Annotated in this window: 53 protein-coding genes and 2 pseudogenes (1 of these 55 running past the window's edge); 29 read left to right on the top strand and 26 right to left on the bottom strand. The window is 69.8% G+C overall.

All coding sequences use genetic code 11. The features are described from left to right. Window positions 1-767: the 5' portion of a S8 family peptidase gene (locus EG812_RS17495; RefSeq protein WP_013732282.1), read on the bottom strand. Its footprint begins 454 nt before the window's first position; 767 of the gene's 1,221 nt are visible here — the first part of the coding sequence; the start codon lies at window positions 765-767; its stop codon lies beyond the left edge, outside the window. 179 nt (window positions 768-946) lie between these two features. Between EG812_RS17495 and EG812_RS17490 the strand changes: the two genes are divergently transcribed. Beyond that, on the top strand, window positions 947-2,431 hold the full coding sequence (locus tag EG812_RS17490) for a DUF7782 domain-containing protein (RefSeq protein ID WP_013732281.1): 1,485 nt from the start codon (window positions 947-949) through the stop codon (window positions 2,429-2,431). Continuing rightward, window positions 2,431-2,853: a D-aminoacyl-tRNA deacylase gene (gene dtd, locus EG812_RS17485; RefSeq protein ID WP_013732280.1), complete on the top strand. Its 423-nt coding sequence runs from the start codon at window positions 2,431-2,433 to the stop codon at window positions 2,851-2,853. Before EG812_RS17490 ends, dtd begins: the two co-directional genes overlap by 1 nt. A gap of 44 nt (window positions 2,854-2,897) precedes the next feature. Here the strand turns inward: dtd and EG812_RS17480 are convergent, their stop codons facing one another. Further along, window positions 2,898-3,686: a sporulation protein gene (locus EG812_RS17480; RefSeq protein WP_126712189.1), complete on the bottom strand. Its 789-nt coding sequence runs from the start codon at window positions 3,684-3,686 to the stop codon at window positions 2,898-2,900. A gap of 234 nt (window positions 3,687-3,920) precedes the next feature. Here EG812_RS17480 and sigB point away from each other — a divergent pair, with 234 nt between their 5' ends. The 4 genes from sigB (at window position 3,921) to EG812_RS17460 (ending at window position 6,324) form a co-directional block, all read left to right on the top strand. Next, window positions 3,921-4,928 carry an RNA polymerase sigma factor SigB gene (gene sigB, locus EG812_RS17475; RefSeq protein ID WP_126712188.1) on the top strand — a complete coding sequence of 336 codons (1,008 nt, stop codon included), beginning with the start codon at window positions 3,921-3,923 and terminating at the stop codon, window positions 4,926-4,928. Between the two features lie 129 nt (window positions 4,929-5,057). Beyond that, window positions 5,058-5,432 carry an ArsR/SmtB family transcription factor gene (locus EG812_RS17470; protein WP_126712187.1) on the top strand — a complete coding sequence of 125 codons (375 nt, stop codon included), beginning with the start codon at window positions 5,058-5,060 and terminating at the stop codon, window positions 5,430-5,432. After that, entirely contained in the window at window positions 5,429-5,920 is a 492-nt protein-coding gene (locus tag EG812_RS17465) for an SRPBCC family protein (protein WP_126712186.1), read from the top strand. Before EG812_RS17470 ends, EG812_RS17465 begins: the two co-directional genes overlap by 4 nt. Then, window positions 5,917-6,324, top strand: a complete 408-nt coding sequence (locus tag EG812_RS17460) for a VOC family protein (RefSeq protein ID WP_013732275.1) — start codon at window positions 5,917-5,919, stop codon at window positions 6,322-6,324. Before EG812_RS17465 ends, EG812_RS17460 begins: the two co-directional genes overlap by 4 nt. Window positions 6,325-6,368: 44 nt before the next feature. Here EG812_RS17460 and EG812_RS17455 read toward each other — a convergent pair whose 3' ends face one another. The 3 genes from EG812_RS17455 to EG812_RS17445 are packed head-to-tail and all read right to left on the bottom strand — an operon-like array spanning window position 6,369 to window position 11,033. Further along, window positions 6,369-8,924 carry a bifunctional acetate--CoA ligase family protein/GNAT family N-acetyltransferase gene (locus EG812_RS17455; protein WP_013732274.1) on the bottom strand — a complete coding sequence of 852 codons (2,556 nt, stop codon included), beginning with the start codon at window positions 8,922-8,924 and terminating at the stop codon, window positions 6,369-6,371. A gap of 16 nt (window positions 8,925-8,940) precedes the next feature. After that, window positions 8,941-10,122, bottom strand: coding sequence for an acetoin utilization protein AcuC (locus EG812_RS17450; protein ID WP_126712185.1), 1,182 nt, complete (start codon window positions 10,120-10,122; stop codon window positions 8,941-8,943). Between the two features lie 53 nt (window positions 10,123-10,175). Beyond that, window positions 10,176-11,033: a sulfurtransferase gene (locus EG812_RS17445; RefSeq protein WP_126712184.1), complete on the bottom strand. Its 858-nt coding sequence runs from the start codon at window positions 11,031-11,033 to the stop codon at window positions 10,176-10,178. A 99-nt stretch (window positions 11,034-11,132) separates the two neighbouring features. On the opposite strand from EG812_RS17445, the gene EG812_RS17440 reads away from it, so the two are divergent. Then, window positions 11,133-11,822, top strand: a complete 690-nt coding sequence (locus tag EG812_RS17440) for an iron-dependent transcriptional repressor DtxR (RefSeq protein ID WP_013732271.1) — start codon at window positions 11,133-11,135, stop codon at window positions 11,820-11,822. A 9-nt stretch (window positions 11,823-11,831) separates the two neighbouring features. Here EG812_RS17440 and EG812_RS17435 read toward each other — a convergent pair whose 3' ends face one another. Further along, window positions 11,832-12,071 carry a DUF5522 domain-containing protein gene (locus EG812_RS17435; protein ID WP_043720049.1) on the bottom strand — a complete coding sequence of 80 codons (240 nt, stop codon included), beginning with the start codon at window positions 12,069-12,071 and terminating at the stop codon, window positions 11,832-11,834. A 173-nt stretch (window positions 12,072-12,244) separates the two neighbouring features. Between EG812_RS17435 and EG812_RS17430 the strand changes: the two genes are divergently transcribed. Further along, a complete protein-coding gene (locus tag EG812_RS17430; protein ID WP_013732269.1) occupies window positions 12,245-12,586 on the top strand; it encodes a YciI family protein in 342 nt (113 codons plus the stop codon). A gap of 143 nt (window positions 12,587-12,729) precedes the next feature. Then, window positions 12,730-13,905: an RNA polymerase sigma factor gene (locus EG812_RS17425; RefSeq protein ID WP_199743903.1), complete on the top strand. Its 1,176-nt coding sequence runs from the start codon at window positions 12,730-12,732 to the stop codon at window positions 13,903-13,905. A gap of 94 nt (window positions 13,906-13,999) precedes the next feature. On the opposite strand, the gene EG812_RS17420 is transcribed toward EG812_RS17425, so the two are convergent. Continuing rightward, window positions 14,000-14,941, bottom strand: coding sequence for a GlxA family transcriptional regulator (locus tag EG812_RS17420; RefSeq protein WP_126712182.1), 942 nt, complete (start codon window positions 14,939-14,941; stop codon window positions 14,000-14,002). An 83-nt stretch (window positions 14,942-15,024) separates the two neighbouring features. On the opposite strand from EG812_RS17420, the gene EG812_RS17415 reads away from it, so the two are divergent. The 3 genes from EG812_RS17415 to EG812_RS17400 all read left to right on the top strand — a co-directional run bounded on the left by EG812_RS17415 (window position 15,025) and on the right by EG812_RS17400 (window position 16,789). Continuing rightward, window positions 15,025-15,459 carry a DUF6010 family protein gene (locus tag EG812_RS17415; protein ID WP_126712181.1) on the top strand — a complete coding sequence of 145 codons (435 nt, stop codon included), beginning with the start codon at window positions 15,025-15,027 and terminating at the stop codon, window positions 15,457-15,459. A 222-nt stretch (window positions 15,460-15,681) separates the two neighbouring features. Beyond that, a complete protein-coding gene (locus EG812_RS17405) occupies window positions 15,682-16,584 on the top strand; it encodes a helix-turn-helix domain-containing protein (protein WP_158632519.1) in 903 nt (300 codons plus the stop codon). Between the two features lie 19 nt (window positions 16,585-16,603). Beyond that, a complete protein-coding gene (locus tag EG812_RS17400; protein WP_013732264.1) occupies window positions 16,604-16,789 on the top strand; it encodes a DUF397 domain-containing protein in 186 nt (61 codons plus the stop codon). 229 nt (window positions 16,790-17,018) lie between these two features. On the opposite strand, the gene EG812_RS17395 is transcribed toward EG812_RS17400, so the two are convergent. Both EG812_RS17395 and nrdR read right to left on the bottom strand, forming a co-directional pair. Beyond that, on the bottom strand, window positions 17,019-19,898 hold the full coding sequence (locus tag EG812_RS17395; protein WP_043720044.1) for a vitamin B12-dependent ribonucleotide reductase: 2,880 nt from the start codon (window positions 19,896-19,898) through the stop codon (window positions 17,019-17,021). Window positions 19,899-19,961: 63 nt separating this feature from the next. Then, window positions 19,962-20,462, bottom strand: a complete 501-nt coding sequence (gene nrdR, locus EG812_RS17390) for a transcriptional regulator NrdR (RefSeq protein WP_013732262.1) — start codon at window positions 20,460-20,462, stop codon at window positions 19,962-19,964. Window positions 20,463-21,012: 550 nt separating this feature from the next. Here nrdR and lexA point away from each other — a divergent pair. Next, window positions 21,013-21,795 (top strand): transcriptional repressor LexA, encoded by a 783-nt coding sequence (lexA, locus tag EG812_RS17385; RefSeq protein WP_013732261.1) that lies wholly within the window; start codon window positions 21,013-21,015, stop codon window positions 21,793-21,795. A 31-nt stretch (window positions 21,796-21,826) separates the two neighbouring features. On the opposite strand, the gene EG812_RS17380 is transcribed toward lexA, so the two are convergent. Continuing rightward, window positions 21,827-23,575 (bottom strand): hypothetical protein, encoded by a 1,749-nt coding sequence (locus EG812_RS17380; RefSeq protein WP_043720040.1) that lies wholly within the window; start codon window positions 23,573-23,575, stop codon window positions 21,827-21,829. 51 nt (window positions 23,576-23,626) lie between these two features. Then, window positions 23,627-25,069, bottom strand: coding sequence for a GTPase HflX (hflX, locus tag EG812_RS17375; protein ID WP_013732259.1), 1,443 nt, complete (start codon window positions 25,067-25,069; stop codon window positions 23,627-23,629). A 174-nt stretch (window positions 25,070-25,243) separates the two neighbouring features. On the opposite strand from hflX, the gene EG812_RS17370 reads away from it, so the two are divergent. Then, window positions 25,244-26,716 carry an NAD-dependent malic enzyme gene (locus EG812_RS17370; protein ID WP_013732258.1) on the top strand — a complete coding sequence of 491 codons (1,473 nt, stop codon included), beginning with the start codon at window positions 25,244-25,246 and terminating at the stop codon, window positions 26,714-26,716. Window positions 26,717-26,919: 203 nt separating this feature from the next. On the opposite strand, the gene dapF is transcribed toward EG812_RS17370, so the two are convergent. The 3 genes from dapF to EG812_RS17355 are packed head-to-tail and all read right to left on the bottom strand — an operon-like array spanning window position 26,920 to window position 29,400. Then, window positions 26,920-27,759 carry a diaminopimelate epimerase gene (dapF, locus tag EG812_RS17365; RefSeq protein WP_126712178.1) on the bottom strand — a complete coding sequence of 280 codons (840 nt, stop codon included), beginning with the start codon at window positions 27,757-27,759 and terminating at the stop codon, window positions 26,920-26,922. Window positions 27,760-27,766: 7 nt separating this feature from the next. Next, a complete protein-coding gene (gene miaA / locus EG812_RS17360) occupies window positions 27,767-28,681 on the bottom strand; it encodes a tRNA (adenosine(37)-N6)-dimethylallyltransferase MiaA (protein WP_126712177.1) in 915 nt (304 codons plus the stop codon). Beyond that, window positions 28,678-29,400, bottom strand: a complete 723-nt coding sequence (locus EG812_RS17355; protein WP_126712176.1) for a class III extradiol ring-cleavage dioxygenase family protein — start codon at window positions 29,398-29,400, stop codon at window positions 28,678-28,680. The genes miaA and EG812_RS17355 overlap by 4 nt, the downstream gene beginning before the upstream one ends. A 355-nt stretch (window positions 29,401-29,755) precedes the next feature. Here EG812_RS17355 and EG812_RS17350 point away from each other — a divergent pair, with 355 nt between their 5' ends. Together EG812_RS17350 and EG812_RS17345 are read left to right on the top strand one after the other, a co-directional pair. Continuing rightward, complete coding sequence (locus EG812_RS17350) at window positions 29,756-30,964, top strand: DUF349 domain-containing protein (protein WP_013732254.1); 1,209 nt, start codon at window positions 29,756-29,758, stop codon at window positions 30,962-30,964. A 436-nt stretch (window positions 30,965-31,400) separates the two neighbouring features. Continuing rightward, on the top strand, window positions 31,401-32,837 hold the full coding sequence (locus EG812_RS17345) for a pectate lyase family protein (protein WP_013732253.1): 1,437 nt from the start codon (window positions 31,401-31,403) through the stop codon (window positions 32,835-32,837). Window positions 32,838-32,881: 44 nt separating this feature from the next. Here the strand turns inward: EG812_RS17345 and miaB are convergent, their stop codons facing one another. Beyond that, window positions 32,882-34,384: a tRNA (N6-isopentenyl adenosine(37)-C2)-methylthiotransferase MiaB gene (miaB, locus tag EG812_RS17340; protein ID WP_126712175.1), complete on the bottom strand. Its 1,503-nt coding sequence runs from the start codon at window positions 34,382-34,384 to the stop codon at window positions 32,882-32,884. 52 nt (window positions 34,385-34,436) lie between these two features. Here miaB and EG812_RS17335 point away from each other — a divergent pair, with 52 nt between their 5' ends. Further along, window positions 34,437-34,646, top strand: a complete 210-nt coding sequence (locus EG812_RS17335) for a DUF2277 family protein (RefSeq protein WP_013732251.1) — start codon at window positions 34,437-34,439, stop codon at window positions 34,644-34,646. 70 nt (window positions 34,647-34,716) lie between these two features. Here EG812_RS17335 and EG812_RS17330 read toward each other — a convergent pair whose 3' ends face one another. Together EG812_RS17330 and selD are read right to left on the bottom strand one after the other, a co-directional pair. Further along, complete coding sequence (locus EG812_RS17330; RefSeq protein WP_013732250.1) at window positions 34,717-35,196, bottom strand: hypothetical protein; 480 nt, start codon at window positions 35,194-35,196, stop codon at window positions 34,717-34,719. A gap of 273 nt (window positions 35,197-35,469) precedes the next feature. Then, the gene (gene selD / locus EG812_RS17325) at window positions 35,470-36,459 is read right to left on the bottom strand and encodes a selenide, water dikinase SelD (protein ID WP_013732249.1); all 990 of its coding nucleotides are present in this window, start codon (window positions 36,457-36,459) and stop codon (window positions 35,470-35,472) included. Window positions 36,460-36,639: 180 nt separating this feature from the next. Here selD and EG812_RS17320 point away from each other — a divergent pair, with 180 nt between their 5' ends. From EG812_RS17320 to EG812_RS17265, 12 genes are all read left to right on the top strand, one after another. After that, window positions 36,640-37,395, top strand: coding sequence for an amino acid ABC transporter ATP-binding protein (locus tag EG812_RS17320; protein WP_013732248.1), 756 nt, complete (start codon window positions 36,640-36,642; stop codon window positions 37,393-37,395). 63 nt (window positions 37,396-37,458) lie between these two features. Next, window positions 37,459-38,322, top strand: coding sequence for a glutamate ABC transporter substrate-binding protein (locus EG812_RS17315; RefSeq protein ID WP_043720034.1), 864 nt, complete (start codon window positions 37,459-37,461; stop codon window positions 38,320-38,322). Between the two features lie 81 nt (window positions 38,323-38,403). Then, window positions 38,404-39,078: an amino acid ABC transporter permease gene (locus EG812_RS17310; RefSeq protein ID WP_013732246.1), complete on the top strand. Its 675-nt coding sequence runs from the start codon at window positions 38,404-38,406 to the stop codon at window positions 39,076-39,078. Next, the gene (locus EG812_RS17305; protein WP_126712174.1) at window positions 39,078-39,950 is read left to right on the top strand and encodes an amino acid ABC transporter permease; all 873 of its coding nucleotides are present in this window, start codon (window positions 39,078-39,080) and stop codon (window positions 39,948-39,950) included. Before EG812_RS17310 ends, EG812_RS17305 begins: the two co-directional genes overlap by 1 nt. 523 nt (window positions 39,951-40,473) lie before the next feature. Further along, on the top strand, window positions 40,474-40,872 hold the full coding sequence (locus EG812_RS17300; RefSeq protein ID WP_013732244.1) for a hypothetical protein: 399 nt from the start codon (window positions 40,474-40,476) through the stop codon (window positions 40,870-40,872). Between the two features lie 71 nt (window positions 40,873-40,943). Then, entirely contained in the window at window positions 40,944-41,873 is a 930-nt protein-coding gene (locus EG812_RS17295) for a hypothetical protein (RefSeq protein WP_126712173.1), read from the top strand. Next, complete coding sequence (locus EG812_RS29670) at window positions 41,870-43,045, top strand: efflux RND transporter periplasmic adaptor subunit (RefSeq protein WP_013732242.1); 1,176 nt, start codon at window positions 41,870-41,872, stop codon at window positions 43,043-43,045. Before EG812_RS17295 ends, EG812_RS29670 begins: the two co-directional genes overlap by 4 nt. A 3-nt stretch (window positions 43,046-43,048) precedes the next feature. Continuing rightward, a complete protein-coding gene (locus EG812_RS17285) occupies window positions 43,049-43,711 on the top strand; it encodes an ABC transporter ATP-binding protein (protein WP_126712172.1) in 663 nt (220 codons plus the stop codon). Further along, entirely contained in the window at window positions 43,708-44,946 is a 1,239-nt protein-coding gene (locus EG812_RS17280; protein WP_126712171.1) for an ABC transporter permease, read from the top strand. Before EG812_RS17285 ends, EG812_RS17280 begins: the two co-directional genes overlap by 4 nt. Window positions 44,947-45,008: 62 nt before the next feature. Continuing rightward, window positions 45,009-47,384: a glycoside hydrolase domain-containing protein gene (locus EG812_RS17275; RefSeq protein WP_415877989.1), complete on the top strand. Its 2,376-nt coding sequence runs from the start codon at window positions 45,009-45,011 to the stop codon at window positions 47,382-47,384. 3 nt (window positions 47,385-47,387) lie between these two features. After that, a complete protein-coding gene (locus EG812_RS17270) occupies window positions 47,388-47,732 on the top strand; it encodes a hypothetical protein (protein ID WP_126712169.1) in 345 nt (114 codons plus the stop codon). Between the two features lie 155 nt (window positions 47,733-47,887). Next, the gene (locus EG812_RS17265) at window positions 47,888-48,415 is read left to right on the top strand and encodes a M15 family metallopeptidase domain-containing protein (protein WP_013732236.1); all 528 of its coding nucleotides are present in this window, start codon (window positions 47,888-47,890) and stop codon (window positions 48,413-48,415) included. 69 nt (window positions 48,416-48,484) lie between these two features. Here EG812_RS17265 and rny read toward each other — a convergent pair whose 3' ends face one another. From rny to EG812_RS17230, 9 genes and pseudogenes are all read right to left on the bottom strand, one after another. Next, a complete protein-coding gene (rny, locus tag EG812_RS17260; RefSeq protein ID WP_013732235.1) occupies window positions 48,485-50,251 on the bottom strand; it encodes a ribonuclease Y in 1,767 nt (588 codons plus the stop codon). Window positions 50,252-50,869: 618 nt separating this feature from the next. After that, window positions 50,870-51,574, bottom strand: coding sequence for a 3-keto-5-aminohexanoate cleavage protein (locus EG812_RS17255; RefSeq protein ID WP_013732234.1), 705 nt, complete (start codon window positions 51,572-51,574; stop codon window positions 50,870-50,872). A 114-nt stretch (window positions 51,575-51,688) separates the two neighbouring features. Continuing rightward, window positions 51,689-52,381, bottom strand: a complete 693-nt coding sequence (locus tag EG812_RS17250; protein WP_043720024.1) for a regulatory protein RecX — start codon at window positions 52,379-52,381, stop codon at window positions 51,689-51,691. A gap of 8 nt (window positions 52,382-52,389) precedes the next feature. Next, window positions 52,390-52,890, bottom strand: a complete 501-nt coding sequence (locus EG812_RS29970; protein WP_377676526.1) for a hypothetical protein — start codon at window positions 52,888-52,890, stop codon at window positions 52,390-52,392. Window positions 52,891-53,061: 171 nt separating this feature from the next. After that, a pseudogene (locus EG812_RS30275) lies at window positions 53,062-53,673 on the bottom strand (LAGLIDADG endonuclease); the annotation flags it as partial. 3 nt (window positions 53,674-53,676) lie between these two features. Beyond that, window positions 53,677-54,528, bottom strand: a pseudogene (recA, locus tag EG812_RS29960) (recombinase RecA); the annotation flags it as partial. 185 nt (window positions 54,529-54,713) lie between these two features. Continuing rightward, window positions 54,714-54,914, bottom strand: coding sequence for a DUF3046 domain-containing protein (locus EG812_RS17240; protein ID WP_013732231.1), 201 nt, complete (start codon window positions 54,912-54,914; stop codon window positions 54,714-54,716). After that, window positions 54,914-56,293 (bottom strand): MFS transporter, encoded by a 1,380-nt coding sequence (locus tag EG812_RS17235; RefSeq protein ID WP_126712168.1) that lies wholly within the window; start codon window positions 56,291-56,293, stop codon window positions 54,914-54,916. The genes EG812_RS17240 and EG812_RS17235 overlap by 1 nt, the downstream gene beginning before the upstream one ends. 193 nt (window positions 56,294-56,486) lie before the next feature. Further along, the gene (locus EG812_RS17230) at window positions 56,487-57,179 is read right to left on the bottom strand and encodes a UdgX family uracil-DNA binding protein (RefSeq protein ID WP_013732229.1); all 693 of its coding nucleotides are present in this window, start codon (window positions 57,177-57,179) and stop codon (window positions 56,487-56,489) included. Window positions 57,180-57,671 lie beyond the last annotated feature (492 nt).

The raw sequence follows: 57,671 nt of genomic DNA, 5'->3' as shown, positions 1-57,671 counted from the left end.
TTGGCCACGGCCGGCTTCACCGCGTTGGCGGTCACCCAGTTCACGCCGTTGACCACGCCGGTGGTGGAGCCGCTGCCGGAGCAGTTGAGCACCTTGACCGCGATCAGACGGACGCCCTTGGCGACACCGTAGGTCGAGCCGCCGACCGTGCCGGCGACGTGGGTGCCGTGGCCGTTGCAGTCGGTGTTGTTGCTGTCGACCGTGTTGGTGCCCCAGGTGGCCCGGCCGCCGAAGTCGTTGTGCGTGGTCCGGATGCCGGTGTCGATGATGTACGCCCGCACGTTGGTGGCCGTGTTCGGGTAGGTGAAGCTCCTGCTCAGCGGCAGGTTGCGCTGGTCGATACGGTCCAGGCCCCAGGTCGGGTTGCTCTGGGTGGCCGCGAGCGTGATCTTCTGGTCCTGCTCCACGTACTCCACCGCGGGGTTGGCGGCGAGCCGGGCGGCCTGGGCGGCGGTCATCTTGGCGGAGAAGCCGGTCAGCGCGGCGCTGAACACGTCGGAGACACTGCCCCCGTACCGCTTGACCAGGGTGCTGGCCCGGTCCGGGACGGCGGCGCGGGCGGCCGACGATCCGGCGGTGCCGACCGCGTCGGAACGAAGAACGACAAGGTAGCTTCCGCTGATCGCGTTCGACGCGCCGGCACCGCGGATCTCACCGGTGGGTGCGGCGACCGCTGCGGTGGTGCTGGCCGCAGAGACGGCCGCCGCGGTGGCGACGACGGCGAACGCCCGGATGAGGCGGCGCCGCGCGGGGGACCCTGAGGACATCGTCTTGCCTCCCTTACCTGGGCAGCCGACCGGGCTTCTGGCCGGACGGTGCGCCCGTGGATTGAGTTGCAGGAGATGCTAGCGTCATATCGATGGATATAACAGAGATGTGCATCGATTGACTTCCCATGTCACGGGTGCTAGCGGTCGAGCCCGGTGCGACCAGGCAGGATGACAGCGTGGACGGACACGACATGCTGCTCTCCCCAGCCGGCGTCGACGCGCTGCGGACCGCGTTGACAAACGCCGACTTCACCGCCAACGGCATCGCCGGCCGGCTCGGATCGGCAGCGACCAGCGGGGTGGCCCGCAACGACTTCCGGGCCGCGCTGCGCGCCACCACCGACCGGGATCCGCTCGCCACCCTGATCCGGGTGTTCATCTGCGAGCAGACCGAGCCGGAGACGGCCGTGGCGGCGGCGCTCGCACCCCTGACGATCACCGAGGCGCTGGAGGCCGGGCTCGTCGAGCGGCACGGCGACGGACTGCGGATGGGCCTGGACCTGGAACCGTACGCCGACGACTGGTGGGTCCTGGCGGACGTACCGGCCAGCGCCCGACCCGGCCGACCGCTGCACGCCGAGCACGTGCTGGGCATCGGTGGAGCCACCCAGACAATGATCGGCGCTGCCGTCCGCCGGCCGGTGGAGACCGCGCTCGACCTGGGCACCGGGTCCGGGGTGCAGGCGCTGCACCTGAGCACCCACGCGCGGCAGGTCACCGCCACCGACGTCTCGCGGCGGGCGCTGCGCTTCGCCGCCACCACCGCCGCCCTCAACGGTCAGGACTGGGAACTGCTGCGCGGCGACATGGTCGCGCCGGTGGCGGGCCGCCGCTTCGACCTGGTGGTGAGCAATCCGCCCTTCGTGGTCGGACCGGGCACCACCACCCACGTGTACCGCGACTCCGGCCGGGTCGGCGACGCGATCGGCGCCGAACTGGCCGCCGCCGCGCCGGCCCTGCTCACCGAGGGCGGCACCATGCAGTACCTGGCCAACTGGGTGCACGTGAGCGGCGAGGACTGGGCCGAACGGGTGACCGGGTGGTTCGCCGGTACCGGGCTGGACGCCTGGGTCATCCAACGCGAGGTCGCCGACCCGATGGCGTACGTCAACCTGTGGCTCACCGACGTCGGTGACGTCGCCGACCCGCAGCGGATGGCCGACTGGCTCGACTGGTTCGACGCGCACAAGGTGGAGGCGATCGGCTTCGGCATCGTCTCGCTGCGCCGTAGTGGCCACGACGACCCGGTACTGCGGGTCGAGGATCTGCGCCAGCGGGTGCAGGCACCGATGGGCGACCGCATCGCCACCTGGTTCGACCGGCAGGACTGGCTCCGCGAGCAGGGCACCGACGGCGTGCTGGCCGCCCGCTACCGCGCCGCCGACGGGCTGCGACTGCACCAGGAGGCCACCATGGGCGACGACGGCTGGGGGGTGGATCGCCAGGTCCTGGAGATGCCGCACGGGCTGCGCTGGAACGAGGAGATCGACCCGCTGGTGCTGGCACTGGTCGGCGGGGCCGACGGGCGGCTGCCGCTGCGGGACCAACTCGCGCTGCTCGCCGTCGCGCACGACGTCACCGTCGACGAGTTGGCCGAGGCAGCCGGCCCGATCGTGGCGCACCTGGTGGAGCGGGGCTTCATCGAGCCGGTGGAGGCGTAGTGCGCGCGGTGGTGCAGACCGTCGGCCGGGCCAGCGTCACGGTCGACGGCGAGGTGGTCGGTGCGATCACCGACGGGCTGCTGGTGCTGATCGGGGTGACCCACACCGACACCGTCGAGACCGCCCGGACGATGGCGCGCAAGGTGCACGAGCTGCGGATCCTCGACGACGAGCGCTCCGCCGCCGAGGTCGCCGCACCGATCCTGGTGGTCAGCCAGTTCACCCTGTACGGCGACGCCCGCAAGGGTCGCCGCCCCTCCTGGACGGCGGCGGCGCCGGCCGAGGTGGCCGAGCCGCTTGTCGACGCGGTGGTCGAGGCGTTGCGGCAACGCGGCGCACCGGTCCAGACCGGCCGCTTCCGGGCGCACATGCTTGTGGAAAGCGTCAACGTGGGTCCCCGCACCATCCTGCTCGACCTCTGACGACCGGGCCGCCCCCATCCGTGCGGTGGGGGCGGCCCGGGAGGTCAGCCGAACAGGCCCCGGCGTTGCAGGGATTGGCGCAGCCAACCGTCGAGTTGGGCGGCCCAGTCGGTCTGGTCCAGGGTCGCGTAGTCCATGGTGAACCGGCCGAAGACGTCCCGGCCCTCGGTGAACAGCCCGCCGCGCTTGTCCAGCTCCAACACCACCTGCAGCTGCCGGGGATCGGCGATGAAGGTGACCTCCAGTTGCTTCATCGCGCCGGCGTACTGCGGTGCCGGATAGAACTCGATCTCCTGGTAGAACGGCAGCGTCTGGTGGACGCCGTAGATGTGTCCCCGTTCCACGTCGGCGCGGGCGAACCGGAAGCCCAGCCGCAGCAGCGCCTCCAGCAGCCGTTCCTGGGCCGGCAGCGGGTGCACCGCCACCGCGTCCAGGTCGCTGGAGTCGACCGCCCGAGCCACCTCCAGCTCCGTACGCAGTCCCATGGTCATCCCGGCCAGGTGTCGTCCGTACAGCTCGGTCACCGGGGTTTCCCAGGGCACGTCGAAGCGGAACGGGATGTCGTGACGTTGCCCGCCTTCGAGCCGGAACGCCCCGGTGACGTGCTGCCGGTGGAACTCCTGGTTGGTCGAGTACTCGTTGTCGCCGCTCTCCACCTCGACGCGGGTCATCAACCCCAGCGCCACGTACGAGATATCCACCGAGTGGTCGCCGCCAGTGACCGTGATGGTGCCCTCCAGCTGGCCTCCCGGCCGACAGTTCGGGTTCGCCAGCACCGTCTCCACCGACGGGCCACCGACTCCCATCGCCTGCATGAGCCGCTTGAAGACCACTGTTGCCTCCGTCGCTTGACCGTCGTGTCCGTTGCCGGCAGACCGCCTGTCGACCGGCCGCAGGCACGGTAACCGGAGCCGGCAACCCGAACCGGGTGAATCGACCAACCCGACGGACTCCGGGCTGTCAGGTTCGTGATCGCCTCACTCCCGTTTTACGCCCCGACCGCCAAGCTGTGTGTCACCGGCAGAACTGGCCACGCAACACCGCACGGACGAAACGGGGAGACGGAGATGGGCCTGCAGATGATGGAGCACCGGACGAGCGTCGGCATCGAAGCCGAGCCCGGCATCGACACCCTCACCGACCTGGACGCCACCGACGAGCGCGGCGTCTCCACGGACCTGGTCCGCGCCTACCTCAACGGCATCGGCCGCACGAAGCTGCTGACCGCCGCCCAGGAGGTCGAGCTCGCCAAGCGGATCGAGGCCGGGCTGTTCGCCGAGGAGAAGCTGACCACCTGCACGCCGGTCTCCGCCGAACTGCTCGCCGACCTGACGGTGATCGCCCAGGAGGGCCAGGCGGCGAAGAACCACCTGCTGGAGGCGAACCTCCGACTCGTGGTGAGCATCGCGAAGCGCTACACGGGTCGTGGCATGGCCTTCCTCGACCTCATCCAGGAAGGCAACCTCGGCCTCATCCGCGCCGTCGAGAAGTTCGACTACACCAAGGGCTACAAGTTCTCCACCTACGCCACCTGGTGGATCCGCCAGGCCATCACCCGCGCCATGGCCGACCAGGCCCGCACCATCCGCATCCCGGTGCACATGGTCGAGCAGGTCAACCGGATGGTCCGGGCCCGCCGTGAGCTGTCGGTGTCGCTGGGTCGCGAACCCTCCGTCGCCGAGATCGCCCGCGCACTCGACGTGCCCGAGTTCCAGGTGATCGAGCTGATCTCGTACGACCGGGAGCCGGTGAGCCTGGACCAGACGGTCGGCGAGGACGGCGAGAGCGCCCTCGGTGACTTCGTCGCCGCCGTCGACCCGTCCAGCATGGTGGACGACGCCGACCGAGGCGAGTTGCGCAACGAGGTGAGCATCGTGCTGGCCACCCTGTCGCAGCGGGAGCAGGCGGTGATCCGCCTGCGGTTCGGTCTCGACGACGGTCGGCAGCGCACCCTGGACGAGGTCGGCCGCGAGTTCGGTCTGTCCCGCGAGCGGATCCGGCAGATCGAGAAGGTGACGCTGCTCAAGCTGCGGGCGCCGGAGCGGGCGCAGCGACTGGAGGCGTACGCCTGCTGACACCGGTGAGGTGAGCTGCGATGTCGGCCCCGGCGGTTCGCCGGGGCCGACATTCGTCGTGTCGGCTTGACGCGGCCTGACCGGGTCGGATACAAACCTCTTGGTTATGAAACCGAGAGGTTATACAGCGTGCACACCGACCTGGACGCCACCTTCGCGGCCCTGGCAGACCCGACCCGACGCGCCATCCTCACGCGCCTGGCAACCGGCGAAGCGACAGTCACCGAACTCGCCGCGCCCTTCGCGATGAGTCAACCGGCGATCTCCAAACACCTCCGGGTACTGGAACGGGCCGGCCTGATCAGCCGGAGTCGATCGGCCCAGCGACGCCCGTGCCGACTGAACGCGGGCCCGCTCCAGGAGGCCACCGCCTGGCTCGCGGCGTACCGCGACCACTGGGCGGAGTCCTACCAACGCCTCGACAACCTGCTCGACGAGCTACGCGCGACCGAGGAGACCGCTGCCGGCGAGCCGGCCGAGGCGGAGGGCGGCGACCGGGCATGATCGACGATCACCTCGTGGTCGACACCCCCGGCGATCGGGAGATCGTGCTCAGCCGGATGTTCGACGCCCCCGCGCGGCTGGTGTTCGCCGCCTTCACCCGCCCCGAGTTGCTGGTCCGCTGGTACGGCGCGCGCGGCTGGCGGCTGGTGGAGTGCCAGGTGGACCTGCGGGTCGGCGGGCCCTGGCGATTCGTCTCCCAGGGGCCCGACGGGCAACTGATGGGCCAGAGTGGGCACTACCGGCAGATCGAGCCGCCCCACCGGCTGGTCTACACCGAACTGTTCGACGATCAGTCGTACCCCGGCGAGACCGTGGTCGACCAGGAATTCACCGAGCTGGCCGGGCGCACCACGGTGACCACCACGCTGCGCTTCGCCACCCCCGGCGGGCGGGACACCGCCCTGCGCTACCCGATGGCTCGCGGCGTCACCGAGAGCTACATCCGACTCGCCGGACTGCTGGCGACGACACCAGGAGCAGAGCTGTGAACTGGACACTGGAAGTGGTGGTCGTACCGGTCTCGGACCTCGACCGGGCCAAGGCGTTCTACGCCGAGCGACTCGGTTTCACAGTCGACCACGACACCGTGGTCAACGACGACATCCGACTCGTGCAGTTGACCCCACCCGGCTCCGGCTGCTCGATCGTGATCGGCAAGGGCGCGGTGCCGCAGATGCCGCCGGGGTCGCTGAAGGGGCTCCAGCTCGTCGTACCGGACCTGCACAAGGCGCGAACCCAACTGCTCGAACGCGGTGTCGAGGTCAGCGAGATCCAGGTGATGGGCGAGAACCCTCGGCCGGTACCGGACCCGCTGGACAATGTCGGCTTCATCCACTTCGCGGACCCGGACGGCAACGCCTGGGCGGTGCAACAGATCTCCAGCCGGGCCTGATCGATCCGACACCTGCGGCGGCTCGGTACCGCCGCGTCAACGCTTTACAGACGACGGGGGCCAGTGTCGGGGCGGGCGGCAGCGGAGCCCACCCCGACACTGGCGTGCAGCACCGACAAGCCGTCCGGGCGGGCCAACACCGGGTTCAGGGTCAGGGAACGCACCCGAGGCTGTTCGTCGGCCAACCGCCCGACCCGCATCAGCAGGTCGGCCAGGGCCGCCCGGTCCACCGGTTCGGCCCCCCGGTGCCCGTGCAGCAGCGGTGCCGCGCGCGGTGCGTCCACCAACTCGGCGGCATCGCGGTCGGTAAGCGGCACGGCCCGCCAGGCGCGGTCGCCGAGCAGTTCGGTGGCGACGCCACCGAGCCCGAAGCCGACGACCGGACCGAACGCCGGATCCTCCACCAACTCGACCACGCAGGCCACCCCGGGCGGGACCATCGGCTGCACCAGGACGTCCGCGCCGAACGCCGCCGCCAGTTCCGCGTACGTGCGGCGTACGGCGGCCTCGTCGGCCAGGTCGAGCCGGACCGCACCGAGGTCGAGCCGGTGCCGCAGCCCGCTGGCGGCGACCTTCAACGCCACCGGAAAACCGAGCCGGGTCGCCGCCTCGACGGCTTCGTCCGCCGAGCCGACCGACACCGACTGGACCACCTCGATGCCGTAGGCGGCGAGCAGCGCATCGCTGTCGACCCCGTCGCCGCGCAACGCCGCCTGCGCCGCGATCGGATCGACATCGGACAGTTCGGGCAGCGCCCCGGGCGGTCGACGCAGCCAGTCGGCGTACGCGGTGACCCGGGCGAGCGCGCGGACCGCCTCCTCCACGCTCGGGTACGAGGGCACTCCGGCTGGTGCCCGACCGACCAGGAAGGTCGCCACCGCAGGCTTGTCGGCGGTGAACGCCGCAGGGAGGGTGGCTGCGAAATCCGCCTCGGTGCCGATGATCTGACCGGGCAGCGGGGGCGCGAAGAGTGCCACCAGGGCGTCGACGTTCTCGTCCGCAGCGGCGGCGGTCAGCGCCTCGGCGAACTCGATCGCGCCGGCCTGCGGGCCGACGTCCCGGGGATATCCCGCCGCGACGGTCAACCCGGCGGCCGCACAGGCGGTCGCCGCCAGCCCGGTCAACGCCGAGGAGTTGCCGACGATGCCGACCCGGTCACCGGCCGGCAGCGGCTGGTTGGCCAGCAACACCCCGACGTCGAGCAGCTCGGCGACGGTGTCGACCCGGATCACCCCGGACTGCGCGAACAACGCGCTCACCGCCGCCTCGTCCGGGCCGACGGAGTCACCCACGCCGGGCGGACGCGCCGGGGAGGCCAACGCCACCACCGGCTTGTCCCGACCGATCCGCCGGGCCAGCCGGGCGAACTTGCGCGGGTTACCGAAGGTCTCCAGATACAACATGATCACGTCGGTGGCCGGGTCGTCCTGCCAGTACTGCAGCAGGTCGTTGCCGGAGACGTCGGCCCGGTTACCGGCCGACACGAAGCTGGACAGGCCCAGGCCACGCCGATCCGCCTCGGCCAGCAGGGCCACCCCGAACGCGCCGGACTGGCTGAAGATGCCGACCCGGCCGGGCACCGGCAGGCGCGGGGCGAGCGTGGCGTTGAGGCGTACGGTCGGGTCGGTGTTCGCCACCCCCAGGCAGTTCGGGCCGATCACCCGCATGCCCGCGGCGTGGGCCGCGCGGACCAGGGCGCGCTGCGCGGCGGCGCCCTCGACACCGGACTCGGCGAAGCCGGCGGAGATGACCACCAGGCCGTGCACACCCGCCTTTGCCGCGTCCGCGACCACCTCGGGCGCGGACTCCGGTGGCACCGCCACCACCGCCAGGTCGACCGGCAGCCCCGCGTCGGCCGCCGACGGGTACGCGGGCAGCCCGGCGACCCGGACGGCGGTCGGATGCACCGGCACCACGGAACCGGTGAAACCGCCGTCGCGCAGGTGCCCGAGCACCGCCGCGCCGACACCCTGGCCGGTGGCGCTGGCCCCGTAGACGACGACGCCGCGTGGGGCGAGCAGCCGGGCGATGGATCGGGCCTCGGTCCGCTGCTCCCTGCCGCGCTGCACCTCCAGGGTCGCCTCGGTGGGAGCGATCGGGAAGGTCAGGTGCACCACGCCGTCGGCGAACTGCCGTTGCAGCTGGTAGCCGAAGTCGGCGAAGACCCGCAACATGGCCCCGTTGGCCGGCAGCACCTCGGCGACGAAGTTGACGATGCCGGCCCGCCGGGCGGCGTCGGCCAGATGCTCCAGCAACACCGAGCCGATGCCCCGCCCCTGGTAGGCGTCCTCCACCACGAAGGCGACCTCGGCATCGGGTGCGGCCGGGCCGAGCCGCTCGTACCGGCCGACGGCGACGATCCGCTCGCCGGCCAGCACCACGAACGCCTCCCGGTCGACGTGGTCGACGTTGACGAACCGTTGCAGATCCCGTTCGGGGATGCGCGGGTACGGCGAGAAGTAGCGCAGGTAGCGGGTGCGCTCGGAGAAGCGGGAGTGCATGGCGACGATCGCTGGCGCGTCCGACGGCCGGATCGGTCGCAACTGGACCGTGCGGCCATCGCTGAGCAGCACGTCGATGGCGTTGTCGGCGGTGGTCACCTCGGGCCCGGCCAACTCAGTCGCGCGGATCGTGCGGGTCGAGACCGAGCAGCGGGAAGACCGCCTTGCGGGTCGCCGCGATCGCCCGGTCCACCGGGTTCGGCTCGCCGGTGGGCTGCCACGGCTCGTACCCCGGATCGATGCCGTCGGTCATCCGCAACGGCACGTCGGAGCCGGGTCGACGGGCGGCGGCCAACGCCCGCCACGCCGGCGGGGTCAGCGTGGCCGGATCCAGCGGCGCGCCGGTGGCCGTCGCCAGCAGGTGCGTCCAGGCCCGGGGCACCACCTCGACCAGGGCGTACCCGCCACCACCGGTGGCCACCCAACGCCCCTCGCACAACTCGTCGGCGAGGGCCCGCAACGCCAGGTAGGTGGCCCGCTGACCGTCGACGGACAGATGCAGGTCGGCGAGGGGATCACTGCGGTGCGCGTCCGCGCCGCACTGGGTGAACAGCACCTGCGGACGGAACGCGCGCAGCACCGACGGCACGATCGCGTGGAAGGCGCGTTGCCAGCCGGCGTCGGAGACCGCGGGCGGCAGCGCGACGTTTACCGCGCTGCCCTCAGCACCCGGGCCACCGGTCTCGTCGGGGAAGCCGGTGCCGGGGAACAGCGCGAGGGGGGTCTCGTGCAGGCTGACGGTCAGCACCCGTGGGTCGTCCCAGAAGATCTGCTGCACCCCGTCGCCGTGGTGCACGTCGACGTCGACGTACGCGATCCGCTCCGCGCCGAGGTCGAGCAGCCGGGCGATGGCCACCGCCGGGTCGTTGTAGATGCAGAACCCGGCCGCCCGGTCGGACATGGCGTGGTGCAGGCCGCCGGCCACGTTCACCGCGCGCCGGGCCTGCCCCCACCACACCGCCTCGGCGGCGGCCACCGTCGCACCCGCGATCAACGCGCTGGACTCGTGCATCCGGTCGAAGACGGGATTGTCCGAGGTGCCCAGGCCGAAGCCGGAGAAGAAGGGTTCGCGGGGGGCCATCCGGACCGCGTCCAGGTAACGCTGGTCGTGCACCCGGGTGAGCAGCGCATCGTCGGCGGGCCACGGCCGGATCAGGCGTACCCCGGGCCGTTGCAGCACGCCCAGTTCCCGGGCCAGTGCGATGGTCAACTCCACCCGTACCGGGTCGAGCGGGTGGTCACCGAGGTCGTAGGCGAGCAGCGACTCGTCCCACACCACCACCGTGTCTTCGGACATCTGTCCATGGTCGCACGCGACCGGCCGGGCGGCAGGTGCCGGCTACCGGGCCCTCAGGCGTCCGGCGGCGGGGCGACCGCGACCGGTCGGTCCGGGTCGGCGACCCAGTTGCTCCAGGAACCGACGTAGAGCGCGGCGTCCGTCCGGCCGGCCAGGTGCAGCGCCAGCACGGCCTGCGCGGCGGTCACCCCGGAGCCGCAGTACGCACCGACCGGCGCCTCGGCACTCACCCCGGCGGCGGCGAACCGGTCGCGCAGGGCCGCCCCGGACGGGAACCGGCCGTCGGCGACATACTCGGGTGCCGGCAGGTTGACCGCGCCGGGAACGTGCCCGGCCACCGGGTCGACCGGCTCGTGCTCGCCCCGGTAACGGGGTGCCGCGCGAACATCGAGCAGGACACCGGCGTCGGCGGCGGCCAGCCGGGCGGCAGCCGCCGCGTCGAGCACCGGCAGCCCGCCCGGCGTGACTGTCACGTCGCCGGGCACCGGGTGCGGCTCGTCGGTGCTGACCGGCAGGTCGGCGGCCAACCAGGCCGGAAAACCACCGTGCAGTACGCGTACCGGGCGGTGTCCGGCCCAGCGCAGCGTCCACCAGGCGCGAGCGGCGGCCATGCCGTCGCCGCCGTCGTACACCACCACGGGGTGACCCGCGCGCACCCCGGCGGCCCGCAACGCAGCCTGCAGTGCGGCGGGGTCGGGCAGCGGGTGGCGACCGGCCGGGCCGGGCGGACCGCACAGCGCGGTGTCCAGATCGACGAAGACCGCGGTCGGCAGGTGTCCCGCCGCGTAGTCGATCCGCCCGGGTGGGCCGGCCAGCCGCCAGCGGACGTCGAGCAGGGTGGGCGGGTCGGCCGTGTCGAGCTCGGCGGCGAGCTGCGCCGCCTCCACCAGAAGACCGTCGGTAGCGGACATGTCGTTCAGTCAACACCCTCGGTGAACCTCGCCGCGGTTCGGCGGCGGTCATGACAGGTGCGGCAGGGTACCATCGATCATTGGAGGGCCGCTGACACCATGAAGTCTCACGACCTGGTCGATACGACCGAAATGTACCTGCGCACGATCCTCGAACTCGAGGAAGAGGGTGTGCCGCCGCTGCGCGCCCGGATCGCCGAACGGTTGCGCCAGAGCGGCCCCACCGTCAGCCAGACCGTCGCCCGAATGGAGCGCGACGGCCTGCTCACCGTCGAGGGTGACCGCCACCTCAGCCTCACGCCGCTCGGCCGCAGCACCGCCGTGTCCGTGATGCGCAAGCACCGGCTCGCCGAGTTGCTGCTGGTCAACGTGATCGGGATGCCCTACGAGGAGGCCCACGAGGAGGCCTGCCGCTGGGAGCACGTGATGAGCGACGCGGTCGAGAAGCGGGTCTACGACCTGCTCAACCGGCCGACCCGGTCGCCGTACGGCAACCCCATCCCCGGTCTGGAGGATCTCGGCTCCCCCGGCGAGACCGAGCCGGAGCCGGTCGAGGGCGAGCGCAACCTGGCCTTCCCGGGTTTGACCGGCAAGGTGATCGTCCGGCGCATCTGCGAGAGCGTGCAGACCGACGCCGAGGTGCTCCGCCAGTTGCACGCCGCCGGCGTCGACCCCGGTGCCATGGTCACCGTCGCCCAGGAACGCGACGGTGTGTCGATCGACCGTTCCGGGGAGAGCATCCGCCTGCCCCGTGAGGTGGCCTCCCGGGTGTTCGTCGCCGCGGCCTGAGGCCGAGCCTCAGGTCACGTACGGGCAGTGCCGGCAGCCCTGGTCACAGCAGGTGCCGCGACGGGCGAGAAAGCCGGCGGTGAGCACGAACAGTCCGGTGACCGGGTCCCGGTAGCCGGCGTCCCCGGCGGCCAGCGCCGCCGCGTGGGCGGCCAGGATCCGCTCCCGCTCCGGATGCTCCAGTGGCAGTCGGGACGGATGCGGTTCGGTCAGCGGCCGCTTCGCCAACGGCCGTCGCGTTCCGCTCATCGCGGCAGTCTAGGCAGTCGTACCGGCACCGGACGCGCTGACCGGTGCGGTGGCCGCCCTGTCGTGCTGTGCGGGTGGGCGCCTCGGTGGAGAAATCTCCCCACCCGGGCCGATTCGTGCTGGCCTCCCGCGCCGGTTGCGCCGAGGATGAACAGCGATTCGAGGAGGACCCCATGCCCCAGTACGCAGTGCTGATCTACTCGCCCGCGCCGGCCGACCCGATGGAGCTCACGCCCGACTACGTCGCGCTGCTCGAACAGTATCCGGCGAAGGTCACCGAACTGGGCGGGCGGATCGTCACCGGCTTTGCGCTGCAACCGAGCACCACCGCCGCCGCGATACGCGGCGACCTCGTCACCGACGGCCCGTTCATCGAGGCCAAGGAGGTCGTCGCCGGGTTCTTCGTGCTGGAGGCACCCGACCGCGACGTGGCACTGGAGATCGCCAAGCTGAACCCGGCCACCATCCACGGCGCCGTGGAGGTCCGGCCACTGTTCGTCGCGCCGACCGAGTGAACGACGGCGAGCAGCCCGCTCCGTTCGAGGGCGCCGAGCCGCCGAGGGCTGTCGGCGTCCGGTTCGCCCAGCCCGACCCGGCGGAGCGGACGAACCCGGCGGAGCGGGCGCTGGTTGACGCGCACCGCCGGGAGTGGGCCTTCGTGCTCGCCGCGACCGCGCGCGCCGCCGGTGACCTCGACCTCGCCGAGGAATGCGTCCAGGAGGCGTACGTCGCGGCGCTGGGGGCCTGGACCAGGGACGGCGTACCGGACAAGCCCGGCGCCTGGCTCACCGCCATCGCCCGCCGCAGAGCCCTCGACGTGCTGCGCCGCCGGCAGGTGCTCCGCACGAAGCTTCCGCTGCTCGTGGAGCCGGAAGCGGTCGAAGCGGATGAGTCCGACGAGGTCGCCGTACCCGATGATCGGCTCCGTCTGGTCTTCACCTGCTGCCATCCCGCGCTCGCCCGGGAGGCGCAGGTGGCGCTCACCCTGCGCCTGGTCTGCGGAGTCAGCACCGCCGACATCGCCCGGGCATTCCTGGTCGCCGAGTCGACAATGGCGGCGCGGGTCACCCGGGCCAAGAAGAAGATCTCGGCGGCACGGATCCCGTACCGGGTACCGGACACCGCCGAACTGCCCGAACGGCTGGACGCGGTGCTCAGCGTCGTACACCTGCTCTTCACCACCGGGCACACCGCGCCGACCGGCGTTGACCTGGTCCGCGCCGACCTGGTGGACCGGGCTGTGCACCTGGCCCGGATGCTGCACGAGCTGATGCCCGACGAGCCCGAGGTGAGCGGACTGCTCGCCCTGCTGCTGCTCACCGACGCCCGCCGCGCCACCCGCACCGACGAGCAGGGCCGGCTGCTGCGGCTGGAGGACCAGGATCGTTCCTGCTGGGACCGGACCGCCATCGGCGAGGGCCATCGGCTGGTGGTCGAAGCCCTCCGCACCGGACGAGCCGGCCGGTACGCGCTACAGGCGGCCATCGCCTCGCTGCACGCCCACGCGCCCAGCTACGCCGCGACCGACTGGCCGCAGATCGTCCGGCTCTACGACGCGCTGCTGGCCCACTGGCCGTCGCCGGTGGTCGCCCTCAGCCGAGCCGTAGCAGTGTCCATGGTGGACGGACCGGCCGCAGCGCTCGCCGAGGTCGACGCCCTCGCCGCAGATCCCCGCCTGGCCGGCTACCACTACCTACCGGCGATCCGTGCCGACCTGCTGCGCCAACTCGACCGCCGCAGCGAGGCGGCACAGGCGTACCGAGCCGCGCTGGCCCAGGTCGACAACGACCCCGAACGCGACTTCCTCACCACCCGCCTGACAGAACTCACCTAACCCCTGCCCCGGCACTCCGCCGATCTTGCACTTCTGGTCGCCGAGATGACCCTTTCGCGGCTTTTGCCCCGACGGAAAGTGCATGATCGACAGGCTAGCCCACGGCGGGCGGTGGGAAGGCCGCCCGGTAGTCGCGCGGGCTGACGCCGACAACGTGCCGGAAGCACTCCCGGAAGGCGGTCGGCGAGGCGAACCCGACGAGCGCGCCCACGCGTTCGACCGGTTGGTCGGTCTGTTCCAGCAGCTGCTGGGCCCGCCGGACCCGGTGCCGGCTGAGCCAACGCATCGGCGTGGTGCCGGTCTGGTCGCGGAAGTGCCGGCTCAGCGACCGGGTGCTCATCGAGGCGTACGCGGCGATCTCGGCCAGGGTGAGCGGACGGTGAAGGTTGTCGGCCATCCAGGCCAGCAGTGGCTGGATGCCGTGTCCCGCCGGCACGGGTGGCTCGTACGCGATGAACTGCGCCTGTCCCCCGGCCCGTTCCAGCGGCATCACGCAGCGACGCGCGGTGTCGGCGGCGACCGCTGCGCCGTAGTCCCGCCGGACGACGTACAGGCACAGGTCGAGCCCGGCGGCGGCACCGGCCGACGTCAGCACCGGATCGTCGTCGACGAACAGCACGTCCGGGTCGACGGTGACGGCGGGATACCGGCGGGCCAGCTCGGCCGCGGCGGCCCAGTGGGTGGTGGCCCGCCGCCCGTCGAGCCGGCCGGCTGCGGCGAGCACGAAGGCGCCGGTACAGATCGACACGAGCCGGGCCGTGCAGGTGGCCAACGCCTCCCGGGTCGCGGCGGGCAGCGGGGCGTCCAGGTCGGCGACCCCCGGTACGACCACCGTGTCGGCCTCGGCCAGCACGGACAGATCGTGCGGTATCCGCACCCCGACCGCGCCCGCCCGCACCTCCTCGGTGACCGCGCAGACCCGCACCTGATAGGCCGGGCGGCCGTCGGCCAGCCGCGCGCGGCCGAACACCTCGATCGGCACGGACAGGTCGAACGGGACCACGTCGTCGTTCGCGACGACCACCACCCGGTGCATATGCCCATTCTGGCGAGAACCCGTCGATCGATGGCTCGCCGGCCCCTGCTCGCCACCGGCGACCGCACCTAGATTCACCGGCCATGACCATCCTCATGCCGCTGCTCGTCGGTGCCCTGTACGTCTGCCTCAACTCGCTGATCCGGGAACCACACCGCCGCCGGTTCAACGCGATCATGGTCGCCGGGGCCGGTGCGGCGTACCTCAGCGGCGGCGGACTGGCGGGCTGGGAGTTCCCGTTCGTGGCGGTGCTGGTCTACGTGGCGTACCGAGGGCTGGAGTCGTGGCGGTGGATCGGCGTCGGCTGGCTCCTGCACACCGGCTGGGACGTCGTCCACCACCTGTACGGCAACCCGATCATCCCGTTCCTGCCCGGCTCGTCGTTCGGCTGCGCGATCTGCGACCCGGTCATCGCACTGTGGTGCCTGACCGGCGGGTGGTCGCTGCGGGACCTGCTGCGCGCCCGCACCATCCGCCAGCCCGAGCCGGAACCGGAAGCAGCCAGCCGAACGAGCTGACTCCTGTTCGCTCATCGGATCCAGCCCACGAAGCGCCGATGCAGCAGCCCGGCCGGCACCCAGGTGAGATCCTCGGCGGCCCAGACCAGGTAAGACCCCATGTAGATGGCCAGCGACACCGGCGCACTCTCGAACTCGGCCCGCAACTCGGTGCGCCGGGTGCGGCAAGGCCACGGTCCGCCGCAGCCACCACAGCTCCATACGGGCAGCACAGGATCATGCGTGGTCACGGCAACCCGCCGAGGAAGCGCAGGGTCACCGCACGGGCGTGACAGCGGAACGCCCACTCGGCCTGATAGCAGGGGTACGGAGCCAGCCGGGCGCGCCCGCGAGAGCGCGGGGAAGACGCAGGACGAGTCAGCGGTCGTCATCGACGCGGCAGCCAGCAAGATCAGTCGCCTCGAACTCGGCCAGTCCGGAATCAAGCTGACTGACCTGAACCTGCTGCTCGCCTTCTACGGCGTGAGCGGCGACGAGGCCGAGTCCATGCGCGAGTTGGCCCGCGCCGGACGCCAGCGAGGCAGGTGGAGCACGTACCGCAACGTCGTCCCGGACTGGTTCCGCCAGTACCTCGATCTCGAAGCCGATGCCACGGAGATCCGCTGGTACCAACCCGAGATCGTGCCTGGGGTTCTTCAGGTCGAGTCGTACATCCGGGCGCTGAATGCCACCGCCCATCCACACCTCACGGACGAGGACGTCGACCGCCAGGTCGAGGTACGGCTGGAACGGCAGGCGATCTTGCGTAACCCGGAAGGTCCGCAGGTCAGCTTCGTGCTCAGTGAATCAGCGCTGCGGCGGACCATCGGTGACCACGAAGTCATGCGAGAGCAACTCCTTCATCTGGTCGAGGTGAGCAGCCGACCCAACGTCGAGTTGCAGATCTTCCCGTTCGACGCACAGACGTATGCGACAGCCTCGTACAGCTTCATCATCCTGCGTTTCGGCGAGGACGCGACCACGGACGTGGTCTACGTCGAGACGTTCACGGACGCGGATTACCTCGACCGCCCGGATGCTGTGCGGGCCTACACTCGGCTGTGGGACCGACTCCGGGCAGCCGCTCTCGGGCCGGTAGAGTCGCGCAAGCTCATCCAGCGGATGGCGGACGACATGAAGCGGTGACAGACCCGAGGGGGTGGCCATGGAGACCCCGGATCGCCTGGTCTGGCGCAAGTCCAGCTACAGCGACAACAACGGTGGCGCCTGCGTCGAGGTGGCTACCCGGCGCGGAAATGTCATCGTGCGCGACAGCAAGAACGCCGCCGGCCCGGTCCTCCGCTTCGACGGCCAGTCCTGGTCGGCTTTCCTCCGCACACTCAAGCGCTGACGATCGGGATCGCTGACCGCCGAACGGGCGGGGCCGTGCTCGATGCAGGAACAAGTGGCATCCGCGCGCCCGCGAGGCCACTCGATCGTGGATCGAGCGTGATCTTGCGCGAGATGCACCGAAGGGCGACTCGGTCCCAGGATTCAGCCCGACGAGTCGCGCCGGATGGAAGCTGGACGGGACGAGCCCCGGACGGTAATCCGCCCGGGGCTCGTCGCGTTCTCGTACGTCAGCTGCAGCCGCTGGTAGAGCCGCAGCCCTCGCAGACGTAGCAGCTGCCGGCGGGGCGCATCTTCGTACCGCAGGTGAAGCAGAGCGGTGCGTCGGCGGCCTTGCCGATCACGGCTTCGAGCAGTTCGGTGCTGGAACCGACCGACGGTGCCGGCTTCGCGGCGGCGACGTCGGCGAGTTCCTGGGCGGGCTGGGCGATCGGCCCGGCCTTCGGCTCCTCCGGCCGGGTCTCCACCGGCGCGGACGAGGCCATCGCGGTCAGGTCCGTGCCGTTCGCCTCCGCCTCGGCTTCGGCCGCCAGCTGCGCGGCCCGCTCCTTGGCGGTGAAGATGCCCAGCTCGGCGCGGCGGTCGTACGGCAGGAAGTCCAGCGCGAGGCGACGGAAGATGTAGTCCATCACCGAGGCGGCCATCCGCACGTCCGGGTCGTCGGTCATGCCGGCCGGCTCGAAGCGCATGTTTGTGAACTTGCTGACGTACGTCTCCAGGGGGACGCCGTACTGCAGGCCGATGGAGATGGCCACCGAGAAGGCGTCCATCACTCCGGCCAGGGTGGAGCCCTGCTTGGACATCTTGAGGAAGACCTCGCCCAGGCCGTCATCCGGGTACGACGAGGCGGTGAGGTAGCCCTCGGCGCCGCCGACCGAGAAGGAGATGGTCTCCGAGGGACGCTTCTTCGGCAGCCGCTTGCGCACCGGGCGGTACTCCACGACCTTCTCCACCACCGGCTCGACGGCGGTGGTCGGGGCCGGCTCGGCGGCCTTGTTGGGCTTGGCGACCGACAGCGGCTGGCCGACCTTGCAGTTGTCCCGGTAGATCGCCAGGGCCTTGAGGCCGAGCTTCCAGCCCTCGAAGTAGATCTTCTCGACGTCCTCGACGGTGGCCTGCTCCGGCATGTTCACCGTCTTGGAGATGGCGCCGGAGATGAACGGCTGGACCGCCGCCATCATCCGTACGTGGCCCATCGGGGCGATGGACCGCTCGCCCATGGCGCAGTCGAAGACCGGGTAGTGCTCCGGCTTGAGGCCGGGGGCGTCCACCACGTGGCCGTGGTCGGCGATGTGCTCGACGATCGCCTCGACCTGCTCCTCGGGGTAGCCGAGGCTGCGCAGGGCGCGCGGCACGGTCTGGTTGACGATCTGCATCGAACCGCCGCCGACCAGCTTCTTGAACTTGACAAGCGCCAGGTCCGGCTCGACGCCGGTGGTGTCGCAGTCCATCATCAGGCCGATGGTGCCGGTCGGCGCGAGCACGCTGGCCTGCGAGTTGCGCCAGCCGAACTTGTCACCGATCTTGTTGCCCTGGGTCCACTGCCTGGTGGCCTCGCGGACCACCGCGGTGGCCACGGTCCCGGTGGGCTTGATCTCGTCGTTGGCGGCGGCGTGCTTGCGCATCACCCGCTTGTGCGGCTCGGCGTTGCGGGCGTAGCCGTCGTACGCGCCGACGATGCCGGCCAGCTCGGCCGAGCGGCGGTACGCCGTGCCCGTCATCAGCGAGGTGATCGCGGCGGCCAGCGAGCGGCCCTGGTCCGAGTCGTACGGCAGGCCGGAGGCCATCAGCAGGGCACCGAGGTTGGCGTAGCCGATGCCGAGCTGCCGGTACGCCCGGGTGGTCTCGCCGATCTTCTCCGTCGGGAAGTCGGCGAAGCAGATCGAGATGTCCATCGCGGTGATGACGAACTCGACCGACTTGACGAACTTCTCCACCTCGAAGCCGCCGTCGGCGCGGAGGAACTTCATCAGGTTCAGCGAGGCCAGGTTGCACGAGGAGTTGTCCAGGTGCAGGTATTCCGAGCACGGGTTCGAGGCGGTGATCCGACCGGTCTCCGGGCAGGTGTGCCAGTCGTTGATGGTGTCGTCGTACTGCAGGCCGGGGTCGGCGCACTCCCAGGCAGCCTGGGAGATGGTGCGGAACAGCTTCTTCGCGTCGATGGTCTCGATGGTCTGCCCGTCGAGCCGACCCCGCAGGTCGAAGCCGCCGCCGTTCTCCACCGCGGTCATGAACTCGTCGGAGACCCGTACCGAGTTGTTGGCGTTCTGGTACTGCACGCTGACGATGTCGGCGCCGCCCAGGTCCATGTCGAACCCGGCGTCGCGCAGGGCGCGGATCTTGTCCTCCTCGCGCGCCTTGGTGACCACGAACTCCTCGATGTCGGGGTGGTCCACGTCGAGGATGACCATCTTGGCCGCCCGCCGGGTGGCGCCGCCGGACTTGATGGTGCCCGCGCTGGCGTCCGCGCCGCGCATGAAGCTGACCGGGCCGGAGGCGGTGCCGCCGGAGGAGAGCAGCTCCCGGGAGGAGCGGATCCGGGAGAGGTTGACCCCGGAGCCGGAGCCGCCCTTGAAGATCAGCCCCTCTTCCTTGTACCAGTCGAGGATGGAGTCCATCGAGTCGTCGACGGCCAGGATGAAACACGCGCTGACCTGCTGAGGTGAGGGCGTGCCGACGTTGAACCAGACCGGCGAGTTGAAGCTGAACACCTGGTGCAGCAGCATCCAGGTCAGCTCGTGGGCGAAGACCTCGGCGTCGGCCGGGCTGGCGAAGTAGCCGTACTCCTCACCGGCGGTGCGGTAGGTGGTGACCACCCGGTCGATCAGCTGTCGCAGCGACCACTCCCGCTCCGGGGTGCCCACCGCGCCCCGGAAGTACTTGGTGGTCACGATGTTTGCCGCGTTGACGCTCCAGCTCTCCGGGAACTCCACCCCACGCTGCTCGAAGTTGATCGAGCCGTCCCGCCAGTTGGTCATCACGACGTCGCGGCGCTCCCAGGCGACCTCGTCGTACGGGTGCACACCCTCGGTGGTCCAGACCCGCTCGACCTTCAGACCCGCGCCGGCCTTGCTCCGTGTCCTGCTTGTTGTCACGCCATCCCCCGGCATCTCATCCGCCCCCTCGTCCGCGCGGCACCGCGCGATCCGACTGTCACTACCACTGAAGAAAGCTCACTGTGTGTGGCCGGCGGCGCCGGCCGTCTCGGCCTGCGCGTCCTGCCGGGCACGTGCGGCGGCCCGCAGCGTCTCGATCTCCCGCTCGAAGTCGGCGAGCGAGTCGAACGACCGGTACACGCTGGCGAACCGCAGGTAGGCGACCTCGTCCAGGTCCCGCAGGGGACCCAGGATGGCCAGCCCCACCTCGTGGCTGGGGATCTCGGCGGCGCCCTTGGCCCGGATGGTCTCCTCGACCCGCTGCGCCAGCAGCGCGATCGAGTCCTCGTCGACCGGTCGGCCCTGGCAGGCCTTGCGCACCCCACCGATGATCTTCGTACGGCTGAACGGCTCGGTCACCCCACTGCGCTTCACGACCGCGAGCACCGCCTCTTCGACAGTGGTGAACCGTTTGCCGCACTCCGGGCAGGAGCGTCGACGACGGATCAGCTGGCCGTCGTCGGCCTCCCGCGAGTCGACCACGCGGGAGTCGGCATGCCGGCAGTACGGACACCGCATCGCCCGACCTCCTCGATCGACCACGGGCACGCCTATGGCCGCCTCCGGGCACGCAACAGCGCGGCGGGCCATCATCGAAGGATGGCCGCCGACCTGATGGTACGAGAGTGCGGTCCGTAGTCGAACCCAACCTGTAGGCGAGTTACGCCTGTGTGACTACTACATCTAGGGGTTGACCGTATGCCGCTGGCGAACCGCGGTCAAGTTGACCGGCGTGTCCGGCGCGTCACCCGACAACCTCGCCGCAGCGCGACCCGAGAGCCCAACGCGGCGCGGCGACACCGGTTACCGGCCGACCGGATCTGATCTTCAGAAAAGGCGTTCGATCGAACACCCGTTCGATCAGACGTATCATTTATCAGAACAGGCGTACGACTGTCACGCCTGCGCGTGTCGACACGCGGAGAAACCTCGTACAGATGTTTGAAAATGACCGATCTCACCTATACGGTCATGGGCAGCCGGAGGTGACCATGGTCGACCAGCCCGGCAGACCACCGCATGCACCACGAGCCGCCGAGGCACCCAGCGCCGACCAGGGAGGACGGACGTGACCCAGGACCGGGCCAACCGGCCACAGAGCCCGCAGCAGAGCAGCGAGGCGGGGCCGCCGCCCACCCGACGCCGCAGCGTCACCCGCGCCCGAGCCGCGCAGCCCGCCGTTCGCCCGGTGACATCGGTGGCCAACACCTTTCCGGACCCGGCGGCCGCCGACCTCACCGCCCGGCAGCGTCGCATCCTGGACTTCATCCGCACCTGGGTGGAGCGGCACGGCTACCCGCCGAGCGTGCGGGAGATCGGCGAGGCGGTCGGGCTCGTCTCCCCGTCCAGCGTCGCCTACCAGCTCAAGGAGCTGGAGAAGAAGGGCTTCCTGCGGCGTGATCCGAATCGGCCACGCGCGGTCGACGTCCGGTCCCCCGGCGACATCGACGACGAGCTGAGCCGCTCGCAGCGCCCCACCCCGGCGTACGTGCCGATGCTCGGCCGCATCGCCGCCGGTGGGCCGATCCTCGCCGAGCAGTCGATGGAAGACGTCTTCCCGCTGCCCCGCGAGCTCGTCGGCGAGGGCGAGGTCTTCATGCTCCAGGTCAAGGGCGACTCGATGCTCGACGCGGCCATCTGCGACGGCGACTGGGTGGTGGTCCGCCAGCAGCCGACCGCCGACTCCGGGGAGATCGTCGCCGCCATGCTCGACGGCGAGGCGACGGTGAAGACCTATCGGCGGCGCGACGGTCACGTCTGGCTGATGCCGCAGAACCCGGCTTTCGATCCCATTCCCGGCGACGACGCCACCATCATGGGGCGCGTGGTGGCCGTGCTGCGCCGGATCTGACCTCGGGCATCGACCGGTGCTGGCCGTAGGGTCAGTACCGGTCGCCCCGGTAGCCGTAGGTGCCGCCGGGCGGCTGACCGTACGGCTCGGAATTGTCCTCCCGGTAACGACCGGAGCGCCGACCGTGGTAATCCGGCTCGGTTGGTCCACCGCCACGTCGGGGTGGCTCGGCACGTCCACCGCCACGGGGTGGTTCGACGCGGCCGCCGCCACGGGGTGGTTCGGCGCGGCCGGCGCCACCGGGACGTCCGCCACCTCCGTACACGCCGCCGCCCGCCGGTCGACCGCCGCCGGCCCGGCCACCGGAGCCGGGCACGCCCTCACCGGCACGGCCGCCACCGCCGTAGACGCCACCACCGGCCGGTCGGGCACCGTTGCCGCTGGCCCGTCCCCCGTACACCGGTCCGGGCCGCGCCGGGCCGGGTCGCTCGGCGTTCGGCGAGCCGCCGCCGTAGACGCCACCGGTCGCTGCGCCGCCGTACACACCGCCGGACCGTGCGCGGTCGCCGGCCGCGCCGTCGTCGTCCTTGCCTGTGGGTTTCGGGCCGTCGTCACGGCCACGCCCCTTGCCGGCCGGTCCCGGCCGCTTGCGGGCCCGCAGGATGCCGTAGATGCCCGCACCCACGAGCAACGCACCGAGTACGCCCACCGAGGCGATCAGGTACGTGATGTCGTCGAGGGTCAACCCGTCGATGAACGACTGGCCGGATGACTTCTTGGCCGCGTCCGGATCCTCGGCCAGGTTCTTCGGGCCTTCGGTGGACGGGGTGTAGCTGAGGATGTCGACCGGCTCGTCGTCGTCCAGGTGACCCGCGTCGGAAACGGTCAGGAAGGTCTTCCCGTCGGTGGAGTACGAGATCGCCTCGCCGAACGGGTCGGCCAGCGCGGTGACCCGGGGCGTGCCGGTGGTCAGCGCACCGACGATGTCGCCGTTCTGGACGTCGTACTCGAAGGCGTCGGCGTAGGTGCGCAGCACCACCCGGGAGCCGTCGGGCGACCGGGCGGCACCGGTGATCGCGACGCGGCCGAAGGTGCTCAGCGGGTTCTCGGTGTCCGTTCTCGGCAACGTGATGTCGCCGAGCTTCTTCATCGGCACCGGCTCGGTGTCGCCGGTCTTCAACGCGCCGTCCGGGGTGAAGATCTCGGCCTTGCCGGAGGTGACCTTCGTGATGATCAGCGGCAGGTTGTCGTCGCCGATCAGCAACGCCTCGGCGTCGCGGGGCTTGCCGTCCGGGTACGACAGCCGGTGCAGGACCGGCTGCTTGCTGCCGTTGACCGGCATGCTCCAGACGGCCACCCGCTCGCGACGCTCCCGGCTGGTGACGTTGTCACCGGTGTCGGCGATCCACAGCTTCGTCCGGTCCGGCGAGAGGGCCAGATCCTCGGTGTCGAACGGCCCGGCACCGGTGTAGCCCACGTTGCGGACGACCTGGCAGTCCTTGTTCAGGTAGAAGACCTGCTTGCGGTCGTTCTGATCGGTGCTGTCGTTGATCACGATGTACCCGCTGCGGGTGGCCACCAGGCCGGACATCTCCCGCAGTCGGGGATCGGTGACGGTGCACTGCTTCTTGCCGGCCTTGGTCAGTGGTGCCGACCCGAGCACGGCCGGCCCGAGCGCCGCCGGGACCACCGTCTGGGGCCCCGCCGCCGCCTGGCCCGTCACCGCGACGGCTGCCGCGGCGGGGACGGGCGACGACGCCGCCACGGCGACACCCGTGACTGCCACGGTGGCCCCGAGCAGGCCGAGTGCCACCGTGACCGAAGAAACAGTGCGGAGCATGAAAGAAGTGTCGCATGCCGGAAGTTTCCGTCGGGTGACGCCGTAGCAGCGTTACCGGGCGGTGCTGACCGCCTCCGCCGTGTCGCGGTACGGGGCCAGTTCGGCCGCCAACGCCTCGTTGACCCGTACGTGCAGCATCGTCCCCTCCGGCAGGTGGGCGGTGCTGAGCACCTCACCCTGCCGGTGCAGTCGGGCCACCAGGTCACCCCGGTCGTACGGCAGCACCACCCGCACGTCGACGGCCGGACGGGGCAGCCGCTGCTCGATGGTGGCGCGCAGGTCGTCGATGCCACGCCCGCTGTACGCGGAGACGAACACCGCCTCCGGCCAGATCCGCTTGAGCTGGAGCAACGTCTCCTCGTCTGCCGCGTCGGTCTTGTTGACCACGAGCAGCTCGGGCAGCCGGTCGGCGCCCACCTCGGTCAGCACCTCGCGGACGGCGCGTACCTGCTCCTGCGGATCCGGGTGGGTGCCGTCGACCACGTGCACCACCAGATCGGCCTCGGCGATCTCCTCCAGCGTCGAGCGGAACGCCTCGACGATCTGGTGCGGCAGGTGCCGGACGAAGCCGACCGTGTCGGAGAGGGTGTAGACCCGCCCCTCGGAGGTGGTGGCGCGGCGGGTGGTCGGATCCAGGGTGGCGAACAACGCGTCCTCCACCAGCACACCGGCTCCGGTGAGCCGGTTGAGCAGGCTCGACTTGCCGGCGTTGGTGTAGCCGGCGATGGCGACCGCGGGAACCGCGTTTCGGGTACGGCGGGACCGCTTGGTCTCGCGTACGGTGCTCATGGCCTTGATCTCCCGGCGCAGCCGGGCGATGCGGTGGCGGATCCGACGCCGGTCGGTCTCCAGCTTGGTCTCACCCGGGCCACGAACACCCACGCCGCCGCCGGCACCGCCGCCGCGACCCGAACCACCGGTCTGCCGGGACAGGGTCTCACCCCAACCACGCAGCCGGGGCAGCAGGTATTCCAGCTGGGCCAGCTCGACCTGGGCGCGGCCCTCCTTGCTCTTGGCGTGCTGGGCGAAGATGTCGAGGATCAGCGCGGTGCGGTCGACCACTTTGACCTTGGTGCGCTGTTCCAGGTTGCGCAGCTGGGACGGGGACAGCTCACCGTCGCAGATCACCGTGTCGGCGCCGGCGGCGAGCACCACCGCGCTGAGGTCGTCGACCTTGCCGCGACCGATGTAGGTGGCCGGGTCGGGCCGGGTACGTCGCTGGATGAGCCCTTCGAGCACCTGCGACCCGGCGGTCTCCGCCAGCGCGGCCAGCTCGGTGAGGGAATTGTCCGCGTCGGCCTGGGTGCCTTCGGTCCAGACCCCGACCAGCACCACCCGCTCCAGCCGCAGCTGCCGGTATTCGACCTCGGTGACGTCGGTCAGCTCGGTGGAGAGGCCGGGGACCCGTCGCAACGCCTGCCGCTCGGAGAGTTCGTACTCACCGGGGGTGGTTTCGAATTCGTCGTTGGAAACGTGGGTCTCCTGGTCTCGCAAGCGTCTCTCCTGTCCGATCTGAGCATGTACTGAGCAATCCTGTCATGTGACAACACCGATCGCACCCGCAATATGCCCTGCGCACAAAGGGCCCAAAGTGGGGGTGGCTGCCAGACGCCCAGGCAGGGCGGGTAGAAATGCCACGAGCCGTTCAGCGCCGACGGAGGGACCTGCGTGGCCATCACCCGACTGCCCAGTGCCGGATTCTCGATCACGGTCCGGATCGCCGTGCCAGCCGATGCCTCCTCGATCGGCCGACTCACCACCTCGGTGGGAGAGGCCGGAGCGATCGTCACCGCCCTGGACGTGGTCGATTCCGACCCGAACCACGTGATCGTGGACCTCACCTGCGACACCGCCGACGCCGGACACGCCGACCAGGTGGTCGACGCGCTGCGGGCGCTCGACGGCGTGGACGTGCGCAAGGTCTCCGACCGCACCTTCCTGCTGCACCTCGGCGGCAAGATCGAGGTGAGCCCCAAGGTCGCGCTGCGTACCCGGGACGAGTTGTCCCGCGCGTACACCCCGGGGGTCGCCCGGGTCTGCCAGGCGATCGCCGACAACCCGGCCGACGCCCGCCGGTTGACCATCAAGCGCAACACCGTGGCCGTGGTCAGCGACGGCTCGGCGGTGCTGGGTCTGGGCAACCTCGGCCCGGCCGCCTCGCTGCCGGTGATGGAGGGCAAGGCCGCCCTGTTCAAGCGCTTCGGCGGGGTGGACGCCTGGCCGGTGGTCCTCGACACCCAGGACACCGACGAGATCGTCGCCATCGTGAAGGCGATCGCGCCCGCGTACGGCGGGATCAACCTGGAGGACATCGCGGCGCCGCGCTGCTTCGAGATCGAGGCACGGCTGCGTGAGGCGCTGGACATCCCGGTCTTTCACGACGACCAGCACGGCACCGCGATCTGCGTGCTGGCCGCGCTGACCAACGCGCTGCGGGTGGTGGGCAAGCGCCTCGCGGACGTCCGGGTGGTCGTCTCGGGCGCCGGCGCGGCGGGCACCGCGATCATGAAGCTGCTGCTGCGTCAGGGCGTCGGCGACGTCATCGCGTACGACCGCCAGGGCGCCCTGCACCGCGGCCAGCCCGACCTCAACTCGGCCTGGCAGTGGCTGGCCGAGAACACCAACCGGGACGGCTACTCGGGTGACCTGCCCGGTGCGCTGGAGGGTGCCGACGTCTTCATCGGCGTGAGCGCGCCGAACCTGCTCACCGGCGACGACATCGCCCGGATGGCCAAGGACTCGATCGTCTTCGCGCTGGCCAACCCGGACCCGGAGGTCGACCCTCGGGAGGCACGCAAACACGCCGCCGTGGTGGCCACCGGCCGCTCGGACCAGCCGAACCAGATCAACAACGTGCTCGCCTTCCCCGGCGTCTTCCGCGGCATGCTCGACGCGCACGCCGAGGAGTTCACCGAGGAGATGGCGATCGCCGCCGCCCAGGCCATCGCCGACGTGGTCGGCGAGGAGAAGCTCAACGCGACGGTCATCGTGCCGAGCGTCTTCGACTCCCGGGTGGCCCCGGCGGTCGCCGCCGCCGTCCGCGCCGCCGCCCAGAACCCCGCCAGCACTCCCCCGCCGGCCGCCGACCCCGGCCCCGCCGACCTCCCCGAGATCGCCGCCAACGCCTCCGCCACCCCCTGAGGCCCCACCCGCAAGACCCCCGCTAAGCCCCCTCCTCGCGGCGCTCCCTCGCACCGTCCGAGCTCCACGCCTGACGGTGCGTCGATCTTGCACTTTTCGTCGGGATGAATCACCGCAAATGCGGTGATTATGGCGACCGAAAGTGCAAGATCGGCGCGCACAAGGGCGCGAGGGCGGCGCGGGAGGGAGGGGTCGGAGGGTGGTTAGGGGGTGGCGAGGGTCAGGGTGCCGGTGGCCGTGAGAAGGGCGGGGCCGGAGAGCCAGCAGGAGTTGTCTGTCAGGGTGACGGTGAGGCGGCCGCCGGGGACGTCGACGGCTATCGTGCCGGTCTCCCGGGCGATGTCGCGCAGGGCTACGGCGGCCACGGCGCAGGCGCCGGTGCCGCAGGACAACGTCTCGGCGGAACCCCGTTCGTAAACCCGCATCAGCACGTGCCCGTCGACCCCGTCGAGTGGCTCGCCGTCGGCGGTGAACTCGACGTTGACCCCGGACGGGAAGATCGTCGGGTCGAATCCGGGTGCCCGGGTCAGGTCGAGACCGGTCAGCTCGAGCCCGGCCGGCAGCGGACAGACCAGGTGCGGGTTGCCGACGTCCACGGCGGTACCGGGCAGGGTCAGTGCGCCCAGGGCGGCCGTGGAGGTCGCGTACAGCCGGGGTCGGCGCATCTCGACGGCAATGTCCTCGCCGTCGAGGCGGGCCCGCACCAGGCCGGCGCGGGTCGCCACCGGCAGGACACCATCGATCGGCGTGGCCAACCCGCTGTCCAGCAGGAACCGGACGAAGACCCGAGCGCCGTTGCCGCACATCTCGGCGAAGGAGCCGTCGGAGTTCCAGTAGTCCATGAACCATTCGGCGTCACCGGCCAGCGCGGCCCCGTCGGGGTGCTCGGCGGCCCGGACGACGCGCAGCACGCCGTCGCCACCGAGGCCCCGCCGTCGGTCGCAGATCGCGGCCACCAGCTCGGGTGTCAGGTCCAGCGCGCCGTCCGGGTCGGGCAGGATCACAAAGTCGTTGCCGGTGCCGTGGCCCTTGGTGAACTTCACGCTCTCATCATCGCGCAGCGTCACGCAGGATCCGCAGGGCATCCTCGACCAGCGTCGGCTCGGCCGAGTCCAGCCAGTGGATCCTCGGGTCGCGCCGGAACCAGGAACGCTGGCGGCGGACGAACCGGCGGGTCGCCCGTACGGTGTCGTCGCGGGCCTCGGTCTCGGTCAACTCCCCGGACAGCATGCGCAGCACCTGCTGGTAGCCGAGCGCCCGGCTGGCCGTACGCCCCTCGGGCAGGCCCCGCTCGACCAGCCGCCGGGTCTCGGCGACCAGCCCGTCGGCCCACATCCGGTCCACCCGTACGGCGATCCGCTCATCGAGCCGGGCGGTGTCCAGGTCGACGCCGATCTGCACGGCGGGATAGTAAGGCGTCGGCTCGGGCAGCGCGGCGGTGAACGGCGCCCCGGTCAGCTCGATCACCTCCAGCGCGCGGACGATCCGCCGACCGTTGCCGGGCAGGATGCCGGCCGCCGCCACCGGGTCGGCCTCGCGCAGCCGCGCGTACAGCGGCGCCGGGCCGACGGTGGCGAGTTCGTTCTCCAGCCGCGCCCGCAGCGCCGGGTCGGTGCCAGGGAACTCGAACTGCTCCAGCACCGCCCGCACGTACAGTCCGGACCCGCCGACCAGCAGTGGCACCCGCCCTCGGGCGAGGATGTCGTCGACCGCCACCCGGGCCAGCGCCTGGTATTCGGCGACGCTCGCCGGCTCGGTGACCTCCCAGATGTCGAGCAGGTGGTGCGGCACGCCGTCCCGTTCGGCGACGGTGAGTTTGGCGGTGCCGATGTCCAGGCCCCGGTAGAGCTGCATCGAGTCGGCGTTGACCACCTCGCCGTCGAGGGCGTGCGCCAGGGCGATGCTCAGCGCCGACTTTCCGGCCGCGGTGGGTCCCACCACGGCGAGCACCGTGCCCGGGGTCACGACCGTTCCCAGGTGGCCACGAAGTAGGCCACTCCGTAGGGCGCCGCGTGGTAGCTCAGCTCGCCCCGCCAGTCGCCGCCGGCGGCGCGGGCCGCGCCGGCCAGCACCTGCCAGGCCGCCCGGCCGGCGACCCGCAGCTGCGCCGAGAGCTCCGGGTCCAGGTCGAGCAGGGCGTCGAGGTCCGCGTCGGCCAGGGCCTCGGCGACCCCGCTGTCGTACGCCTCGGCGCGTGGGTCCGCGTAGCCCGGCGCTGCCGCCCCCCGGCAGGCCGACCCGTCACCCAGCACCAGCAGCGCCCAGTTCCGATCGCCGCCCCAGCCGGCGCCGAGCTGCGCGCACGACACCGGGTCGGTCTGCGGCGCCACGGCGTACATGGCCGACACCGCGGGCGCCGATTCCGAGCGGGAGCGCCCCAGCAGCCAGGCGCCGATGGTCAGGCTCAGCGGCAGGTCGGGCCGGCTTCCGGGGCCGGGCCGACCTACTGTCGGTTCGACGGGCAGGCCGTACGCGGCGAGGGACCCGTGGAACGGCGGATCGTAGCGGTGGGTGTCCGGGCCGTCACCCACGACCAGCAGTTCGTCGGCGCCCGAGTCGACGAGTCGGGTGACCGCCGTGTCGCAGGCCCGACGGAGGTCGTCCAACTCTGTGGCGGCGGCCCCCGCGACCTCGGGAATCAGCAGCGGCGGGTGCGGGCAGACGGCGGCGGCGACCAGTGGCACCCGGCAACCGTATCGGTCGGGCGGCCGCAGCCGTGCACCCGAGGTCGCCGCCAAGCCCGCTGAGCTGCGACAGCGGCATCCCGACGCGGTGCCGGCGGCATCCCGACGCGGCCTCGGCGACACGTCGATGCGACCTCGGCGGCGTGGCGGCGGCGTGGCGGCACCGGTAGGCGACGGCTCGCCGGTCCGGATGATGCCGCGGAGCGCCTAGGACACCGTATGGTCACGGTCGGCGATAGGCGCTCGACGCGGACCGGGGCGTACCTGTGACAATGCCCGGAGAAACTTGGCTGCGCCGTGGCGGTGCCCGGGAGAGAGTTCTCCGAGGGGGCACCGGGAGAACGAGGATGGGCACATGAGCGACTGGACTGCCTTCGGACGGGTGGACGCGGACGGCACCGTTTACGTCAAGACCGCCGAAGGCGAGCGGGTGGTCGGATCCTGGCAGGCGGGAGCACCGGAGGAGGGGCTGGCACACTTCGCCCGCCGCTTCGCCGACCTGGTGACCGAGGTGAACCTGACTGAGGCACGGCTCAACTCCGGCGCCGCGGACGCCAACCATTCGCTGGCCACCGTACGACGGATTCGCGCTTCGCTGGCCGACGCGCACGTGGTCGGCGACATCGACGCGCTGGCCGCGCGGCTGGACCGGCTCGCCACGGTGGCCGAGGAGAAGGCCGGCGAGGCCAAGGCCGCCAAGGAGGCGGCCCGCAGCGAGGCGTTGGCCCGCAAGACCGCTCTGGTGGAGGAGGCGGAGAAGCTCGCCGCCGAGTCGACCGGCTGGAAGACCGCGGGCGACCGACTCAAGGAGATCCTCGACGAGTGGAAGACCATCCGGGGGGTCGACAAGAAGACCGATGGTGAGCTGTGGAAGCGGTTCGCCGCCGCCCGTGACGGCTTCACCCGTCGTCGGGGGGCGCACTTCGCCTCCCTGGACGCGCAGCGCAAGCAGGCGCAGACGATCAAGGAAGAGCTGGTCGCCGAGGCCGAGAAGGTCTCCGACTCCACCGAATGGGCTTCGGCTGCCAACCAGCTGAAGGACCTGATGAACCAGTGGAAGGCCGCGCCGCGCGCCTCCAAGGAGGCCGAGCAGCGGCTCTGGGAGAAGTTCCGGGCCGCGCAGGACGCCTTCTTCACCCGGCGCAGCGAGGTCTTCTCGGCGCGGGACAACGAGCAGCGCGCCAACCTGGAACGCAAGCAGGCGCTGCTCGCCGAGGCGGAGGCGCTCGACATCGACGGTGACCCCAAGGGCGCTCAGGCCAAGCTGCGCGACATTCAGGCGCAGTGGCACGAGGCCGGTCGGGTACCGCGTGAGGCGGCTGCCGGGCTGGAGCGCCGGCTGCGCGCCGTCGACGAGAAGGTCCGCGAGGTGATGGACTCGGCGTGGCGTCGGACCAGCCGTGAGGACAACCCGCTGCTGGCCCAGATGCGGGCCCAGGTCGCCGAGGCCGAGGAGCGGTTGGCCCGGGCTCAGGCCGCCGGCGACAACCGGCGGATCAAGGAGGCCGAGCAGGCGCTCGCCTCCAAGCGTCAGTTCCTCCAGCTGGCGGAGCAGGCCGGCTGAGCTGAACCTGTCGAAAGCCCCCGGTTCCGGCTGGAACCGGGGGCTTTCCGTCTCTATTGCCGCTGGTCACGGCGATGTTAACGTTCGACATTTACATCGACGTCGATCTGTGATTATCTGAGGAAAGCGGTTGCCCCTACGGGGTGGGCACGGGAGCCGGTTTTCGACCAGTTCATCCGACGGCAGGGCGCAGATTCTGCGTCCGTCACCGGCATCGCTGCCGCTGGGCACGGCAGCCTCCGATGTCGGGGCGTACTCCTGCCGACCGCACGCCGACGACGCATCCAGGCGTACGCCGCGGCGCTCCACCACCATCCATGGTCGCCGCGGCCACCCGCGTCACGGACTCTGCCGCCGGTGCCGGCAGCCCATCCGTGACGCCCTGACGCGCGTCGTCCGACCCGTTCCGCGTACCCAGAGGATGAGGAGATTGACCGTGCTTGCAAGCGTCACACGTCGCCTGACCCGGCGACTGGCGGTCATGGCCGCGACGGCGGTCGCACTGCCCGCGGCGGTCGTCGCGGTGGCGGTGAGCCCCGCTTCGGCGGCCACCGTGGACACCAGCGCACAGTACGTGTTCGTCAACCGCAACAGCGGCAAGGCGATGGACCTGTGGAACTGGTCCACTGCCGACGGCGGTGAGATCCGGCAGTTCACCCGTACCGACGGCAACAACCAGCAGTTCCAGTTCGTCGACGTAGGCGGCGGCTACTACCAGCTGCGCAACCGGCACTCCGGCAAGGTCGTCGCCGTTCCGAACTCCAACGACGGCGTGCAGGTCACCCAGGTCACCGCGAGCAGCGACACCAAGCAGCACTGGCGGCTCGCGGACTCCGCCAACGGCGACGTGCGGTTCATCAACCGGCACAGCAGCAAGGCCCTGGAGGTGTGGCAGTGGTCCACCGCTGACGGCGGCGTCGTCTCGCAGTACGCGGATCTCGACGGTGCGAACCAGCGCTGGCAGCTGATCCGGCTGGGCAGCGGCGGCACCACTCCCCCGCCCAACCCGGCCCCGCAGACCGGGCTGGTCGGCTGGGCCACCCAGAACGGCGGCACCACCGGCGGCGGCAGCGCCGGCACCACCACGGTCACCAGCGCCTCGGCGCTGACCAGCGCGTTGAACTCCAGCAGCGCAGCGGTGATCCGGGTCTCCGGCACCATCAACTGCTCGGGGATGCTGCGGGTGCGGTCCAACAAGACCATCCTCGGCAACGCGGGTGCCACGATCGTGGGCTGCGGTTTCACCATCAACGGCGACCGCAACGTGATCATCCGGAACCTGACCTTCCGGAACTGGGGCGACGACGCGATCAACATCGAGCAGTCGGCCACCAACATCTGGGTCGACCACAACACCTTCAGCAGCGGCTATGACGGTGCGGTCGACATCAAGCGGGGGTCGGACTTCATCACCGTGTCGTGGAACCGGGTGTTCAGCCACGACAAGACGATGCTGCTCGGGCACAGCGACGACAACGGCAGCCAGGACATCGGCAAGCTGCGGGTCACCTACCACCACAACTGGTTCGACGGCAGCAACCAGCGCAACCCGCGGGTCCGCTTCGGCAACCCGGTGCACGTCTACAACAACTTCTACAGCAACGTGCGCGGCTACGGCGTGGCGTCCACGATGAACGCCGGTGTGCTGGTCGAGGGCAACTACTTCGAGAACACCCCCGACCCGTTCCACCGGGGTGAGGGCGACTCCGGGCCGGGTTCCCTGGTGGCCCGCAACAACCACTTCGTCAACTCGGGCAGCGGGCAGTCCGGCGGCAGCGTGGCGGGCATCCCGTACGGCTACAGCCTGGACAGCGCGAGCAGCGTGAAGTCGATCGTGACGGGCGGCGCGGGCGCCGGCCGGATCTCGGTCTGACCGTACGACGGTCGGGGTCCGGTTCTCACCGGGCCCCGACCGGCTCAGTGCGAGACGGCGCAGCCGGTCGTCGGCTCGGGCGCCGCGGCCGGCGCACCGATGGTGGGCAGACCGAGCAACACCCCGGGGGTACGCGCCGACCGCCCGGCCTCTGCCGCGTCGCCGGCCCGGGTACGCCGATGCGACAGCGGCTCCCCGTCGGCGTTGAGATGATGCGGTGCCGCGTAGGTGACCACGGTGTGCACGATGTCGCCCGGACGGATCGCCCCGGCGTACGACCCGGCGTCGAAGTGCACGAGACGCCCGTCGCGGGCCCGCCCGGACAGCCGCCCGGTGCGCTCGTCCTTGCGGCCCTCCCCGACGGCGACCAGGACCTCGACCGCCTCGCCGACCAGCTTCTTGTTCTCCGCCCAGGTGATCTCCTCGACGCAGGCGATCAACCGCTCGTAGCGCTCCTGTACGACCTGTTTGGGCAGCTGCCCGTCCATGGTCGCGGCCGGCGTGCCGGGGCGCTTCGAGTACTGGAAGGTGAAGGCGGAGGAGAACCGGGCCGCCCGGACCACGTCCAGGGTGCGCTCGAAGTCCGCCTCGGTCTCGCCGGGGAACCCGACGATGATGTCGGTGGTGATGGCGGCGTCCGGCATCGCCGCCCGGACCTTGTCGATGATGCCCAGGTAGCGCTCGGCCCGGTACGACCGGCGCATCGCGCGCAGCACGTCGTCGGAGCCGGACTGCAACGGCATGTGCAGCGAGTGGCAGACGTTCGGCGTCTCGGCCATCGCCGCGATCACGTCGTCGGTGAAGTCCTTCGGATGCGGGCTGGTGAACCGCACCCGCTCCAGCCCGTCGATGTCCCCGCAGGCCCGCAGCAGCTTGCCGAAGGCGTACCGGTCGCCGAACTCCACGCCGTAGGAGTTGACGTTCTGCCCGAGCAGGGTCACCTCCAGCACGCCTTCGTCGACCAGGGCGCGGGCCTCGCTGAGAATGTCGCCGGGGCGGCGGTCCTTCTCCTTGCCGCGCAGAGCGGGCACGATGCAGAACGTGCAGGTGTTGTTGCAGCCCACCGAGATCGACACCCAGCCGGCGTACGTCGACTCGCGGCGGGTGGGCAGGGTGCTCGGGAAGACGTCGAGGGATTCGAGGATCTCCACCTCGGCGGCGGCGTTGTGCCGGGCCCGCTCCAGCAGCACCGGCAGTGAACCGATGTTGTGCGTGCCGAAGACGACGTCCACCCAGGGCGCCTTGCGGACGATGTCGCCCCGGTCCTTCTGGGCCAGGCAGCCACCGACCGCGATCTGCATCCCTGGATGCCGGTCCTTGACGGGACGCAGATGACCGAGGTTGCCGTACAGGCGGTTGTCGGCGTTCTCCCGGACCGCGCAGGTGTTGAACACCACCACGTCCGGGGAGTCGTCGCTCTCGCCCGCGCGGACGTAGCCGGCCTGCTCCAGCAGCCCGGAGATGCGCTCGGAGTCGTGGACGTTCATCTGGCAGCCGTAGGTGCGCACCTGATAGGTGCGCGGGCCGCCCGCCGCTGCGGTAGTCATGACGTGCACAGCGTATCCGGCGCCCTGTGATCGGACGGAACGAGGAGGAGCCGTGTGCCGAAGCATCAAGACCCTGCGTGAGCCGTACACCCCGGAGGTCACCGACGCGGACGTGGAGGCCGCGGCGTTGCAGTACGTGCGGAAGATCTCCGGTTTCCGCGCGCCGGCGGCGCACAACGCCGCCGCGTTCGACGCCGCAGTGGCCGCCGTCGCCGCCGCTACCCGCAATCTCCTCGACGACCTCGTCGTCCGCGGCCGGTAAGGAAGGGCCCCTTGTTAACGCCTGCGGTAGAGCAAGGGGCCCCTGTTAACGCTCAGGCCCCGTGATGTGCTCAGGCGGCGGCGAGGGCGGGGTTCACCGAGTCGGGGGCCCAGCGGGACCGGTGGCAGCGTGACCAGCCTCGGCAGCGCGGGTCGGCCTCGGTGCACAGCCGCCGGTTGCTGAGCACCTCGCCGTCGTCGGTCTCCTGCACGTCGAAGTGCACCGGGCGGATGCTGCCGTCCGGCGCGACCAGCAGGTGCCGGGTCTCGTCGAGCGTGTCGTCGCGCACCAGGCAGTTGCGGTCCAGCAGCCGGGCCAGGGCCGCGATGCTGGGCAACTCGGGCAGGCCGTCGGGCACGCCGTAACAGTCCACGATCGTGGCGAACTCCCCGGGCGCCTGCCAGACATCGCAGACCACCGCGTACGTGGGCAACCGCGCCGGGTCGGCGACGGCCAGGGGCATCACCACCCGACCGAGCGCATCGGCCAGTGCCGGGTAGACCTCCACCGGTCGTACCTGGTCGATTCTCCAGTTCCACAGCTCGGTCATGCCGCCTCCTCGCTGTGCTCGTCCGACGGGCCTCGGGATCGGGCCCTACCCACGATGGTGCGGGGCATTTGCCCCCAGGCGGGGGCAAGTTACCGGTCTGTGACCATTCTGGGCAAATTTCCCCGCAGCACATCGCTGTGGGTAGCGGGAAGGTGACAGTTTATCGGGTATCGTGCGCGCTCCAGCGCACGGCTCGCCGCATGCCAGCGCCGACGACGGCACCTCGGGCGCAGGGCGACAGACCACTGCCGGCGCAGGGCGACCGGATTTCGGCTAGCGCAGGACGACCAGGTGGTCGCCGCGGGGCAGGAGCTCACCGATCACGGGCGCGCCGGGAATCTCGCCGGCCACCAGCAGACCGCCCGAGGTCTGCGCGTCGGCCAGCAACAACCGGTCGATCTCCCCGGCCGCGGCCAGGTCGGTCCACGGCGTCACCCACTCCAGGTTGCGGCGCGAGCCACCGCTGACGTACCCGTCCCGGGCCGCCTCCCGCGCACCGGCCAGATAGGGCACCCGGTCGATGTCGATGGCCACCGTCAGCTCGCTGGCGCGGGCCAGCTTCGAGGCGTGGCCGAGCAGACCGAATCCGGTCACATCGGTCCCGCACCGCACCCCGGCCGCGACCGCCGCTCGGGCCGCCTCCCGGTTCAGCGTGGTCATGGCCGCGACCGCCTCGGGGAAGCTCTCACCGGTGTTCTTGTGCCGGGTGTTGAGGACGCCGACGCCGAGCGGCTTGGTCAACGACAGGGGCAGTCCGGCCTGCCCCTTGTCGAGGGTGATCAGTTCGTCGGGGCGGACCAGCCCGGTTACGGCCAGTCCGTACTTCGGACCGTCGTCGTCGACGCTGTGCCCACCGGCCAGGTGGCAGCCGGCGGCGCGGGCGACGTCCAGCCCGCCACGCAGCACCTCCCGCGCCAACTCCAGCGGGAGCACCTCACGTGGCCAGCAGAGCAGGTTGAGTGCGACAAGCGGCTCGCCGCCCATCGCGTACACGTCCGACAGGGCGTTGGTCGCGGCGATCCGCCCCCAGTCGTAGGCGTCGTCGACCACCGGGGTGAAGAAGTCCGCAGTGGTCACCACGCCCGTCCGCTCGTCGAGCCGGACCACGGCGGCGTCGTCGCCGTGTTCCAGCCCGACCAGCAGATCCGCCGAGCCGGCGGCGGGGCCGAGGCCGGCCACCATCGCCTCCAACTCGCCCGGCGGGATCTTGCACGCGCATCCGCCACCCCGGGCGTACCTGGTCAATCGCACCTGCTCGGCCACCCTCACATGATCTACATCACCGGCCCGGGACGCCACCCGGAGCGGGCAATTTCGGACGCCGGGACGTGATCCGCCACGGTGTTACCGCTCCGTGACCATCTGAGTTGTGTTCAGCCACGTCACCCCGCCTACAGTGGCCGTCATCCAGGGGTCGACCGACCCCGAAAGTAACGAGGGACGGTGGACGACGTGGCGACGGGCGAACCGCTCATCGTGCTGGACTCGGTCAACAAGTGGTTCGGGCCGCTGCACGTGCTGGACGACGTCTCACTGTCGGTGGGTCGTGGCGAAGTGGTCGTGGTGATCGGCCCGTCCGGCTCCGGCAAGTCGACCCTGTGCCGCACGATCAACCGACTTGAGCCGATCAACTCGGGCACCATCACCTTCGACGGGCAGAAGCTGCCGGCGGAGGGCAAGGCACTGGCCAAGCTGCGCAGCGAGGTCGGCATGGTGTTCCAGTCCTTCAACCTTTTCGCGCACAAGACGATCCTGGAGAACGTCACTCTGGGCCCGGTCAAGGTGCGCAAGGAGAAGCCGGCCGCGGCCCGCGAGCGGGGTCTCGCCCTGCTCGACCGGGTGGGCATCGCCAACCAGGCCGACAAGTTCCCGGCCCAGCTCTCCGGCGGCCAGCAGCAGCGTGCCGCGATCGCCCGGGCGCTGGCCATGCAGCCCAAGGCGATGCTCTTCGACGAGCCCACCAGCGCCTTGGACCCGGAAATGGTCGGCGAGGTGCTGGACGTCATGACCTCGCTCGCCCGCGACGGCATGACCATGGTCGTGGTCACCCACGAGATGGGTTTCGCGCGGCACGCCGCCAACCGGGTCATCTTCATGGCCGACGGCAAGCTCGTCGAGGACGCGGCCCCGGCGGAGTTCTTCGCCAACCCGCGCAGCGAGCGCGCCAAGGACTTCCTCTCCAAAATCCTCACGCATTAAAGGCCCCCCGTAGCGGAGTGTGCCGTGGCCCGGCAGGCTCCCGTTTCAGAAGGAGAACAAAGTATGCGAATGAAGCGTATGGCGGCAATCGCCGCTGCTGCCGGTCTTGCGGTCACCATGGCCGCCTGTGGCGGCGACAGCGACGAGGCCGGCAGCGGCACCGGCGCCACCGGCATCGTCGGCAAGGCCGAGAGCCAGAAGAAGCTGGTCATCGGCGTCAAGGCCGACCAGCCGGGCCTGGGTCTGCAGACCGGTAGCCAGTACGAGGGCTTCGACATCGAGATCGGCAAGATCATCGCGAAGGGCCTCGGCGTCGACGCGGGCAACATCGAGTGGAAGACCACCGTGTCGGCCAACCGTGAGCCCTTCATCGAGCAGGGCACCGTCGACCTGGTGGTGGCCACCTACACCATCAACGACGAGCGCAAGCAGAAGATCAACTTCGCTGGCCCGTACTACATCGCCGGCCAGGACCTGCTTGTCAAGTCCGACTCGACCATCACCGGCCCGGACCAGCTGGCCGGCAAGACGGTCTGCTCGGTCAGCGGCTCGACCCCGGCCAAGCGGATCCAGGAGAACTACCCGGACGCCCGGCTGCAGCAGTTCGACTCGTACTCGAAGTGCCTGCCGCTGCTCGACGGTGGCCAGGTTGACGCCGTGACCACCGACGACATCATCCTCGCCGGCTACGCCGCGCAGGACCAGTACGCCGGCAAGTTCAAGGTCGTCGGCAGCACCTTCTCGGACGAGCCGTACGGCATCGGCCTGAAGAAGGACGACACCACCGGCTGCGAGAAGGTCAACGAGATCCTCAAGGCCGCCGCCGCCGACGGCAGCTACAAGGCCGCCTGGGACACCACCCTGGGCAAGAGCGGCACCCCCGCGCCCGAGCTGGACACCACCAAGCTGACCCACTGCGGCGCATGACCGGTTCCGGAGCCGGCATCCTGAGTGGGTGCCGGCTCCGGCCTGTCACCGGCCGCCAACACGTGCCCCGGGAGCCGAAGCATGCACGTATTCTCTGATCCGAAGAACTTCGACGCGTTCGTGTCGAGCTTCCTCTGGATCCTCAAGCTGACCGGCGCGTCCGCCGTCGGCGCGCTGGTGCTCGGCGTGCTGTTGGCCGCGATGCGGGTCTCACCCGTACCCGTGCTGCGCGGCTTCGGCGCAGCCTGGGTCAACATCTTCCGCAACACCCCCCTGACCCTGGTCATCTTCTTCTGCTATTTCGGCCTGTTCGTCACCCTCGGGCTGAGCCTGTCGCAGGATCTCTTCCTGAACATCTACTGGCTCGGGGTCATCGGCCTGTCGACCTACACCGCGGCGTTCGTCTGCGAGGCGGTCCGTTCCGGCATCAACACGGTGCCGACCGGGCAGGCCGAGGCGGCCCGCGCGATCGGGCTGACCTTCGCGCAGACCCTGCGGATCGTGGTGCTGCCGCAGGCCGCGCGTTCGGTGATCGCGCCGTTCGGCAGCATCCTGATCGCGCTCTGCAAGAACGCCACGATCGTCGGCACGATCGGGCTGATGGAGTCCTCCAGCGTCATGAAGGACCTGATCAACTTCAACGGTGACGCGGTCATCCCGATCTTCCTGGTCTTCGCCGGCACGTTCGCCGCGATCCTCATTCCCACCGGCTACTTCTTCGGCTGGCTGGCCAACCGTCTGGCGGTGAAGCGCTGATGAGCACCAGCAGCGTCCTCTACGACCACCCGGGACCCCGCGCCAAGGTTCGCAACACCGTCCTGAGCGTGATCTTCGGTGTCGCCCTGCTCGGGCTGGTCTACTGGATCTACAGCAAGTTCGACCAGGCGAACCAGTGGGAAGGGTGGCTCTGGAAGCCCTTCGCCGAGCCGAAGACGTGGACGCAGTTCATCCTGCCGGGCTTGTGGGCCACCCTCAAGGCGGCCGGCGTCGGCATGCTGCTCTCGCTCGCCTTCGGCATCATCTTCGCCGTCGGGCGGCTCTCCGAGCACAAGTGGATCAGCGTCCCCGCCGGCGCGGTCGTGGAGTTCTTCCGGGCCGTACCGCTGCTGCTGATGATCTTCTTCGTCTTCTACGGCCTGCCGTACGTCATCAAGCAGCCGGTGACCGCCTTCTGGTCCGTGGTGATCGGTCTGACCCTCTACAACGGGTCGGTGCTGGCCGAGGCGTTCCGGGCCGGCATCCGGGCCCTGCCCGGCGGGCAGTCCGAGGCGGCGTACGCGATCGGCATGCGCAAGACCCAGGTCATGCAGCTGATCCTGATCCCGCAGGCGGCCCGGGCCATGCTGCCGATCATCGTCAGCCAGCTGGTGGTGCTGCTCAAGGACACCGCGCTCGGCTACATCGTGGCCTACCCCGAGTTGCTCCAGCGCGGCGTCAACGACCTCGCCGCCAACTACGGCAACATCATCCCCGCCGCCATGGTGATCGCCGTCATCTACATCATCATCAACTCCATGCTCACCTGGTTCGCCGGTTGGCTGGAGCGGCGTACCGGCACCCGTCGGGTGCGGGTGCCACGGCAGCGCGCCGGCACTGCCGGCTCCACCGTCGTCGAGCCGCAGGGCTGAGCGCAGTTCGACATACCCGAAGCGGGGCCGGTCCGGTTGGGCCGGCCCCGCTTGTTTCGTCTGTGGCCGTGTACCGATGGCGTGTGTCCCGCGGCCCACCTGCGGGTCGCTTCTCTCCGAGACCTGACGCTCACGTGGCTCGATGTCGCTGCCGACTCGCCGATCCTCCGCCGATAAGCGCCAAAACGACCGAATCGAATCAAGGGAGCCTGCGGCGGACTCTTGCCAAGCCACAGGAAATCGGCCATCATTCATATGTCCCAACGGGGTTCAGGTTCCCCCGATCTGGGACCACACGGGGATTCTTACAGTTCTAGCCAACAGCGACTGCTGTTGCTTCCAGCCTGCTTGAGGCTCCGTGCTGGCATTTTGCGCCACCGGATTTTGCATGCCTCGGCAACCTCGACGCTCGAGGCGTTCCGCATATTTCTGGAGCGCAACCAACGGGGGCTCAACGGTTCAGGGGCGACGTATACGCTCCTGCCGTAATTCCGCGCAGCCCCTCGACGATCGAGGAGAGTGCATGCGAGTACGCCAAATCATCGCCGCCGCCATGACGGGTGCCGCCGCAGTGGCAATTGCCGCCGCACCGGCGCAGGCCGACAGAGGCGATTCGAAGGCCGCCTGCAACAAGGGCGAGATCTGCTTCCAGTGGATCTACGACAATTTCTCCACCAGTTCGTACCAGCGACACTTCTGGTACAACGACTCGAACCACGGCGACGACTACTGGTCGAACATCCCGGATCTGTACCCCGCGTTCGTGATCAAGGACGACGCCGAGGGCCTCTGGAACAGGGACACCACCTGCGCCGTCACCATTTACGACCTGGCGAACTACGTCACCCCGTACACCACCTTCCCGCGCGACTTCCGGGCCGCCATCAGCCCTCGCAACAACTCTCACAAGCGCTGCGCCTGATCGTCCGTCGGCGGGCACGCCAGAACGGCGTGCCCGCCCCGCACAGGAAGCGGTAATTTTCGGGGGATCAAGTGAAATTTCGCGTGCGCATGAGTGCCCGGTGGCTGGTCGCTCTCGTTACCGTCTCGTTCTTCGCCACAGCTTGCTCCAGTTCCGCGACCGACCCGCCCGCAGATCTGTCGGCGGCAAGCTCGGACAATCCATTCTCGCTCTTCCTGGGCGAAGAGATCGGCCAGATCGACTATGCGCAACTGAAGGTGCGAAACAAATGTCTGGCCAAGGCCGGCTACCCACAGAACCTGAACGTGATGCTGGGGCAGCCTCGAAACCCGTTCCGACACCTGATCATCACAGCTCGCACCTTCGGCCCCACTTCGGTCGAAGAAGCGAAGCGAATTGGTTTTGGCCGAGACTCGTTGTCGGCACCACCGTCGGTCGTCAGCTTCGATCCGAATTACGACAGAGCCTACGACAAATGCACCGAGGACGCCTGGAAGGCCTTGTCGGATGACGCCAAGAATGTGTATTACGGCTACTTCGACCTGGGAAACAAGCTGAGCCAACCCCTCTCGCGGACCATCAACGAGCGAATGGGCGACTCGGCATGGCGAAAGCTGCTGTCCTGCCTTGACGACAAGGGTCACCGGCCGAGGAGCGAGCAGGAGTTCCTCCAGACCCCGAACCCGGGACTCTTCGGTGTTCCCGTCGGCGTAGATGCCGCTGAAGGCCTGGATCGGTGGCAGCCCAAGCAGATACCTGGAACGATTGAGGTGGGGCCTGCGGTGCCTGCGACCCAGTATCAGGCCGGTCCGGTGGAAAGCGCCCTCGCAGTCGCCTGGTTTGAATGCCGGCGTCAGACCGGCATCGACAAACTGCAACTTGAAACGGCAGTTCAGGTTCAACGGGAACTCGTCGACAAGTACGAGTCCTCGTTCATGGAGCTGAACCCGCAGGTTACCCGCATCGCGAAGCAGGCCGCCGAACTGATCGGCGCCCCGTGATCGCCGTCGACGCCCTCGTCGCTCGACGACGGCGCGCCCTCCGCATTGTCGTGCTCTTTCTGGCCGCCGTTGTGCTGGTCACCGCCGGCGCGGTCCTGGTCGGTCCAACCCTGCGGTCGCCGGACCAGCTGGCCGCCGACGCCGCACCGCCCTCGCCTTCGCTGGTGACGGCGGTGGTGGAGCGCCGCACGCTTGTCGAGCCGGTCGTGCTTCGGGGGCGTGTCCAACCGGGGGCGAGTGTACGGCTACTCGCTCCACCCGCCGCGATGGGCCCGAGCAGCGTGGTGACGAAGGTGCCTGTGCGTAAGGGCGATCGGATACGGGAGGGGCAGGTACTGCTTGAGCGTTCCGGAGAGCCACTGTTCGCCCTGGCACTCCGGTTCCCCCTCTACCGCGACCTCACCACCGGTGCGCAGGGACCGGACGTCGTGGAGGTGCAGCGGGCACTGCGCCGTACTGGCTATTCCGCACCGACGACCGGAGTGCTCGACGGCACGACTCTGCGGCAGTTGGCGAAGTTCTACCGTGACCGCGGCTACCGGCTGGGCTCGGCGCAGGAAGATCGACGTTCCGGGCAGTCGCGTGCCGTGCAGATGCCGCAGTCCGCCGTTGTCGTGATCGACCGGACGGGCCGTCGTATCAGCAAGGTTCATGCGCGGGTCGGACAGACTCTGGTAGACCCCAAGACGCCGATAGTCGAACTTGACGGCCAAGCGCCCGTCATCGTCGCGACCGCAGCTGTGGATCAAGCAGCGCTCATCCGGCCCGGTCAGCAGGTCGACGTCACCGACGAGCTTGGTGAGACACGTACGAAGGCGCGCGTCAGCGAGGTCAGCGAGCAGGCGACCTCGGGCCCCGACGGCCAGACCGGCATCGAGATCCGGCTGAAGTTCGCCGAGGCGCCGATGAGCGGGGGCACGAACCGGTCGGTACGGCTGGATGTCCGGACCACCGCCGCGGCGGAGGTGCTGGCCGTGCCGGTGTCGGCCATCTACTCCCGCCCCGACGGCTCGATGTTCATCACTGTCGTGGATGAGGACGACGCGACAACCGACGTCACGGTGCTGACGGGACAAATCGCGGGCGGCTGGGTCGAACTCAGGGAACCGGTCCCGTCGCCGGTCGCCGCCGGTTCGTCAGTGTTGGTCGGTGAGCAGACGGCGGAGGGCTGATCCATGCTGGTTCTCCGCAACGTCTCGCGTACCTATCAGGACGGTCAGCCCGTTCATGCGCTACGCGCCACCAACCTGCGTGTCGAGCAGGGCGATTACATCTCGATCACCGGCCCGTCCGGGTCGGGCAAGTCGACTCTGCTCAACCTCGTCGGCCTGCTCGATGTACCCACGGCCGGCTCCTATCTGATCGGCGGGTTGGAGACGGCGGACTGCGGGCCCGCCACCCTCGGCGCCATCCGTGGCCAGCTCTTCGGATTCGTCTTCCAAGCATTCCACCTGCTCCCCGGGCGCACCGCCCTGGAGAACGTCGAGCTTGGGATGCTGTACGGACCGCACGCACGGCGGCAACGCCGGTCGATGGCCTCCGAGGCGTTGGAGCGTATGGGCCTGTCCCATCGCATGCACGCCGACCCCCGCCAGCTCTCCGGTGGCGAGAAGCAGCGGGTAGCGATTGCCCGCGCGGTCGCGGCACGCCCCCAAGTCCTCTTCTGCGACGAACCGACCGGCAACCTCGACACGACGAACACCGCTGCGGTACTCGCCGTGTTGCGGCAACTCAACGAGGAAGGGCTGACTCTGATCGTGGTGACCCACGACTCGCAGGTCGCGTCGGAGGCCCGTCGCCGGCTTCGTGTCACCGACGGTGTCGTGGACGAGACGTGAGGACGAGACGGCGCAAGGAACGCGAGGAGATCGGGCACCTAGGGATCGGTCGGTCCCGGCTGAACGTCCGCGATCTGTTCTGGGAGGCCTCTGTCTCCGTCCTCAGCAACCCTGGCCGATCACTCGTAACGGTCGTAGGCACGATCCTCGGTGCGGCGGCGTTCGTAGCCAGTCTCGGTCTCGGCTCCACGCTCAACCAGCAGGTTTCCACCGCTTTTGATCTGCGGCGGGCCACCGAGGTCCTGGTTGAACCGGAAGACCAGGCGACGACGGACAGCTGGCTTCATGATGCGGCCATCGGTCGACTCACCCGGCTCAACGGCGTTGTGGCCGCCGGACGGCGGACGAGTCTCGGGGAGCGTCCGATGCGTCGGATGACCGATGTTCGGCAATCCTCGGCGGGCGTACCCGTGATCGGAGCGGATCCGTCGGCGTTGCAGGTGATGGCACCCCGGGTGACCGTGGGACGCAGCTTCGGCGAGTTCCACGAACGCCATGCCACGCCGGTGGTCATGCTCTCCGCCACGGTGGCACGCCAACTCGGAATCCATCGGACCGGCGTCGCCGTTTTCGTGGCCGACCAGGCCCATACGGTGGTCGGGATCTTTGATGACGTCGTGCGCAGACCGGAGGCCTTGGCTGCGGCCATCGTGCCGTACTCGGCGGCAGAGCGCCTCAACCGATCCGGTGGCAGCCAGCCCGCGAAGAGGGACGTGCTGGTGGAAACGTCTCCCGGCGCGGCACAACTCATCGGCAGGCAGGCTCCGCTTGCCCTCCGTCCGGAGGCACCGGCCGAGCTGAGAGCCATTGCGCCGCCTGATCCGCGCACACTGCGCCAGGAGATCGAGGGCAGCACCACCAGGACGACTCTGTTGATCAGCGGTGTCGCCCTGCTGATGGGCACCATTTCGATCGGTAACGCCGCGACCAGTGGCGTAGCTCAGCGCACCGGAGAGATCGGCCTGCGACGGGCAGTCGGGGCGCGGCGACGTCACATCTTCGGTCAGTTGGTCCTGGAAACCACTGTATTGGGCGGGCTGGGTGGGGGGGTCGGTGCCCTGCTCGGCGTGCTGACCATCTCAATCGTGTCCGTCGTCAACGGCTGGACACCAGCGGTCGAGATCCGGTCCGCCGTGTTCGCCTGCACGGCCAGCACCATCGCCGGACTACTGGCCGGGCTCGTTCCGGCGGCGCGGGCCGCCCGCATCCCTCCGGTCCAGGCACTACAGCGCTGACACGTCCAACGACCTGAGGCGAGACCAACCATCAACAGTGCGCCACGACATCGATGGAGGCAATGGTGGACGACAAGGTCCTTGAGGCACAGCAATGGGTCAATTCCACGTACGGCGCAGTGCCCGGCTACAACCGCTGCCCGGAGAACGGGCGCACCGGCTGGTCGACCATGTACTCCCTGACCAGAGGGCTCCAGCACGAGCTTGGCATCACCAGCCTGTCCGACGCCTTCGGTCCGACAACCCTCTCTCGGCTGGCGGCGCTCGGCGCCATCGGCCCGGACACCACCAACCCCAACATCGTCAACATCGTGCAGTACGCCCTGTTCTGCAAGGGTTACTGGGGTGGGCCGGGTGACGGCGTCTACGGCGTTGACACGGCCTCTGCCATCGCGGAACTGAAGTACAACGCCGGCTTGGACGCCTCCGACACCAATGTCCAGCCGAAGATCTTCAAGGCACTGCTCACCATGGACGCCTACGTGGTGCTCGCGGGCGGAACCGAAACGATCCGGTCGATCCAGAAGTGGCTGAACAGCCGATACTTCAGCCGCCGTGATTTCTTCCTCATCCCCTGCGATGGAATCTTCTCCCGGGACGTGCAGAAAGCACTCTTCCTGGCCATCCAGTTCGAACTGGGGTTGACCGACGATGAAGCCACCGGCGTGTTCGGGCCGGGAACACAGGCCGGTTTGCGCAACAACCTGCTGTCACAGGGCTCGTCGGGAATCTTCGTCAGCATATTTACCGCTGCGATGGTCTTCAATCGCATACGTCTGTCCAACGGCAACACCTATGCCAACTTCACCAGCAGTTTCACCTCAAGCGTCGCGTCAGCGGTCAGTGATTTCCAGACATTCTCGGCCCTGCTGCCCCCGAACGGCCGTGGCGACTTTGCCACCTGGTGCCAGCTACTGGTATCCACTGGGGATCCCAGCCGCCCTGGCACCGCCGTGGACTGCATCACCACCATCACCGATGCACGCGCCAAGACGTTGTACAGCAACGGGTACAGGTTCGTGGGCCGGTATCTGGACGAGAAGCCCTGGGGCACCCTCAACAAGAGGATCCAGCCGGGCGAGCTGGACACGATCTTCGCGAACGGCCTGAAGGTCTTTCCAATTTCACAGTACTACGGCGAAGTGGTCTCCTACTTCACCTATTCTCAGGGATTCCAGGACGCGGTGGATGCCCATATCGCCGCCACAGGGTACGGCTTCAGCACCGGTACCGTAATATATTTTTCGGTCGACTACGACGCAACTCAGGATGAGATCGAGTCTCACATTCTTCCATATTTTCGAGGCGTGGTCGCCGGACTGGCCGATCGAGGGAAGAAGTACATCCACGGCGTGTACGGATCACGCAACGTCAGCGCTCAGGTGACCGCCCACACGTACGCACGGTGGTCCTTCGTGTCGGGCATGTCCACCGGATTCTCCGGCAACATGGGCTTCCCCTTGCCGGAGAACTGGTCGTTCAATCAGATCCAGACGCTGTGGCTCGGCACCGGTGACGGGCGAATCGAGATCGACAAGAACATCTACAAGCCGGGATCGGACCCTGCGGTGGCCTCGGTCAACGACCCCATTTCAGAGGCCGACACGTTCGTGGGATACATCAGCACCTTGCTCTCGTGGGCTCGCAGTTACGGGGGAAACCGCCCAGCGGATCAACTGGTGATGGAGTTCCTTCGCCATGAGGACTACAACAGCGAGCAGTGGAAGCTGTTGATCGGGAGCATCGACGAGGGATTCAAGAACCATGTGCTTGATCGACTCAGAGCAAACAACATGCACATGATCAGAGAATTCCGGGACCCCTTCTATGGCGTAGACATCAAGGTCTCCCACCTTGGCGCGTCCTGCAACGCGGCGTACCTGCTACCACAGCCCGCCGGGACCTACACCAACCGAGGCGACGTCGGCGGCTGGGGCGGCGACTGGATGACCTTCTACGGCGAGTGGCGTCGGGACAGCGACAGCTACTCGTCTGGGCGCACCTACTGCCACGAGAAGTTGGCCAAGGTCGACGGCGTCGGAACCTTCAAGTTGCGTGATCTGATCGAAGACGCGGACGCCTACAACATCGCCAAGGATGTGCGGAACGGGACGAGCATCTGGGCGTCCATGTACGTCAATTATTCCGGGGGTGGCCACCTCTCTAGATTCAAGCGATTCTATGAGGGCCGCTTCGTCAACGCCGCCAACGCCAAGGCGATCAGCCGGGACATCCTGCTGACCACGGCCGACCCTATTCTTTCCACCGGCCGGGCCTATCTCATTCAGACAACCGGTGGAGTGCCCACGCTCATGCCACACCTGTTGCCGAGCAACAAGCTCGACGAGTTCTGCCAAGGCTTCGCCGACATGCTCTTGGATCGGGTGGGGCAGGAGAACGCCCGCGTCGCGGCGCTGCGCGCCCAAGGCAAGATCTGAGCCATGAAGACAGCTGCAGGGTTCGTCGTCGGAATCGTCGTGGCACCAGCTGCTGCCATTGTCACGTACGTGCACGGCCTGTGGGTGAGCCACCTTCTCGACATTCGAGCCACCAGCGAGTACTGCACCGCCAAGCCACTCGCTTCCACCGCGACCAGCGCCGACTGGCTGCCACTGCGCCACGTGTGCCGCTATGCCGACGGCACCAGCACCGATCTGGTCCCCGGTTACGTCAACCCGATCATCTTCCTCTGCCTGTTCATCGCAGTGGTGAGCACGGCGCTCGCTTTACGATCCGCCCGCCGCTCCCGTGCAGCCGAACCGACAACCTTGGAGTCGCCACAATGAGTAATGCGCCAGGTCTGTCTCGCCGGCAACTTCTGTCCACCACCTTCGCCGCAGCCGGTGCGGTGGTCGTCGGCGCTGCTGCCACCGCGCCGGCCCAGGCAGCACCGCCGCGTCCGAGAAACTGGGCTCGGTCCACAAGTCAGAACGGTTGGCCCGTGGTGGATGGCGCCAAGGTGGCGAGCCACCGGGTCGAGGGTAGCGACGCGCGTATCACGCTGGCAGCCGGCGCGGTGTCCACCGTCCTTCTCCACGTGCTACGCCGGTTTCACTACGAGGTCGGTGCAGTCGGGCGCGGCGACCTGATCGGACATCGCACAACAAGGGCGGTAGTCGCGGCGTTCGAGTCGAACTACCTGTCGGGCACCGCTGTGGCGATCCGGCCGAACTTCTATCCGGTCGGCTCCGCCGGCAACTTCTTCACCGGCGAAATGCTGGTGATCCGCGACATTCTCGCAGAATGCGACGGTGTTGTGCGCTGGGGTGGAGACGACCGGGACCACCCCTCGGAAGGGCATTTTCAAATCGACGTACCTCCGGGTGACACGCGACTCGACCGGTTGGCACGCACCTTCGAGGAGTGGGCCGACCAGCCGGACCGAGGACCAGGAACGATGATCGATCTGCTCAACGCTCGTCGCCGAAGCGCGGCCAAGGACCTGCGGGCGCGTCAGCGGCCGTTTTGAGGCGGCTGAGTGGAGGTACCTGGACCGGGACGGCGCGGTTCGCCCCGCCGTCCCGGTTGGCGTCCTCCGTCAGCGGGCGATCTCGGTGACTCGGGACTCACGGACCACGGTCACCCGGATCTGACCGGGATAGGTCAGCTCCTCCTCGATCTGCTTGGCCACGTCCCGGGCCAGCACCGCCGCGCCGATGTCGTCGACGTCGTCGGGCTTGACCATCACCCGGATCTCCCGGCCCGCCTGCATGGCGAAGACCTTCTCCACGCCGAGCTTGCCGGCCGCGATCTCCTCGATCCGCTCCAGCCGCTTGACGTACGCCTCCAGGCTCTCCCGCCGCGCCCCCGGCCGGCCCCCGGAGCAGGCGTCCGACGCCTGGGTCAGCACCGCCTCGACGGTCTGCGGCGGGACCTCGTTGTGGTGCGCCTCGATGGCGTGCACCACGTCCTCGCTCTCGCCGTACTTGCGGGCCACGTCGGCGCCGATGATGGCGTGGCTGCCCTCCACCTCGTGGGTGAGCGCCTTGCCGATGTCGTGCAGGAACGCCGACCGCTTGATCAACGGAACGTCGAGGCGCAACTCGGCGGCCATGATGCCGGCGATGTGTGCGGTCTCCACCAGATGCTTGAGCACGTTCTGCCCGTACGACGTGCGGTAGCGCAACCGGCCCAGGAGGGTGACCAGCTCCGGGTGGATCTCGGTGATGCCGACCTCGACCAGGGCGTCCTCGGCGGCCCGCTGGCACAGCTGGTCCACCTCCTGCCGGGCCAGGTCGTGCACCTCCTCGATCCGGTGCGGGTGGATCCGCCCGTCCAGCACCAGCTTCTCCAGCGTCAGCCGACCCACCTCACGGCGCACCGGGTCGAAGCAGGAGAGGAGCACCGCCTCCGGGGTGTCGTCGATGATCAGGTTGACCCCGGTCACCGACTCGAAGGCGCGGATGTTGCGGCCTTCCCGGCCGATGATCCGACCCTTCATCTCGTCACCCGGCAGATGCAGCACGCTGACCACGCTCTCCGCGGTCTGCTCACTTGCCACCCGCTGGATCGCGTCGACCACGATGTGCCGGGCCCGCTGCTCCGCGGTGGACCGGGCATCCGACTCGATCTCCCGTACCAGCAGCGCGGCCTCCCGCTTGGCCTGGCCCTCGATCGCCTCCACCAGCTCGGCCCGCGCGCTGTCGGCGGTCAACCCCGCGACCCGCTCCAACTCCCGACGCCGCTGGCTCTCCGCCTCGGCCAGTTCCTTCTCCCGGGCATCCAGGGCCGCCTCCCGGGCGGCGAGCGCGGCACTGGCGGCGGTCAGCTGCCGTTCCCGCTCGGCCAGCCGCTCCACCTCCTCGGTGTGCATCCGCTCCCGCTCGTCCATCCGGGCCGCCCGCCGCTCCACCTCGGCCGCCTGCTCCCGGGTGGTCGCGGCGAGCACCGCCACCTCCCGCTCGCCGCTGCGCCGGGCTGCGGTCCGCAACTGCTCGGCATCGGCCTCGGCCTGCTTGTGCGCCCGTTCGAGCACCGTGTCCGCCTCGGCGCGGGCGTCGTCGAGGACCCGACGGGCCTCCGCCCGGGCCGCCTTCGCCTCCGCCTTGGCCGCCGCCGCCTCGGTGCGGGCCGCAGCCGCGGCGGACTTCGCGACGTCGATCGTGCTGTTCGCCTCGTCGGCAGCCGTCCGCAACGCGGCCAGCGACTGCTCCTGGCGATCCTTCTCCGCGATGTACGCCGGATCCTCCGGTGCCGGCCGCGTCTGCAACCCGCGCAGCACCCGTGCCCCGAAGACCGCCGCGGCGAGCACCACCAGGGTCAACACCAACACGACGATCAGAAGTACGACGTCCAGCGCCCTCATGCCGGCACTCCGCTCCGCCGAACCGCCCGACGGCTCGACTCGGCACACCCTCGAAACGCCGGTTCCGGGTGCCCTGAGCTCTGCTCACCCTCGTCGGCCGCGCCGGAGTCGGCGCCGGCCGGTTCGCAACGCTCGCTCATGCTGGCCACCCGGTGAACCTCTGTCGCCTCGCCATGGCGCGCCTCCCCTGAACGTCGCGCCGTAGGAATCCGCCGGTGGGCGTGTTCCTACGGCTCTGGACGCCCGACCGGAGCGCAGGCCGTGGATAGCTCTCCCCGCCGACGGTGTCCCTCGAACCGTCGGCAGGCCAGGTGCAGTTGTCGCCTCGGCCCCGGACCGGCCTGTCCGAAGCTGGCGTCAGTGGCCGTTCCTGCTGGCCAAAGTGATGCTGTTCTGTTACGCGATCTATGTTGTGCGCTTAGCCTGCGCTTGGTCGGGCAATGTGAGCCTTTATGGCGAGGCTAGGTCTCTGAGGGCGTCCGGTCAAGAAGTCATGATCAAACCACCCGGACGGAGAGAAGTTGCGCGGTGACGCTGCGCTGATAACGAGTCGGGCGGCTGCGGACAATCGCGACGTTCGGTCGCCTGCCGAGCCAGCTACCGCCGGTTACCGCACGGTCAACCGGCACCCGACGCCACGGCGGCGGCCACCAGAGCGGCATTGTCCCGCGCGAGCGACCCGTCGGGCAGCCGGAGCGTGTCCTCCAGCCCGATCCGGGTGTCCAGGCCCCGCCGGACCGCCTCCGCCAATACCACCCAGACGCCGGCACCCTCGGCGTGCAACAACACCGGTGGCCCCGACGGCGCGAGCGCGTCGAGCATAGCCGCCGCTTCGGCCAGGGCAGACTCCGGCGACGGCGCCATGCATTCCACAAGCACCCGACCGACCGGCACCCGCCATCCGCGGTACGCCTCGACCGCCGGCACCGTCCAGAGCCCGGCCTCCACCATCACGCCTCGCTCGTGCAGCGCCCGCGCGACCGCCTCCGCCCCCGGCTCGTGCACGTTGACCGAGGCGAAGTCGGGCAGCACCGTCCAGGCACCGACCAACGCCGCCCGGGCGAGCGGATCCGGTTCGATCCACGCCCCGGTGCTCACCCCCACCGGCAGGCCCGGCACCGCGGCACGGATCGCCACGACCGCGTCGGCGATGTCCGCCGGACGCAACGACTCGACCCCGTCGGCGGTACGCGGATGGACGTGCACCGCACCGACACCGAGCCCGACACACCGAGCCGCGTCGGCCGCCAACTCGGTCGGGCTCAACGGCACCCCAGGGTGGGAGTCACGACCACGGTCACCGTTGAGGCAGGCCAGCAACACCTCGCGCCTCCTCTCGACCGGTCAGCGATCACCCCTCGGCGGCTGCCCCACCCGCCCTCGGCGATCACCCTTCGGCGGGCGATCACCCCCTGGGCGGTCATCCCTCGGCGGCGGTCATCCCTCGGTGTCGGCGAGGGCGTCGGCGTCGATCTGTTCGGCGAACTCGGCCGCCTCGGCGCTCTGCGCCGCGAGTGCGTCCTTCACGGCCCGAATCGCCACCCCCGGTGGGTAACCTTTGCGGGCCAGCATGCCGACCAGCCGCCGGAACACCGCGTCCGGCTCACCACGGGCGGTACGCAGCTTGCGTTCGACAAGCGCACGGGCCGTTTCCGCCTCGGTGCTCTCGTCCAGCTCGTCGAGCGCCGCGCTGGCCGTGTCACCGTCGACTCCGCGTTGCCGTAGCTCGTTGGCCAACGCCCGACGCGCCAGCCCACGACCGGCGTGCCGGCTGCTCACCCAGGCCCGGGCGAACGCGGCGTCGTCGATGATGCCGACCTCGTCGTAACGGTCGAGAACCGCGTCGGCGGTCTCCTCGGAGATGCCCCGCCGGGCCAGCACCGTGGCCAACTCGGCCCGGGTACGAGGGCGGACCGCAAGCTGCCGCAGACAGATCTCCCGGGCCACCTCGGACTCGTCCCGGGGAGTGTCAGCCGCCTGGTCGGCGTCGGCCCGCCCGACGGCACCGGAGCCCGGTGTGGACTCGTCGCCGGACGTGCGGCGGCCCCGGCGCGGACGCAGTGTGGGATCGCCCGTGCGGGGCGGACTGGCATCCCAGCCCCGCCCCGTACGGGCACGTCGTCCAGCCACTGATCAGATCAGAAGTCGACCGGCGGCAACTCCGGGCCACCGGCGGCATCGCCCGCGCCCACCCCGACGCCGAGCTTCTCCAGGATCTTCTTCTCGATCTCGGCGGCCACGTCCGGGTTCTCCCGGAGGAACTCGCGGGCCTTCTCCTTGCCCTGGCCGAGCTGGTCGCCCTCGTAGGTGTACCAGGCGCCGGACTTCCGGATGATCGCCTGCTCGACACCGACGTCGATCAGCGAACCCTCACGGGAGATGCCCTTGCCGTACATGATGTCGAACTCGGCCTGCTTGAACGGAGAGGCGACCTTGTTCTTCACGACCTTGACCCGGGTACGGTTACCGACCACGTCGGTGCCGTCCTTCAGGCTCTCGATGCGCCGCACGTCGAGCCGGACCGAGGCGTAGAACTTCAACGCCCGACCACCCGTGGTCGTCTCGGGGCTGTTGTGCACCATGACCCCGTCGACGAAGTAGTTGTGGTTGCCCTCCACCTCGATGTCGAACCGGTTCATCGAACGGGTCTTCGGCTTGACCCGTACATCGATGATCCGAGCCGGCACCGGCATGATTTCTTCCGGGACGAACTGCGGCTCGACGACGCACTGCCCCCGGAAGCGCGGCAGCAGCTTGGACTCCATCGCGGCAGGCACGTACGGAGCGATCAGTTCCTGGAACTTCGCTGACGCCTCGGTGGTGAAGATGATCGACGCCGTCTGGCGTGCGCCCCGGGACACCAGCTTCACATCCATGCCGTACGCGTCACGCAGATGCTCCACCAGGCGTTCCCGACTGCCCTCCGCCATCGCCTCGACGCAGATCTCGATCCGGCCGGAGCCACCAGCCGTACGCGCCTGCACCCCCTTGGACCGGAGCGTGAAGCAGCCATCGTCCATGTACCACACCGCGAGGGCCAACGGAGTGAGCGCCTTGAGGTAATCCCAGCTCAGGTGCTTCTTGCCGTCGCCCAGGTAGACCGCACGACGCAACTCGCCCAGCTCGGACAGCGGCGTGAAGTCGACGAAAGCAGCGCCCCGGCTGTCGGTGCGCCGGGAGTGGCTGATGTTGCCCAGCAGCGAGACCTTCCAGTCGAGGTAGTCGACCTGCTGCTCGCCGTGGCCGAGGCGGAATCGAACGCCGTTGCGGTCCTGGCGGTTCGGCGACAGGGCACCGTCACCCATCAGCGAGCCGAGCACGACCTGCCACTGCTGCTCGCTGAGCCGCCGAGCCTCGGCGAGCATCACCCGGTCACCGGCGATCAGCTCGCCCGCCTCCCGCCAGCCGCCCGGCGTACGCACCAGGTGGTTGGCGGTGGCAGCGAACTGGGCGCGACCGTTTCCGCCCGACTTGGCGACGGTGAACTGGAGGAACTGTTCCGCCGGGCCGTTGTTGAACCAGTTGGTGATCCGTTTCGGCTCCACCCGGTCGGTGTCCGGGTTGTAGGAGAGGACCTCGACGTCCAGCCGCTGGTTGACGATCTTGCCGATCTTCTCCTGCGTGCCGTCGGCGAGAGTGACCCTGGTCGAGTACGACATGCACCCGAACATCACGCCGATCTTCTCGCGGAGCTGGTTGATGAAGATCGCGGTGGTGCCGGTGTTGTTGAGCACACCGGTGATCTTCCGCAGCGCCTGGCTCATCAGCCGGGCCTGCAGACCCACGTGGCTGTCGCCCATCTCACCCTCGATCTCGGCGCGCGGCACCAGCGCGGCGACCGAGTCGATCACGATGATGTCCAGCGCGCCGGAGCGGACCAGCATGTCCGCGATCTCCAGCGCCTGCTCACCGGTGTCCGGCTGGGAGACCAGCAGGGCGTCGGTGTCGACACCGAGGGCCTTGGCGTACTCCGGGTCGAGCGCGTGCTCCGCGTCGATGAAGGCGGCGATGCCGCCGTTGCGCTGGGCGTTGGCCACCGCGTGCAGGGCGACCGTGGTCTTACCGCTGCTCTCCGGGCCGTAGATCTCGATGACCCGCCCGCGGGGCAGACCGCCCACGCCGAGCGCGACGTCGAGCGCGATGGAGCCGGTGGGAATGATCGCGGTCTGCACGACCGGCCGCTCCCCCAGCCGCATCACCGAGCCCTTGCCGAACTGCTTGTCGATCTGAGCGAGAGCAAGGTCGAGCGCCTTCTCCCGGTCAGGCCCTGCCGCCATCGTTGCCACCCCTGCCTTCGCCGGCGTCTTTCCTGAGCTTCGCGTCACGCGACACACGCTAGGCGCTGGGTCCGACAGAAAACCAGCCGACCGGCCGTGGCCTGTGGACGAGCACCTCGCTGTGGACAATAGCCGAACAGGTGTACGAGTCGGCAAGAGACACGCGGAAGTAACGAATCGACTGCTCAGCGTAGCCGGGTCGGCACCCGGTCGGGGTAGGCGGCGACCACCGCCCGCCACACCACGTGCGTCTGCTCACCCTCGGCGAAGGCCTGCTCGATGGTCCGCCCACCGAGCTGCGACAGCACCTGATCGCTGGCGATACTGGCCGCGTAGCCCGGCCCGAACGCCTCCTCCAGTCGCGTCCAGAAATCGGTCAGCCGCACTATGCCCGACCCTCCTCGTCCGGTGCGCCCGTCCGCACCGGACGCAACGCTAGCGCCAGCAACGGCGCCACCGCGACCGCGGCGAGCAGGCTCAGCACCGGATAGCCCGCCCACTGCATGACAAACCCGCTGACCGCCCCGGCCAGCGCGCCGGCCAGCCCCATCAGCAGGTCGGACAGGCCCTGCGCGTGGGGACGGACCGCGTCCGGCACCGACTCCGACAGCAGTGTGGAACCGGCCACCATGGTCGCCGACCAACCCAGCCCGAGCAGCACCAGCCCGACGGCGAGCCGGAACGTGCTGTGCCCGGCGGTACCGGCGACCGCGCAGGCGGCCAGCAGCATGCCGACCCCGCCCAGGATGACCCCGCGCCGACCGAGCCGGTCGGCCAGCCAGCCGACCACCGGCGCCAGCGCGTACATGCCGGCGATGTGCAGGCTGAGCACCAGGCCGACCACCGGGAGCACATCCTCGACGGGATAGTGGTCCCGCAGGTGCACCGGGGCCATCGCCATCACCGCCACCATCACCAGGTGGCCGACCGCCACGGCGGCGACACCGAGCCGGGCGGCGGGCTGGGCGCGTACCGCCAGCCAGCCGGCACGCAGGCCCGCGCCGCGCCCGGCCGACGACGCGGCGGGCAGCTTGCCCGGCGCCGCCGCACCGGCCCCGGCGGCCACCGCCCCGGCCGGCTCGATGCCGCCCGGCCCGGTGGCAGGGTCCACGCCCGCCGCCGCGAGCAGGCGGGCGGTGAGCAGCGGGTCAGGTCGCAACAACAGCAGCAGTACGCCGGCAGCCAGCAGAAACGCCACCGTGCTGAAGGCGAACGGGCCGGACAGGGGTGGCAGTCCCAACCCCCCGCCGGCCCGGTCGGCGAGCGCGGCGAAGTTCGGTGCCGCCACTGCGCCGACCGTGGTGGCCCAGACGATCAGTGACAGTTGCCGGGCCCGACGATCCGGCGCGGCAAGATCGACTGCGGCGTAGCGGGCCTGGAGATTGGCCGCGGAGCCGCCACCGAACATGAGCATGCCGAGGAAGAGCAGCGGGATCGACCCGCTCGCCGCGGCGAGCACCACCAGGGCCCCGCCTACGGCCCCGACGCCGTACGCGAAGGCCAGGCCGGGGCGACGGCCGTGCCGGGTGATGATCCGGGTGACCGGGATGGCGAGCAGCGCACCACCGACCACAGAGGCGCTCAGCACCAGGCCGGAGACCGCGGTGCCGGCGATCTCGGCAGCGAGCAGCCCGCCGACGGCGATGCCGATGGTCACCCCGATGCCACCGATGATCTGGGTGCTGAACAGCAGCCGCAGGGTACGCCGCTGAATCGGCACGATGTCGGGCGGCGCGGCTGCCGTGGTGGTCAGATCGGTGGTCAACGCTCGTCCTCGGCTTCCGTCACGATTCCCGGCCGCGCCCGATGATCTCTCCTTCGTGATCCCCTGGTGCCGCCTGGCCTGCTGGCGGCAAGTGTGTCACTGACCTGCCTGATTCCGCTGCGGGTCAGGTGGGCGGGCAGTTGGGTGCGTACTGGGAGCCAGGTGCGGCCGCGGAGCCGGGTGCGGGCAACGGTCAGGTGAGGGCTCGTTCGGCGACGGTCAGGTCGGCGACCAGTCCTTCGTACGCCTTGTCCTGGTCGTCCGCGCGGAGCACGGCGGACGGGTGGATGGTGGCCAGCAGTTGGGTCGGTGGCGCGTCCGTGGTGTCCCCGGCACTGTCCACCGGCACCCGCTGAAAGTCCTCAGGGTGCTCGGCGGCGGCCGGCCAGGGCAGCAGCTCGCCGCGCTGACGGGTGACCCGGAAGCTCGGGCCGAGCAGCGCCTTCGCGGCGGTCGCGCCGAGCACCACGATGACCTGCGGGTTCAGCTGGGTGAACTCGGCGACCAACCAGGGTCGGCAGGCGGTGATGTGCACCCGGTCCGGAGTCTGGTGGATCCGCCGCTTGCCGCGCAGCTCGAACCGGAAATGCTTGACCGCATTGGTCAGGTAGATGTGGCCGGGGTCCAGCTTGGCGTCGTCGACGGCGCGGCGCAGCAGCCGACCTGCGGGGCCGACGAAGGGCAGACCTTTCTGGTCTTCCATGTCGCCGGGCTGTTCACCGACGAAGACCACCCGCGCCGTGGCGTCTCCCCGGCCGAAGACGGTCTGTGAAGCGTCGCGGTACAGCTCGCAGCCCTGACAACCGGCCGCCGCAGCCCGCAGTTCGTCGAGAGTGTCCGCCTGCGGCGGAATGAACTGCTGGGCACCAGGCGCAATCTCGACCATGCCGACCTTTCTACCCGCCCCACCCCCCCACACCACTCCCCACCCCTACTCCACCACACCACGCACACCGCCCACACAGTCCACCACGCCGCCACACCAGCACGCCGCCACCCGCACCGCGCCACCCGCACCGCGCCACCCGCACCGTCGCCCACGCCATCGCCGATCACGTCGACCGCACTGTCCACGCCGATCAGACTGTGTCGATCATGCACTTCCGGTCCCCCTTTGGGGCGGATATGACTGTTACGCCGCGACAAGAAGTGCAAGATCGCGGGGCGAGGGCCGACGGTGCCGCCCGCGCCGTCGGCAGTGCGCTCGACCGCACCGTCCGCGCCGATCAGAGCACGTCGATCTTGCACTTCCGGTTCCCCTTTGGGGCGGATATGACTGTTATGCCCCGACGGAAAGTGCAAGATCGCGGGGGCGGGGGGCGGGGGGTGGGGGTGGGGGGTGGGGGTGGGGGGGGTGGTGCGGGTGGGGGGGGGGGTG

The organism is Verrucosispora sp. FIM060022 (assembly GCF_003977705.1).
GTDB lineage: Bacteria > Actinomycetota > Actinomycetes > Mycobacteriales > Micromonosporaceae > Micromonospora > Micromonospora gifhornensis.
The sequence above is the reverse complement of the archived record's forward strand: the minus strand, read 5'-3'. Positions and strand labels throughout refer to the sequence as shown.

Bases quoted from the DNA above. Each gene is read 5' to 3' on its own strand.
- sigB (WP_126712188.1), top strand. From the start codon at position 3,921: ATGGGCCTGCAGATGATGGAGCACCGGACGAGCGTCGGCATCGAAGCC.
- EG812_RS17465 (WP_126712186.1), top strand. From the start codon at position 5,429: ATGATCGACGATCACCTCGTGGTCGACACCCCCGGCGATCGGGAGATC.
- EG812_RS17450 (WP_126712185.1), bottom strand. From the start codon at position 10,122: ATGTCCGAAGACACGGTGGTGGTGTGGGACGAGTCGCTGCTCGCCTAC.
- EG812_RS17445 (WP_126712184.1), bottom strand. From the start codon at position 11,033: ATGTCCGCTACCGACGGTCTTCTGGTGGAGGCGGCGCAGCTCGCCGCC.
- EG812_RS17440 (WP_013732271.1), top strand. From the start codon at position 11,133: ATGAAGTCTCACGACCTGGTCGATACGACCGAAATGTACCTGCGCACG.
- EG812_RS17435 (WP_043720049.1), bottom strand. From the start codon at position 12,071: ATGAGCGGAACGCGACGGCCGTTGGCGAAGCGGCCGCTGACCGAACCG.
- EG812_RS17430 (WP_013732269.1), top strand. From the start codon at position 12,245: ATGCCCCAGTACGCAGTGCTGATCTACTCGCCCGCGCCGGCCGACCCG.
- EG812_RS17420 (WP_126712182.1), bottom strand. From the start codon at position 14,941: ATGCACCGGGTGGTGGTCGTCGCGAACGACGACGTGGTCCCGTTCGAC.
- EG812_RS17415 (WP_126712181.1), top strand. From the start codon at position 15,025: ATGACCATCCTCATGCCGCTGCTCGTCGGTGCCCTGTACGTCTGCCTC.
- EG812_RS17400 (WP_013732264.1), top strand. From the start codon at position 16,604: ATGGAGACCCCGGATCGCCTGGTCTGGCGCAAGTCCAGCTACAGCGAC.
- EG812_RS17395 (WP_043720044.1), bottom strand. From the start codon at position 19,898: ATGCCGGGGGATGGCGTGACAACAAGCAGGACACGGAGCAAGGCCGGC.
- nrdR (WP_013732262.1), bottom strand. From the start codon at position 20,462: ATGCGGTGTCCGTACTGCCGGCATGCCGACTCCCGCGTGGTCGACTCG.
- EG812_RS17380 (WP_043720040.1), bottom strand. From the start codon at position 23,575: ATGCTCCGCACTGTTTCTTCGGTCACGGTGGCACTCGGCCTGCTCGGG.
- EG812_RS17350 (WP_013732254.1), top strand. From the start codon at position 29,756: ATGAGCGACTGGACTGCCTTCGGACGGGTGGACGCGGACGGCACCGTT.
- miaB (WP_126712175.1), bottom strand. From the start codon at position 34,384: ATGACTACCGCAGCGGCGGGCGGCCCGCGCACCTATCAGGTGCGCACC.
- EG812_RS17330 (WP_013732250.1), bottom strand. From the start codon at position 35,196: ATGACCGAGCTGTGGAACTGGAGAATCGACCAGGTACGACCGGTGGAG.
- EG812_RS17315 (WP_043720034.1), top strand. From the start codon at position 37,459: ATGCGAATGAAGCGTATGGCGGCAATCGCCGCTGCTGCCGGTCTTGCG.
- EG812_RS17310 (WP_013732246.1), top strand. From the start codon at position 38,404: ATGCACGTATTCTCTGATCCGAAGAACTTCGACGCGTTCGTGTCGAGC.
- EG812_RS17305 (WP_126712174.1), top strand. From the start codon at position 39,078: ATGAGCACCAGCAGCGTCCTCTACGACCACCCGGGACCCCGCGCCAAG.
- EG812_RS17300 (WP_013732244.1), top strand. From the start codon at position 40,474: ATGCGAGTACGCCAAATCATCGCCGCCGCCATGACGGGTGCCGCCGCA.
- EG812_RS17285 (WP_126712172.1), top strand. From the start codon at position 43,049: ATGCTGGTTCTCCGCAACGTCTCGCGTACCTATCAGGACGGTCAGCCC.
- EG812_RS17275 (WP_415877989.1), top strand. From the start codon at position 45,009: ATGGTGGACGACAAGGTCCTTGAGGCACAGCAATGGGTCAATTCCACG.
- EG812_RS17270 (WP_126712169.1), top strand. From the start codon at position 47,388: ATGAAGACAGCTGCAGGGTTCGTCGTCGGAATCGTCGTGGCACCAGCT.
- rny (WP_013732235.1), bottom strand. From the start codon at position 50,251: ATGAGGGCGCTGGACGTCGTACTTCTGATCGTCGTGTTGGTGTTGACC.
- EG812_RS29970 (WP_377676526.1), bottom strand. From the start codon at position 52,890: ATGAACCGGTTCGACATCGAGGTGGAGGGCAACCACAACTACTTCGTC.
- EG812_RS17230 (WP_013732229.1), bottom strand. From the start codon at position 57,179: ATGGTCGAGATTGCGCCTGGTGCCCAGCAGTTCATTCCGCCGCAGGCG.